At 58.4% G+C, this 55,911-nt stretch carries 58 protein-coding genes and 1 riboswitch (1 of these 59 only partly in view); of the genes, 20 read left to right on the plus strand and 38 right to left on the minus strand.

Annotation, left to right across the window (positions count from 1 at the left end; all coding sequences use genetic code 11):
* Window positions 1-123: 123 nt before the first annotated feature.
* From G505_RS0111830 to G505_RS0111860, 7 genes are all read right to left on the minus strand, one after another.
* Entirely contained in the window at window positions 124-594 is a 471-nt protein-coding gene (locus G505_RS0111830) for a hypothetical protein (RefSeq protein ID WP_028109744.1), read from the minus strand.
* Window positions 595-1,082: 488 nt separating this feature from the next.
* Window positions 1,083-1,547 carry a methyltransferase family protein gene (locus G505_RS0111835; protein WP_028109745.1) on the minus strand — a complete coding sequence of 155 codons (465 nt, stop codon included), beginning with the start codon at window positions 1,545-1,547 and terminating at the stop codon, window positions 1,083-1,085.
* 132 nt (window positions 1,548-1,679) lie between these two features.
* Entirely contained in the window at window positions 1,680-2,009 is a 330-nt protein-coding gene (locus G505_RS0111840; RefSeq protein ID WP_028109746.1) for a hypothetical protein, read from the minus strand.
* A 167-nt stretch (window positions 2,010-2,176) separates the two neighbouring features.
* Entirely contained in the window at window positions 2,177-3,019 is an 843-nt protein-coding gene (locus G505_RS0111845; protein ID WP_028109747.1) for a mechanosensitive ion channel family protein, read from the minus strand.
* A gap of 46 nt (window positions 3,020-3,065) precedes the next feature.
* Window positions 3,066-6,776, minus strand: coding sequence for an AAA family ATPase (locus tag G505_RS0111850; protein WP_028109748.1), 3,711 nt, complete (start codon window positions 6,774-6,776; stop codon window positions 3,066-3,068).
* A 2-nt stretch (window positions 6,777-6,778) separates the two neighbouring features.
* On the minus strand, window positions 6,779-8,086 hold the full coding sequence (gene sbcD / locus G505_RS21420) for an exonuclease subunit SbcD (RefSeq protein WP_084643965.1): 1,308 nt from the start codon (window positions 8,084-8,086) through the stop codon (window positions 6,779-6,781).
* Window positions 8,087-8,204: 118 nt separating this feature from the next.
* A complete protein-coding gene (locus tag G505_RS0111860) occupies window positions 8,205-8,753 on the minus strand; it encodes an NAD(P)H nitroreductase (protein ID WP_028109749.1) in 549 nt (182 codons plus the stop codon).
* Between the two features lie 149 nt (window positions 8,754-8,902).
* On the opposite strand from G505_RS0111860, the gene G505_RS0111865 reads away from it, so the two are divergent.
* On the plus strand, window positions 8,903-9,391 hold the full coding sequence (locus G505_RS0111865) for a hypothetical protein (RefSeq protein ID WP_028109750.1): 489 nt from the start codon (window positions 8,903-8,905) through the stop codon (window positions 9,389-9,391).
* A gap of 241 nt (window positions 9,392-9,632) precedes the next feature.
* Here G505_RS0111865 and G505_RS0111870 read toward each other — a convergent pair whose 3' ends face one another.
* The gene (locus G505_RS0111870; protein WP_035385355.1) at window positions 9,633-12,824 is read right to left on the minus strand and encodes an HD domain-containing phosphohydrolase; all 3,192 of its coding nucleotides are present in this window, start codon (window positions 12,822-12,824) and stop codon (window positions 9,633-9,635) included.
* Window positions 12,825-13,096: 272 nt separating this feature from the next.
* On the opposite strand from G505_RS0111870, the gene G505_RS0111875 reads away from it, so the two are divergent.
* Window positions 13,097-13,459 (plus strand): 5-carboxymethyl-2-hydroxymuconate Delta-isomerase, encoded by a 363-nt coding sequence (locus tag G505_RS0111875; protein ID WP_028109752.1) that lies wholly within the window; start codon window positions 13,097-13,099, stop codon window positions 13,457-13,459.
* A complete protein-coding gene (locus G505_RS0111880; protein WP_028109753.1) occupies window positions 13,459-14,352 on the plus strand; it encodes an NAD-dependent epimerase/dehydratase family protein in 894 nt (297 codons plus the stop codon). Before G505_RS0111875 ends, G505_RS0111880 begins: the two co-directional genes overlap by 1 nt.
* A 58-nt stretch (window positions 14,353-14,410) precedes the next feature.
* Here the strand turns inward: G505_RS0111880 and G505_RS0111885 are convergent, their stop codons facing one another.
* The 10 genes from G505_RS0111885 to ohrR all read right to left on the minus strand — a co-directional run bounded on the left by G505_RS0111885 (window position 14,411) and on the right by ohrR (window position 22,017).
* Window positions 14,411-15,004: an HvfX family Cu-binding RiPP maturation protein gene (locus tag G505_RS0111885; RefSeq protein WP_028109754.1), complete on the minus strand. Its 594-nt coding sequence runs from the start codon at window positions 15,002-15,004 to the stop codon at window positions 14,411-14,413.
* A gap of 68 nt (window positions 15,005-15,072) precedes the next feature.
* On the minus strand, window positions 15,073-15,912 hold the full coding sequence (locus G505_RS0111890) for a DUF6279 family lipoprotein (RefSeq protein WP_028109755.1): 840 nt from the start codon (window positions 15,910-15,912) through the stop codon (window positions 15,073-15,075).
* Between the two features lie 84 nt (window positions 15,913-15,996).
* Window positions 15,997-16,785, minus strand: a complete 789-nt coding sequence (locus G505_RS0111895) for a phosphotransferase (protein WP_028109756.1) — start codon at window positions 16,783-16,785, stop codon at window positions 15,997-15,999.
* A complete protein-coding gene (gene pnuC / locus G505_RS0111900; protein WP_084643977.1) occupies window positions 16,766-17,341 on the minus strand; it encodes a nicotinamide riboside transporter PnuC in 576 nt (191 codons plus the stop codon). The genes G505_RS0111895 and pnuC overlap by 20 nt, the downstream gene beginning before the upstream one ends.
* 34 nt (window positions 17,342-17,375) lie before the next feature.
* Entirely contained in the window at window positions 17,376-17,636 is a 261-nt protein-coding gene (locus tag G505_RS0111905) for a hypothetical protein (RefSeq protein ID WP_028109758.1), read from the minus strand.
* A gap of 10 nt (window positions 17,637-17,646) precedes the next feature.
* Window positions 17,647-19,764 carry a TonB-dependent receptor gene (locus G505_RS0111910; protein ID WP_028109759.1) on the minus strand — a complete coding sequence of 706 codons (2,118 nt, stop codon included), beginning with the start codon at window positions 19,762-19,764 and terminating at the stop codon, window positions 17,647-17,649.
* Between the two features lie 54 nt (window positions 19,765-19,818).
* Window positions 19,819-19,922: riboswitch (TPP riboswitch) on the minus strand.
* Between the two features lie 143 nt (window positions 19,923-20,065).
* Window positions 20,066-20,458 carry a YcfL family putative periplasmic lipoprotein gene (locus G505_RS0111915; RefSeq protein ID WP_169628214.1) on the minus strand — a complete coding sequence of 131 codons (393 nt, stop codon included), beginning with the start codon at window positions 20,456-20,458 and terminating at the stop codon, window positions 20,066-20,068.
* 11 nt (window positions 20,459-20,469) lie between these two features.
* Window positions 20,470-20,901 (minus strand): PaaI family thioesterase, encoded by a 432-nt coding sequence (locus tag G505_RS0111920; protein ID WP_028109761.1) that lies wholly within the window; start codon window positions 20,899-20,901, stop codon window positions 20,470-20,472.
* Window positions 20,898-21,401 (minus strand): PaaI family thioesterase, encoded by a 504-nt coding sequence (locus G505_RS0111925; protein ID WP_035385356.1) that lies wholly within the window; start codon window positions 21,399-21,401, stop codon window positions 20,898-20,900. Before G505_RS0111925 ends, G505_RS0111920 begins: the two co-directional genes overlap by 4 nt.
* 175 nt (window positions 21,402-21,576) lie before the next feature.
* Window positions 21,577-22,017 carry a transcriptional regulator OhrR gene (gene ohrR, locus G505_RS0111930; RefSeq protein ID WP_028109763.1) on the minus strand — a complete coding sequence of 147 codons (441 nt, stop codon included), beginning with the start codon at window positions 22,015-22,017 and terminating at the stop codon, window positions 21,577-21,579.
* Between the two features lie 103 nt (window positions 22,018-22,120).
* On the opposite strand from ohrR, the gene G505_RS0111935 reads away from it, so the two are divergent.
* The 3 genes from G505_RS0111935 (at window position 22,121) to G505_RS0111945 (ending at window position 24,378) form a co-directional block, all read left to right on the plus strand.
* Window positions 22,121-22,540: an MAPEG family protein gene (locus tag G505_RS0111935; protein ID WP_028109764.1), complete on the plus strand. Its 420-nt coding sequence runs from the start codon at window positions 22,121-22,123 to the stop codon at window positions 22,538-22,540.
* 159 nt (window positions 22,541-22,699) lie between these two features.
* A complete protein-coding gene (locus G505_RS0111940) occupies window positions 22,700-23,620 on the plus strand; it encodes a glutathione S-transferase family protein (protein WP_028109765.1) in 921 nt (306 codons plus the stop codon).
* A 173-nt stretch (window positions 23,621-23,793) separates the two neighbouring features.
* Window positions 23,794-24,378, plus strand: a complete 585-nt coding sequence (locus tag G505_RS0111945) for a lipid-binding SYLF domain-containing protein (RefSeq protein WP_028109766.1) — start codon at window positions 23,794-23,796, stop codon at window positions 24,376-24,378.
* A gap of 58 nt (window positions 24,379-24,436) precedes the next feature.
* Here the strand turns inward: G505_RS0111945 and hinT are convergent, their stop codons facing one another.
* Window positions 24,437-24,787: a purine nucleoside phosphoramidase gene (gene hinT, locus G505_RS0111950; protein ID WP_028109767.1), complete on the minus strand. Its 351-nt coding sequence runs from the start codon at window positions 24,785-24,787 to the stop codon at window positions 24,437-24,439.
* Window positions 24,788-24,969: 182 nt separating this feature from the next.
* Here hinT and G505_RS0111955 point away from each other — a divergent pair, with 182 nt between their 5' ends.
* From G505_RS0111955 to G505_RS23060, 4 genes are all read left to right on the plus strand, one after another.
* On the plus strand, window positions 24,970-26,730 hold the full coding sequence (locus G505_RS0111955; protein WP_028109768.1) for a M61 family metallopeptidase: 1,761 nt from the start codon (window positions 24,970-24,972) through the stop codon (window positions 26,728-26,730).
* 19 nt (window positions 26,731-26,749) lie between these two features.
* Window positions 26,750-27,313: a Crp/Fnr family transcriptional regulator gene (locus G505_RS21425; protein ID WP_051216127.1), complete on the plus strand. Its 564-nt coding sequence runs from the start codon at window positions 26,750-26,752 to the stop codon at window positions 27,311-27,313.
* Between the two features lie 57 nt (window positions 27,314-27,370).
* Complete coding sequence (locus tag G505_RS21430; RefSeq protein ID WP_051216129.1) at window positions 27,371-27,898, plus strand: YgjV family protein; 528 nt, start codon at window positions 27,371-27,373, stop codon at window positions 27,896-27,898.
* 250 nt (window positions 27,899-28,148) lie between these two features.
* On the plus strand, window positions 28,149-28,322 hold the full coding sequence (locus G505_RS23060; RefSeq protein WP_157509183.1) for a hypothetical protein: 174 nt from the start codon (window positions 28,149-28,151) through the stop codon (window positions 28,320-28,322).
* 58 nt (window positions 28,323-28,380) lie between these two features.
* On the opposite strand, the gene G505_RS0111975 is transcribed toward G505_RS23060, so the two are convergent.
* The 3 genes from G505_RS0111975 to can all read right to left on the minus strand — a co-directional run bounded on the left by G505_RS0111975 (window position 28,381) and on the right by can (window position 30,083).
* On the minus strand, window positions 28,381-28,875 hold the full coding sequence (locus G505_RS0111975) for a hypothetical protein (RefSeq protein WP_051216131.1): 495 nt from the start codon (window positions 28,873-28,875) through the stop codon (window positions 28,381-28,383).
* A complete protein-coding gene (locus tag G505_RS0111980) occupies window positions 28,875-29,342 on the minus strand; it encodes a hypothetical protein (RefSeq protein WP_028109770.1) in 468 nt (155 codons plus the stop codon). Before G505_RS0111980 ends, G505_RS0111975 begins: the two co-directional genes overlap by 1 nt.
* A 93-nt stretch (window positions 29,343-29,435) precedes the next feature.
* Window positions 29,436-30,083: a carbonate dehydratase gene (gene can, locus G505_RS0111985; protein ID WP_028109771.1), complete on the minus strand. Its 648-nt coding sequence runs from the start codon at window positions 30,081-30,083 to the stop codon at window positions 29,436-29,438.
* Between the two features lie 154 nt (window positions 30,084-30,237).
* On the opposite strand from can, the gene G505_RS0111990 reads away from it, so the two are divergent.
* Entirely contained in the window at window positions 30,238-30,678 is a 441-nt protein-coding gene (locus G505_RS0111990; protein ID WP_211219968.1) for a GNAT family N-acetyltransferase, read from the plus strand.
* On the opposite strand, the gene pdxH is transcribed toward G505_RS0111990, so the two are convergent.
* The gene (gene pdxH / locus G505_RS0111995) at window positions 30,675-31,313 is read right to left on the minus strand and encodes a pyridoxamine 5'-phosphate oxidase (protein WP_028109773.1); all 639 of its coding nucleotides are present in this window, start codon (window positions 31,311-31,313) and stop codon (window positions 30,675-30,677) included. The genes G505_RS0111990 and pdxH overlap by 4 nt on opposite strands.
* Window positions 31,314-31,396: 83 nt before the next feature.
* A complete protein-coding gene (locus tag G505_RS0112000) occupies window positions 31,397-32,209 on the minus strand; it encodes an AraC family transcriptional regulator (protein ID WP_084643968.1) in 813 nt (270 codons plus the stop codon).
* A 136-nt stretch (window positions 32,210-32,345) separates the two neighbouring features.
* On the opposite strand from G505_RS0112000, the gene G505_RS21435 reads away from it, so the two are divergent.
* Window positions 32,346-33,257, plus strand: coding sequence for a DMT family transporter (locus tag G505_RS21435; RefSeq protein WP_051216132.1), 912 nt, complete (start codon window positions 32,346-32,348; stop codon window positions 33,255-33,257).
* 59 nt (window positions 33,258-33,316) lie between these two features.
* On the opposite strand, the gene G505_RS0112010 is transcribed toward G505_RS21435, so the two are convergent.
* Together G505_RS0112010 and G505_RS0112015 are read right to left on the minus strand one after the other, a co-directional pair.
* Window positions 33,317-33,982, minus strand: coding sequence for a response regulator transcription factor (locus tag G505_RS0112010; RefSeq protein WP_028109775.1), 666 nt, complete (start codon window positions 33,980-33,982; stop codon window positions 33,317-33,319).
* A complete protein-coding gene (locus G505_RS0112015) occupies window positions 33,979-34,986 on the minus strand; it encodes a PAS domain-containing sensor histidine kinase (protein ID WP_028109776.1) in 1,008 nt (335 codons plus the stop codon). Before G505_RS0112015 ends, G505_RS0112010 begins: the two co-directional genes overlap by 4 nt.
* Window positions 34,987-35,471: 485 nt before the next feature.
* Between G505_RS0112015 and G505_RS23500 the strand changes: the two genes are divergently transcribed.
* Genes G505_RS23500 through G505_RS0112030 form a run of 3 tightly spaced genes read left to right on the plus strand, consistent with a single transcriptional unit; the run spans window position 35,472 to window position 38,278 of the window.
* Window positions 35,472-35,807 carry a cytochrome c3 family protein gene (locus G505_RS23500; protein ID WP_028109777.1) on the plus strand — a complete coding sequence of 112 codons (336 nt, stop codon included), beginning with the start codon at window positions 35,472-35,474 and terminating at the stop codon, window positions 35,805-35,807.
* 18 nt (window positions 35,808-35,825) lie between these two features.
* Entirely contained in the window at window positions 35,826-37,352 is a 1,527-nt protein-coding gene (locus G505_RS0112025; protein WP_035385359.1) for an FAD-dependent oxidoreductase, read from the plus strand.
* Window positions 37,353-37,372: 20 nt separating this feature from the next.
* The gene (locus G505_RS0112030; protein ID WP_169628215.1) at window positions 37,373-38,278 is read left to right on the plus strand and encodes a SphA family protein; all 906 of its coding nucleotides are present in this window, start codon (window positions 37,373-37,375) and stop codon (window positions 38,276-38,278) included.
* Window positions 38,279-38,376: 98 nt separating this feature from the next.
* Here the strand turns inward: G505_RS0112030 and G505_RS0112035 are convergent, their stop codons facing one another.
* The 6 genes from G505_RS0112035 to G505_RS0112060 all read right to left on the minus strand — a co-directional run bounded on the left by G505_RS0112035 (window position 38,377) and on the right by G505_RS0112060 (window position 45,798).
* Complete coding sequence (locus G505_RS0112035) at window positions 38,377-39,567, minus strand: conjugal transfer protein TraF (RefSeq protein WP_028109780.1); 1,191 nt, start codon at window positions 39,565-39,567, stop codon at window positions 38,377-38,379.
* Window positions 39,568-39,813: 246 nt separating this feature from the next.
* A complete protein-coding gene (locus tag G505_RS0112040) occupies window positions 39,814-41,877 on the minus strand; it encodes a M13 family metallopeptidase (protein WP_028109781.1) in 2,064 nt (687 codons plus the stop codon).
* Window positions 41,878-42,052: 175 nt separating this feature from the next.
* On the minus strand, window positions 42,053-42,589 hold the full coding sequence (speG, locus tag G505_RS0112045) for a spermidine N1-acetyltransferase (protein WP_028109782.1): 537 nt from the start codon (window positions 42,587-42,589) through the stop codon (window positions 42,053-42,055).
* An 86-nt stretch (window positions 42,590-42,675) separates the two neighbouring features.
* Window positions 42,676-43,896: a M24 family metallopeptidase gene (locus G505_RS0112050; RefSeq protein WP_028109783.1), complete on the minus strand. Its 1,221-nt coding sequence runs from the start codon at window positions 43,894-43,896 to the stop codon at window positions 42,676-42,678.
* Window positions 43,897-43,965: 69 nt separating this feature from the next.
* Window positions 43,966-45,138 (minus strand): tetratricopeptide repeat protein, encoded by a 1,173-nt coding sequence (locus G505_RS0112055; protein ID WP_028109784.1) that lies wholly within the window; start codon window positions 45,136-45,138, stop codon window positions 43,966-43,968.
* 267 nt (window positions 45,139-45,405) lie between these two features.
* Window positions 45,406-45,798 carry a hypothetical protein gene (locus G505_RS0112060; protein WP_084643972.1) on the minus strand — a complete coding sequence of 131 codons (393 nt, stop codon included), beginning with the start codon at window positions 45,796-45,798 and terminating at the stop codon, window positions 45,406-45,408.
* 922 nt (window positions 45,799-46,720) lie between these two features.
* Between G505_RS0112060 and G505_RS0112065 the strand changes: the two genes are divergently transcribed.
* From G505_RS0112065 to G505_RS0112085, 5 genes are read left to right on the plus strand one after another with little or no spacing between them, the layout of a single operon-like run.
* Window positions 46,721-47,464: an outer membrane lipoprotein-sorting protein gene (locus tag G505_RS0112065; protein ID WP_028109786.1), complete on the plus strand. Its 744-nt coding sequence runs from the start codon at window positions 46,721-46,723 to the stop codon at window positions 47,462-47,464.
* 3 nt (window positions 47,465-47,467) lie between these two features.
* Window positions 47,468-48,688, plus strand: coding sequence for an ABC transporter permease (locus G505_RS0112070; RefSeq protein ID WP_028109787.1), 1,221 nt, complete (start codon window positions 47,468-47,470; stop codon window positions 48,686-48,688).
* The gene (locus G505_RS0112075) at window positions 48,678-49,910 is read left to right on the plus strand and encodes an ABC transporter permease (RefSeq protein ID WP_028109788.1); all 1,233 of its coding nucleotides are present in this window, start codon (window positions 48,678-48,680) and stop codon (window positions 49,908-49,910) included. Before G505_RS0112070 ends, G505_RS0112075 begins: the two co-directional genes overlap by 11 nt.
* A gap of 2 nt (window positions 49,911-49,912) precedes the next feature.
* Entirely contained in the window at window positions 49,913-50,596 is a 684-nt protein-coding gene (locus G505_RS0112080) for an ABC transporter ATP-binding protein (protein ID WP_028109789.1), read from the plus strand.
* Window positions 50,593-51,753, plus strand: a complete 1,161-nt coding sequence (locus tag G505_RS0112085; protein ID WP_028109790.1) for a hypothetical protein — start codon at window positions 50,593-50,595, stop codon at window positions 51,751-51,753. Before G505_RS0112080 ends, G505_RS0112085 begins: the two co-directional genes overlap by 4 nt.
* Before the next feature lie 9 nt (window positions 51,754-51,762).
* Here G505_RS0112085 and G505_RS23190 read toward each other — a convergent pair whose 3' ends face one another.
* The 6 genes from G505_RS23190 to G505_RS0112115 form a co-directional block, all read right to left on the minus strand.
* Complete coding sequence (locus G505_RS23190) at window positions 51,763-51,936, minus strand: hypothetical protein (RefSeq protein ID WP_169628216.1); 174 nt, start codon at window positions 51,934-51,936, stop codon at window positions 51,763-51,765.
* Window positions 51,937-52,014: 78 nt separating this feature from the next.
* Entirely contained in the window at window positions 52,015-53,391 is a 1,377-nt protein-coding gene (locus tag G505_RS0112095) for a DEAD/DEAH box helicase (protein ID WP_028109791.1), read from the minus strand.
* Between the two features lie 100 nt (window positions 53,392-53,491).
* Complete coding sequence (locus tag G505_RS0112100) at window positions 53,492-54,031, minus strand: carboxymuconolactone decarboxylase family protein (protein ID WP_028109792.1); 540 nt, start codon at window positions 54,029-54,031, stop codon at window positions 53,492-53,494.
* A gap of 120 nt (window positions 54,032-54,151) precedes the next feature.
* On the minus strand, window positions 54,152-54,712 hold the full coding sequence (locus G505_RS0112105; RefSeq protein ID WP_028109793.1) for a hypothetical protein: 561 nt from the start codon (window positions 54,710-54,712) through the stop codon (window positions 54,152-54,154).
* Window positions 54,713-54,853: 141 nt separating this feature from the next.
* Window positions 54,854-55,126, minus strand: coding sequence for a hypothetical protein (locus tag G505_RS0112110; protein ID WP_028109794.1), 273 nt, complete (start codon window positions 55,124-55,126; stop codon window positions 54,854-54,856).
* 341 nt (window positions 55,127-55,467) lie between these two features.
* Window positions 55,468-55,911, minus strand: partial view of an NAD(P)/FAD-dependent oxidoreductase gene (locus G505_RS0112115; protein WP_028109795.1) — the 3' end only. The gene runs 780 nt beyond the window's last position; the window shows 444 of its 1,224 coding nt (coding positions 781-1,224); its start codon lies off the right edge, out of view — the gene reads right to left on this strand; the stop codon is at window positions 55,468-55,470.

A 55,911-nucleotide genomic window follows, 5' to 3' on the forward strand; every position in this document is an offset into this window, starting at 1 on the left:
GACTGTACTGCTGGGTTCGTTTTCCTGTCTTGTAGGCAGGCATTGTGACACCTCGATCTAACGATTTTGGTGTCCACTAAAACGGGTCAACTTCAACGTCCTTTTAAGCAACTTGTTAGAGAGCTATTCCTCGTAATACTCGTAAGGTTTGATGGACTCACTATGCTTTCCAAGAATAAATGTTTTTTCAGATGGCGAATATATCAATTGAACAAATACCTTTCCTTTGTCGATTTTCGGATCAGACTCTTTTTCTCCAGTGTAGATAAGTTGCGATTCAAATAACACATCATTGAAGCCGTCTGAATTTATGTCTAATAACTCTTGCTCCATAAGACAAGGCTCAAAAATATAAGAATTGTTGTGGCAATCGTAAATTCTAATCCAAAGTCCATGTTTGATTTTTACACTACCATTCCCTCTCTGGGAAAATTCAAATAGGAGTGGAACTGTTATAGTTTCATTGATCGTTACAGTTTTTTGTATTTGCCAGTAAATAGGAGCTTCAGCATCATAAACTTCCTTTGAAGTTAAGATTTGATTGCCAAACGAATTCAAAGAAAATATTAGTAGTAAGGCTGACACAAATTTCATAAAGCTCTCTAACAGCTTATTATGCGGCGACTCGCCGCCTTTCACCCATGAACATCTTGCCGCCTATCACGCACGGCGTTTACGGCTCAAAATAGCCAAGTACTTGTGTTTAGTCATAAAATCCAGCTCCGCTGCCGTGTCGCTTTGCGTGCAAGGCGGATCTTGCCCGGGGAAAGGCGGATCTCACTTTGGACTGTATGTATACACAGCTCACCTGGCCATCCCAAGGTTAGTGAACACACACCTATATCTTATTGATATATAACAGCTTAATGCTTTAACAAGATAAATGTTGCCCAAGCTCCGCCATTTGCTGAACACCGGGCCCATCAATCTCTCCCTTTGAAGGTGACATCTACCTGATTTTTATGCTGATTAAGTTACACCCTCTCGCGGGTGTTTTAAAGGAGTGTCATCACAGCAAAAGTACAACCATTCACCCTACTCTCCCCATCTGCTGGCAGCTGGGTAAATGTCGGCAGTTGTGCTTAAAGCCATCGCCTTACGTTGCGGCGGTAGATCTCGAACTGGGGGCCAAACAGCCCTTCCATCATTCGCTCTTCCGGGCGAATCTGGAATCGGTTCATATAGAGCACAAAGGGGATGAGCAGCAGCATCGCCAGCAGATGAGACAGGTAACAGGACCAGGCGGCCAGCAAGAGCAGCAGCCCTAGGTACATGGGATTACGGCTGATTTGATAAATCCCTGTGGTGACCAGGGTCGAGGCTTTGTCGGGACGGGTGGGATCGACAGTGGTTTTATGCCGTTTGAAAGCAATGACGCCACTCAAACCAACAACGGCGCCCAGCAGCAGAAACAGTGCGGTCAGTTCGAGTCGAATGGTTGAGGGGAAGATCTGTTCGCCCAGAGGTATTCTGGCAACCAGCCACATCATCAGGCCAATCAGACACGCTATGGCAACGGGCGGTAATTTCAACTCTAACTTGTCCATTCACACTCCCTGTGTGCACTGCTTGGGACCAATATTCTTCAAGTATGGCCCGCTGATTCCGTTTGCGGCACAGAGTAGCGGAAACCTGAACGGAAGTCGCGAAGTTTCCTCATTTTTTATGTGGGAATGAAATCAGAAAGGGTCGACACTGAGTTCGACAGACAGTCCGGCCACTTTAACTGAGGTGGGTGTGTCGGGGCCAACGGTCACATTTGTGGAGAGTCGGTTACGGTTATAGTGCGCCTCGGTAGTGATCTTCACCAGGCCGGAATCACCCACAGGATCAGCCAACAATGCCAAACTGTAGCCGCCCCCCAGAGTGAGAATTTCAGGCTCGCCAGCCTTAAGGCTCAGGGAATAATCACCATAATCTGAAGTGATTAAGACGCGAGCACAGCCCGGATTATCGTCGGCAAAACCCATCAATGGAAGCAGACACAACAAAGCCATCAGCGTGCGCACAGTTCCCTCTCCAGATGCGGTAAACCTTATTCACACCTTAACCGAACTGAATTCATATGCAAATTATTTAGACTTCTATCAAAGTCGTATTGCAATGCTGATTCTGCGCGACAAAAGAAAAAGGGAGGCAATGCCTCCCCCTGAATTCCTACAAACTTTCCTTCTGCCTACTTGTCCTGGTTCAGCAAAGTCACGTGGCGCTGAGGGAAAGGTATTTCGATCTCATTGGCTTTGAGCGCCTTGAACAACGACAGGTTGATTTCGAACTTCGCCTGATAGAACTGCTCACTGGGCACCCAGTAGCGCACACCCAGGGTAATGGCGCTATCACCAAAGCCATCGATACCAACCTGTGGGGTCTGAGACTGGTCCACATGAGGGCTGGCCGCCAGTACCTCCAACAGCGCACCAATGGCCTGCTCAGGATCCGCCCCGTAGGCAATGCCTATCTCGGTTTCCACCAACAGGGTTTCAAAGGAGTTGTGCAGCACCTCACCCACAATGTGCTTGTTGGGCACCGAAATCTCCTGCCCCTCTTCGTTGGTGAGGACAGTCATTCCCAGCTGAATCTCTTTCACCACGCCGAACACGCCCTGAACGGTGATGGTGTTGCCCACGACGAAGGGCCGGGTGACGATGATGGTCACTCCTGCAGCGTAGTTGGACAGCATGCCCTGCAGTGCCAGACCGGCACCCAGACCGGCAGCACCAATGGTCGCCACCAGCGGCGTGACACTGATCCCCAGCTTACCCAGGGCGATGATGCCAATCAGGATGATCACCAGGATCTTGACGATGTTGGCCACAAAGGTGGACAGGGTAATGTCTATCTCGTGGCGGGTCATCAGCGCCAGCAACGCCTTTGAGATCCTGCCTCCCAGCCAAATGCCGATAAAGAAGATCACCAAGGCGCCGAGGATCTGGAAGCTGTAGGTCACCACAAACTCGGTGATCAGCTGATATACCATCTCCATCTGAGCCAGTTCCTGACTGAGAATATTCTCATCCATAATCTCTAACCTTCTCTGTGTTTCTATTTTTAGATTTCAATCCAGCTTAGTCCTGAACGTCAGTGACGTCTTCCCGGGTTACCTTGAAGCGGGAGTCCAGTCGGCTGTATCCCAACCCATTGACCTTATTGACCTTGAGCTGAACCGGTATACGCTCCTTCATCGCCTCCACGTGGCTGATGACACCAATCATCTTGCCGCTGGCATTCAGGGTATCCAGGGCATCCAGCGCGGCGTCCAGGGTTTCACCATCCAGGGTGCCGAAGCCCTCATCCAGGAACAGGGAGTCGATGCTGGTCTTGTGGCTGACCAGATCAGACAGGGCCAGGGCCAAAGCCAGGCTGACCAGGAAGCTTTCTCCTCCGGAGAGGGTGCGGGTATCACGCACTGCGTCCCCCTGCCAGGTGTCGAGGATCTGCAGTGCCAGTTCGTCGCCCACTTTGCGCTTGAGTTGATAACGGCCATGGAGTCTGTCCAACTGGCCATTGGCCAGATGCACCAGATGATCCAGGGTCAGCCCCTGGGCAAACTTGCGGAACTTGTCCCCCTCTCTGGAACCAATCAGGCCACTGAGGTAAGCCCAGTCATCATACTGGCTTCGAGCGGAGTCAATCTGCTCCAGCAGTCCCTGCAAACCGGCGCGTCGCTCGTTGTCGCTGTCCAGCTGGCTCTTGATCGCCGCCATGGCAGCGATCAGCTCCCGAATGGATTCATTGGTGGCATCCACCTGATCAGTCAGGCTCTCCAGGGTGGCGTCCTTGACCAATGCCTTGGGCCTGCCCTGCTGATGATTTTCCAGGGTGATGGTGGCCTGCGCAACCAGCGCCTGGGCACCGGCCTGCAACCGCTCCAGGGTAGCTTTGAGCTCGGTCAGTTGCTGCTTCTCCTCATCACTGAGCAGGGCCTCCTCCAGCTGAGTCTGGCTGGCAAACACCGAATGAGCCATCTCGTTCTGCAGCTGTTTGCTGGACTGAGTCCAGCGTTCGGTTAAGTCGCGTTTGCTCTCCTCCAACTGGGCCAGTTGCCCCTGAAGGGCGGCGCTCTCTTTCTCTGCCTCCCCCTGGCGGGTTCGGGCAGACTCCATCATCTCGCTGGCCTGTGCCAGCGCCTGCTCCAGGCGCTGACGCTCGTCACTGACGACTCGGGAGCCAAACAGCTCCTGGCGACGGGCGCTGAGCTGGGCGCACTGCGCCTTAAGCTCGGTCCAGGCGCTGTGAGCCCCCTGGTGTTCCAGGGCAGTCTGATGCTCTCGTTCCGTGGCACTCTGGTGTTGCTCTTTGAGCTGCACCTCTATCTGACTGTGCTGGGCCAGTGTCTGCTGGGCCTGCTGCCACTGCTGGGCCTGAGCCTTAAGCCCTTCCAGCCAACTGTCCACGTCACCGGATTCGGGCAACGTCAGCGTTAGGGCCTCCAACTCAGGGCTCAGTGCCTGAACCAGACCGTCACGATTCTGACCAAGCTCCAGGCTGCGTGCCTGGGCAGTGGTTAGTTGCTGCTGAACCGACTCCTCCTCTGCGGTCAACTGGCTGCTCTTGAGCTGCAGCTGATGGTGGCGCTCCTTCACCTTGGCCAGTGCTTCACTGGCCTGCTGGCGCGCTCCACTGGCCTGTTCCAGCTGCCCGACTTTGGCGTCCAGATCAGCCCGGCGACTGCGGCAACTCTCCAGATAGTTCTCCAGTCGCTTAGCGTCGGCTATATCGGGTGCGGTGGTGATCTTAAGGGCCACGCACTGCTCACCCCACTGGGTGGTGATCGCTACGCGTTTCTCCTCAAGCTGCCTGAGTTCGCCGGCTTTGATCTCCAACTGCTCTTTGGCCAGCTTTTGCTGCTCACCCAGGCGGGTGCCCTGCTCTTTCAGCGCTTCCACCTTCTCCTTGAGATCGGTCAGGCGCTGCTCTGTCTCACTGAGGACGATGCCCTGATAGGCGGTCACCGCCGGATGCTCGGTGGAGCCACACAATGGGCACGCCTCACCGGCCACCAACTTGGCGCGCTCCGCTTCCAGGGAGTGAATCTTACGCTCCTGCTCCAGCAGCGTTTCGACGTCTCTGAGTTGCTGGTGCTCGCTCTTGTACTGCTGACGTTTCTCGCCAAGCTCCTTGCCGATGCGGTCGAGTTCCTGGGACAGCTTGTCCGACAACTTCTGGCGTTCGCCGAGTTGCTCCTGAAGCTCGGCGTAACGCTCACTCAGGGATTTGAGCTTGCTGCGCCCTTCCTGACCGGCATCCAGGGCGGCGAGCTTGGCCTTGAGCACCTCCACCGGCTGCTGAGCCAGTTCGGTCAAGGCTGACTCGGCTTGCGATAGCGCCTGATTGGCCGACGCCAAATCCGCTTCGGCCTGTTTAAGCTCTTCAGCCAGTGGCTCGCGAGTCTGAGACAGTGCGCTCAGTCTCTCCTGGCCCTGGGCCAGTTCCGGCGCCAAACGGGCGATTCCCTGCTCCAGGTTCGCCAATTGTTCTAAACGGCTCTGCCATCCAGACAACTTCTGACTGAGCTGACCGTGATTGGCGTTGCTCTCCAGGTAGGCCTGGGCCTCGGCCAGCTGTGCCTGAGCCTGGGTCAGCGCCACTTCTCGTTGCTTGAGTTGTGCCTTGGCGTCTTCCCAGGTCTGGGCGCGGGCCTTCATCGCCTCTTCCGCGCCAGTCAGCCCTTTTGCCAGTTGCTCCAACTGGGTGTCCAGAGGGATCACCTGGTTGAACAGGGCCTCGCCGTCGACTCTGGCCTGCTGAGCCGTTTCTCTGTCTGCACTGGCCTCAGCGTGTTGTTGCTGCGCCTGCTGCTGACGCTCGGCGCACTGGGCTTTGGTCTCGGCCAACTGCGCCAGTTGCTCACGACAACGGGCCAGCTGCTTCTCGGCGTCCTGCACTTCGGTCAATCGCGGCCGCAGGCGCTCCGCCGGCTCGCTGCGAGTCAGACGAGCCAGCTTCTCCTGCTGACGCTCAGACTCCTGAGCCGCCTGAAGCTGCTTCTCCTTGCCGTCATCGATCGCGTTGGCCAGCTCGGCCTCTTTCTGCAACCAGCCTTGAAGGGACTTGAGTTCGCTGAGACGGGCCTGCAGTGCCTGCTCCTGAATCCGGTCGGCACCGCGCTTGCCCTGAAGAGCCTCTCTCTGTTCGTCGGAGAGCAGGTCCACCCCTTCGGCCCGTGCATTCAGGGTCTCCAGGTGGGTCTTTGCCTGCTTATGATTGTCGAACACCTGCCGGGAGATGCGACCGTAGATCTCGGTCCCCGTCAGCTCCTCCAGCAGTTCGGCCCGCTCATTGGCGCTGGCGTTGAGGAAGGCGGCAAACTGGCCCTGGGAGAGCAGCATCGACTTGGTGAAGCGACCAAAATCCAGGCCGGTCAAAGACGCGACCAGCTCCAGCTTCTCTTTGATCTTCTCCGCCAGAATGGCGCCATCGTCGATGCGAACCAGTTCCACGACCGGCGGCTGCAGTTTGCCGTCTGCGGCCAACCGGGCACGACGCTGGCTCCAGAAGGCGCGGTAACCCAGCCCCTTCACTTCGAACTCCACCTCGGCCAGGGCTTCACCTGTGCCTCGGGTCATCAGCTCATTCTGGGTGGGCGACACCGACAGCCTTGGGGTCTGGTGGTAGAGCGCCAGACAGATGGCGTCCAGTAAGGTGGTCTTACCCGCCCCGGTGGGGCCGGTGATGGCAAACAGGCCGTTACCGGCAAAAGGCTCAGCACCGAAGTCCACCTTCCACTCTCCCTTGAGGGAGTTCAGGTTCTTAAACCGGAGAGACAAAATCTTCATGATTACGCCTCCTCAGGCTGGCTGGGCTGCTGGAGCACCTGTTTGGGGCTCTCCTGCTGTGTCTCGGCCGGGAGTGGATCTTCCTCGGCCTGCTCCGGGTCGTCCAGTTGAGCCAGCACCTGGTCAAACAGGCCCTGTAACCGCTGCTGTCGCTCGGCGCCCGGCTCACCGTCGAAGCTCTCCTCCTGCAGGCGGCGGGCAAACACCTCCTGCACGCTGAGCTCTGCCAGGGTTTCGTTCTGCTGCTGCTCCAGTGCCTGGGTACGCAGTTTCCTGGCCCGGCGCAACAGCAGCACCTCTACCGGCAGATCGTCTGCCAGGGCTTCGACGCGCTGCTGCAGATCGTTGAGGTACTCCTCACTCTCCACTTCGATGTCCAGCCACACGGGGCGCTCCGGCGAGGCGTCGGCGAACCCTTTAAGTTGCTGCTCAATCTCAGACAGGTTGCCCTTGATCACCGCCATGGGCTGGAAGCTGGGTACCGGCAACGCGGTGATGCCGGTCAGCAACTGGCCATCAAACTCCACCATCAGCACCGACTTCTCGCTGCCCAGCTCATCAAAGCTCAGGGGAATGGGCGAGCCACAGTAGCGGATGTGCTCCTGGCCGCCCACACGCTGAGGCCGGTGAATATGGCCCAGGGCGATGTATTCCGCCGGAGGGAAATGATCTGAGGGAAAGGCGTCGAGGGTGCCCACATAGAGGTCTCGCACCGACTCCGAGGTGGTGGCCCCCAGGGTGGTCAGATGGCCGGTGGCAATAATGGGGATGTTCATCTCTCGCTCTGCGCGCAGTATGGCGGCACGTTCGTACAACGCCCGGTAGTGATCGGCAATGGCCTGCTGCAGACTCTGGCGCTTTTCCGTCACGCTCTGACCGGCCTGGCTACGCAGAACATCCCGGGGACGCAGATAGGGGACGGCACACAGCAGTGCCTGCAGCTCCCCCTGGTCATCGGTCAGCTCAAGCAGCTGCTCGCCCTCATCGCCGCCGGCGATCACCGTGGTATTGAGGTACTCCATCAACTGGCGACTCTCATTGAGGGTGGACACCGAGTCGTGATTGCCCGCCAGCACCACCAACTGACAACCCAGCTTCTGGAAGGAGACCACCAGGCTGTTGAGCAGTGCACGGGCGTAACTGGGCGGCGTTCCGGTATCGAACACATCGCCGGCGACGATCACCGCGTCAATCTTGTGGGTATCAACCTGGGCCAGCAGCCAGGCAAAAAATTCGGCGTGCTCCCGGGCTCGGCTCTTGTTATAGAAGTGCTGCCCAAGGTGCCAATCAGAGGTGTGAAGAATGCGCATCGGCTTAACAGAAAAGGCTTCTTTGAAAACAGGAGGATAACCCGTATCCGCGCCAGTTTACAGGTCACGATGGCCAAACGGGAGGATCTTCTCCCCCCTTTTTCCAGCCTGAGTCAGATTAGAGGAAAGAAACGTAGTCGGCAGGATCGGGCGATCTCTTGTTCGGCGCCCTCGACAGCGGCGTCCCCAGATAGAGGAAACCGACTATCTGATCGTCCCCCTGAACGCCCAGACTCTCTCGTACTGTCGGGTCGAAGGCGTAACTGCCGGTACGCCAGATGCCACCGAGGCCCTGAGCCTGAGCCGCCATCTGCATCGCCAGCGCAGCGCAACCGGCGCTCAGGTGCTGCTCGATGACGGGCACCTTGGGGTGGTCCTGCACCTTGGCAATAACGGTAATCACCATGGGCGCCCGGGTCGGCAAAAGCCTGGCTCTGGCCAGCCCCTCGCCGCTCTCCCCTTTGGTCTTGGCCGCTTGGTAGAAGATCTCTCCCAATTTCAGCAGCCCCTCCCCCTGAGCAATCACGAACTGCCAGGGGGTGAGTGCCATATGATCCGGTGCCTTTACTGCCGCCGCCAGGATGGTGTCCAGCTGCTGCGAGTCCGGACCCGGCTCGGAGAGCCTGGGGGCGGAGTGTCGTTGGGTGAGAAGGGTCAGCGCGTCCATTGCCGCTCCTGTAAATCAATATCATTTGCAAACCAGTCTACCAAAGCGGCCGTGCATCTTCTTCGATTAACTGGATTCAGAGAGTCGATTGCCATTATCGGTAAAGTCAACCATAGTTAATTCAACCCATTGTAATAAGGGAGTTAACAATGAAGAACGGAACACTGTTACTGGCTGCAGCACTGACCCTCGCGGTCACGCTTCCCTCCACTGCCTTGGCTGGCGCCTCCGGAGCAAATAACCCAGAAAAACAGCAGACAAAGGAAGCACGCAAGCAGGCCAAAGAAGCGCAAAAGCAGCAGAAGAAAGCTGACAGAGACGCGCGCAAGATGGACAAGAACTATGAGAGAGAGGCCCGCCTAGCCAAGCAGGAGCAGCAAAGAGAGTACGATCAGGAGGAGCGGGAAGCTCAAAAAGAGCAACAGGAGCAGGCTCGGGAAGCTCGTAAGGAGCAACACGAGTACGAACGGGAAGCCCGCAAAGAGCAAGAAGAGTATCAGCGCGAAGCCCGTAAAGAGCGCGACGAGGTTGAACGTGACGCTCGAAAAGAGCAGCACAAGAAAGAGCAGAAAGCCCGCAAAGAGCAGAAAGAGAAAGAGCGCGAAGCACGTCAGAAAGAGGCTGAGTTCGAGCGTTAATGAGCCGTAGGCCTTTAAGACGGTCACTCGCCTGTGTCGCAAACAATGAGCCCCGTATGTTCGGGGCTCATCGCTTTCTGTGCCAGCCTGCCAGTACCTCTGCCGGCATACCTCACTGCAACAGGGTTCACGCCGTCGCCGGGGGCCATTAAGGAAGGCACCGTACACTCCCTGTCCAGGGCAGGATAGACACAGCCCCGTTGACCCAGCCTGTGCCCTCGCCAGCGCGGTACTGAACTCGCTACACCGGCTCCTGCTCTTTGCTGGCTGCCGCCGCCTCGTCCAGATACCTGCTCAGGTCCACCTCGTCCATCTGCGAGGGTTTGAGGAAGCGCTCGGCGTACTCCAGATAGACGCCGGTGGTGAGAAACAGCCGGAACACCTCCTGATCCACGTGGTCGTCCTTGACCATCTTATGCAGAATGTTGATGGCGACGCTCAGAGACTTGGCCTTCTTGTAGGGGCGGTCATCGGCAGTCAGGGCTTCGAAGATGTCCGCCAGCACCAGAATGCGTTCCCCTACGGAGAGTTGATCGCCGGTCAGTCGCCTCGGATACCCCGTCCCCTTGAGGGTTTCATGGTGGGTGGAAGCGTACCTGGGCACATTGGCCAGCTCTGGTGGGAACGGCAGGCTTTCCAGGATTTTAATGGTGCTGACCGTGTGCTCATTGATGCGGAAGCGCTCTTCCTCATTCAGGGTGCCTTTGCGTATGCACAGGTTGTAGAGTTCACCCTGGTTGTTTTGCAGCTCTGTGGGCTCCAGCATGATGCCGAGACTGGGGTCATAGCTGTGCTTGCGCTCCCAGGCGATGCGATGCTCCGGTTTGTCCGACAACAGGTTTTCCGTGACCGGCAGCTGTGCGGCGCTGTCGCCTCGGCGCTTCTCCTCCAGAGGGCCCAGACCCAGATTGTCATCGAAATTCCGCTGCCAGGTTCGCCTGGCGATGCCGTGAAGGCGCTCGATGCTCTCATCCGCCATGAACTCGCCGCCTACGTTGCATCTGGCGACAAACTCAAACTGTTCTTTGAGCTGTCGCTGCGCCAGATCCCGCTTCTCCCTGAGTTTAGGCTCTTGATTGGCGGCCGCCATCACCGCCTTGAGGTAGCTGATCTCCTCTTCGCGCCACAGCACCTCGAAGCGGGTGCGGATCTCATGAATGCGGTTGTAGGTGGATTCGAGCTTGCTGCCCTTGTCCACCACATGCTCCGGAGTGCTGATCTTGCCGCAGTCATGGAGCCAGGCCGCCAACTTGAACTCACGATGTTTGTCCTTGTCCTCGATGGAGAACCCCCGGAACGACTCTTCCTGGCTGATGCTGGCCTCACGCGCCAGCATCAAACCCAGTTCCGGAACGCGATAGCAATGGCCTCCGGTATAGGGGGACTTGTCATCAATGGTCTGAGCGATCACCTCGATAAAGGAGTCCATCAGCTTCTGCTGCTGAGCTTCATGTTTGGCAATAGCGGCGGACATCTCAACCAGAGATCGGGAGAGTTCATCCACCTCCTTGATGACGGAGGGCTGCCTGTGGACCTGCTGGTACTGACGGCGCATCACCTTTTCGTTCTCTTTGGCCAGCTGACGAATGGGGTTGACTATCGGGTTGGCCAACAGGTAGCAGAACGGCAGCAGTGCCAGAATGCAGATCGCCGTCGCGGCGGCCGACACCAGCACTTCGCGACGACTGGCTTGCAACACCGTGTCCACATCCAGCGCCAGGGCAAAGAAATGATCCTCTCCCGCTCGCAATGGCTCGATGTAGAGGAAACTGTCGCGGCCCTCCAGAGGTAAGCGGTTCAATTTGCCCTGAAGCAAGCGCTCCTGGGCCGTGGTGATCAACGCCTTGTAGGGAACGGTCAGGGAATCCTGCTGCCGGATCTCGTCCATATTACCCAGCCAGCGCTTGGCCAGATATTGCCGGTCCTCCGGGCCCACCTGAGCCAAGGCCCGCTCAAACAGTGCGGCCAGGGGCGCCAGCTCAGGTTTGAATACCGCTCTGAGGCCGGCATCGAAGTTGACCTGACCTATGTCCAGATAGGGCTCGATGTGGAGCCCGTCGAGGAAGTAGACCCGTTTGGTGTAATCCAGAATGATGCGGGTCTCTATGGTGGCGTCCGCTTCGCCGCTGGTGACCGCCTTCAGTGCTTCGACAACACTGGCCGCTTCGACAATGCGAATCTGTGGATAAGCGCGTCGAATCTCAGGAATGATGGACCAGCCGGCAGGGATCGCCAGAACAGCGCCGTTGAGCGCCTCCAGACTGCGGTATCTGCTGCCATCGCCCCGCGTCGCCAACGCCATGGGCATCTCCACCATGGGGGAGGAGAACAGGCCCCACTGGCTGTTGCTGCCGGTTCGATACACCGGCGTCAGGATCTCAAGATCGCCTCGCTGGAAATGCTGCACCAGGGTTTCCCAGGACACGCCATTGATGAACTCCACCGACAACCCAAGGCTTCGGGCCAGCATCTGTATCAGCTCAACCGTGTACCCCCTGGGCTGACCGGCGATGGAGTAATCCAGCGGCGCCCAGTCCGTCTCGTTGGCAATGCGCACCGTCCCCAGAGTGTCGAGGTAGCTGCGCTCCTGTTCAGTGAGGGGCAGTGCCGGCAACTCTCGGCGAGGCATCTCTGTGGCGGCGTTGCTGGAGGCCACCAACTTGCCACTCAGGTCATAGAGAAACACTTCACTGTGTTCGATGGGCGTGCCGGTCGCCAGTTGCCCGGAGAGAAACTGCGACATGGTGGACAGGGCGATGTCCACAGCGATCACCGCCCCACTCTCCTCCATCACCATGGAGAAAGTCTGTCCGGGGGCCTGCAGGTGCTGAAACAGGTAGGGCTTGGTGCGACTGGCATTGATGGTGTCGGCTATCTGGAACCAGGGGCGGGTTGTCGCGTCATAGTCGCTGGGCTCCACCAATTGGTGACTCACCTCGAACGCCTCATTGAGAAACAGGGTGCGCTTAACCCGCTGTCCCTCCTCCTGCTGAATGAGCACCTTGGCAAACCGGTCCGTCAGGGATGCCCCCAACTGCTCTCGAATCTGCGGGCTGGCCTCCAGGTTGATCAGCTCATAGAAGTCGCCGTTGGCCAGGCCCAGATAGACCGCATAGAACTCGTTGTTGTTCTCCAGCAGATTGGCGAACAGCCGATCGGTCGCATGCTGATCAACCTGACCGCCTTCGACCAGGGCCGCGTTACGCGCAAGAATCTCCACCGAATGGGCCGCCTTGGTGTGCAGGGCTTCGACCTTATCCTGGGTAGTCCTGGCCAGAATCTCCGCCTGAGCCGTCACCGCTTCGGTGGCGATCTTCGACGAGAAGAGATACTGGAGGGTGATGGCGGTGGCAGCGGTGATCAGGGTGCCGATGATAAACACAAACACCACGGTAACCCTGATGGAGATCCCCTTGATTCCAAAGCGCGACATAATGGTCACCTCAATCCCTGAGTTTGACGAATCCAAGTCAGACACAGCCACCAGTCATCGCGTTGAAAACCACGACTGCTTGTGGGTCGGCCATGCTCCTGCGACCAAAATCCTGGCGCAGACAGGGAGCCCTTCCCTGTACAATAATTACGCTACCGCTAATGAGTTGAAATAGAAAGCCGCAGAGTATCAATATTTTGTGATTTGTGGCTGAGCCGTGACCTCCACCATAGTAGACTTGGGCACTTCGAGGTTTGTCATCAGGAGCCACCATGCCCCATTTTGTTATCGACTGCGCCCGCGAGGTGCTGGATGTTCAGTCCGAAGAGGTGATTTTAAGCGCCATTCACCAGGCGGCGGTCAGCTCCGGACTGTTCAATGAAGCTGCCATCAAGGTGCGCATCAACCCGTACACCACCTACCTGGCCGGCGGCAAGCAGCAGCCCTTTATTCACCTGTTCGCCCACATCCTGACGGGCCGGACCCAGGAGCAGAAAGCAGCACTGTCTCGCTTGGTGGTGGCAGAACTTTCCCGCTTGTTCCCGGACCTGCCGAAGATCGCCGCCAACGTCTATGAGATGGACAAGGGCGACTACGTCAGCCGGCAGATGCTGGAAGGCGGCGACAGTCACTGATGACTATTCTGGTAACCGGCAGCGCCGGACGCATTGGCCGGGCCATCTATATCCACCTGGCCAACCAGGGCTACCAGGTTCGCGGCGTCGACACCACCCCCTGCTCTACCGCCGATCTGGTGGGGGATCTTCGTGACGACGAGATACGCCGCCAGGCGCTGGAGGGAGTCACCGCCCTGGTGCACACCGCGGCCCTGCATGCGCCCCATGTAGGCCTGGCATCGGACGAGCGCTTTTGGCAGGTCAACCTTACTCTGACTCAACAACTGGCAGATGAAGGTGTCCGTCAGGGGCTGAAACAGGTGGTGTTTACCAGCACCACGGCACTCTATGGCCACGGGTCGAAGCCCAGAGGGGGTCGGGCCGCCTGGGTAGACGAACAGGTGATCCCTCAGCCCAGAACCATCTATCACAGAACCAAGCTGGAAGCAGAACAGTGGCTAAGGCGCTTCAGCGACGAGACCCATCTGCCTGTGACCGTGTTGCGGATGTCCCGCTGCTTCCCTGAGGCGGTGGACATGATGGCGGTGTACCGCCTGAGTCGTGGCATCGATGCCCGGGATGTGGCCTGTGCTCATGAGTTGGCCCTGCGCCGATGCCTGCCCGGCTTTAACCTGTTTAACCTCTCCGCTGCCACTCCCTTTACCCAAGAGGACACTCAGGCTCTCTATGAGGATGCCGCTTGTCTGATTCGCCAAAAGGTACCCAAGCTGGCCGATGAGTTTGACCGAAGAGGCTGGCGCCTTCCCCACTCTCTGGACCGGGTGTACGACGTCAGCGCTGCCAGCCGCGCACTCAGATGGCAGCCAGAGCATGGCTTTGAGTCAGTTCTGGCCCTCTACGACCAGAGCCTGGCCGAAGTGCTTCCGCCAGGATGGCAAGCCGCCAGATAGCGGCGCCAGAACGAAAACAGCCCGATGCAAATGCACCGGGCTGTTTGAATCTCAGGGCTTAGGCCTTGTCTTTGGGCCCGAAGAAGTAATCCAGGCTGGTAAACTTACCGCCGCCCATGAAGTAGAGCGCCAGCAGCATCACAAAGTAGGTAATGGCAAACTCGATGCCGTTGTTCAGCACCACAAACTTGCCGGACGAGGTGAGCCAGTCGTAGTTGCCGTGTTCCTGCAAAATCGCCTTGGCCCGTTCCAGTTTCTCTGGGGCCGCCATCACCTGCTCATTGGCCAGCCAGCTGGAGGCATCGGCAATGGCCAGCCAGCCATTTTCCCAGTGCACCGCAAAGGCGGCCACCAGCATGGTCACCATCAACGGAATGCTGATCAGCCGGGTAAACAGGCCCACAATCAGCAAAATGCCCCCTAGAAACTCGGTGCCGGCCGCCATGGCTGCCATCACTTCTGGAAACGGCAATCCCAACCCCCAATCCGGGTTACCAAACCAGGCGGCGGTGTCCTCAAAATGGCTCAGCTTGTTGTAGCCTGCTTGAATGAAAATCGGCGCCAGATAGAGCCGAAGGGCCAGAGGCGCCAGGCCCTCCAGAGACTGGGTCGCGCGAAAGAAGCTTTGCCACAAGTTAATCAGAGCCTGCATAACCATATTCCTTTTAAGTTACTACTGACTAAGATGACCGGAGAGAGCGCTCCTTGCTTTCATCAAACTTAATTTTTTGATAAATCAGCTAGATCATCTATCAAAGAGCCTAGCTCACGATTCAGTTTCTTGCGCTGCTTACCGGTCAGACTGGCGTTGATCGACTCCAGGGCATCGGCAAAGTTGTGCTGGTTCATGCTCAGCTGCTCCTTGTAACCGACGGGCCGGATCTTATCCGGGGTCACCAGCAGCAGCCGAAGTTCCCGCTTGAGTTGCTCACCATCGCTTCGATTTCGCAGGGCTTCGCCGAAGCGCGCCTGCCAGGCCTGGCGATAAGCCACCCAGAGATCCATAGACTGGTGGCGTTCATAGTTGAACTTGTTGACCGCCTCTTTCTGCAGCGGAGTCAACTTACCAACCCAGCGTTTGAGGCTCTTGGCGGTGCGCTTGTTCGACCGGGCAACCCGTTCATCGAACTCCTTGTTCAGATAGCGGTCGATGTCCTTCTGGTTCTCCTTCTCCAAGGTGGACAGCAGTTGCTCCACCTGCTCGTCGGTCAGGGTCTGCATCATGGGAACCAGTCTGGGCATCAGATGATCGAAGACCCTCAGCCAGTGCTGCTCCAGGCTGCGAATATGGCCGAGGGCGTCCTCAGAGGAGAGCTGGTGATTCACCTGATTGCGCAGAGTCACCAATTGGTCACGGTATTTGGGCAGCTCTTGCCGGCGATGCCAAAGCAGCATCTCATCCACCATGGCTTCAAACTGCCTTTCCTGGGTGCGGGAGAGGTCCACATAGTCGGCCACCTCCCACTCGATGACCCAATCCAGCCAGTTATAAACAAACTTGGTACTGCATCCTGTCAGTACCAGTGCCACCAGGGTGACAATTAGCCAACGTCCCTTCAAATTCCTCTCTCCAGTTGAGGCTCACCGCCGTGTTAACTCATTGTTAGAGCAGAACTCTGAGGATAAAGTTCCGGGCAGGAAGGGTCACAGGGTGAGCAGCGACTCGGGACCGGCGGCCAGCTGTTGCCGATAGCGGCGTGTCCACCCCTGAATCAGCCGTGGCTCCCCACCCTGTTGCAACGCCTGATCGCACCACCTGAGGCAGGTCAACAGATAGAGATGACCCGCAGCTTGCAGGGCCAACTCTTCGCCGCCATCAGCCTCCAGCCCTTGCACACGGTAATAGAGCCTCGCCGCCTCGGCCATGTTGGGCCACTCCAGCATCAGGCAGGCCAGGTCCCACAGAGGGTGACCGAAGCCGGCGTACTCAAAGTCAATAAGGCGAAGTTCCTCACCCTGACGGAGCCAATTGCCCCGGCCGGGATCATGATGGGTCATCCCCGGGGAAAGGCGACTGGCCAGCATCCGCTGTTGCCACTGCTGAGCCTGGTTATCCAGAGAGGAAGCGTAATCCAGGGGGGCAGCGTCGATGGGCAGCCGGTGGAAACCGGCCAGGGTACAAACCGCAGCGTGAGGCGCAAGCCTGTCCGCCCTGCGTCCCCAACGCTGGGCGACGGCAAATCGATGGGCAGCGTCCCAGTGGTAGAGATCTGGGGAGAGTCCGGCGTCGGCCGCCTGTCGCCAGATGCTGTGCTCCCGGCGGCGATCGGCACTCATGCGGGCACCACTGTCGTGCAGCCGCAACAGGGCCTCGGGCTCGCTGGGCTCAATCAGATAGAGCGCATTGGCACTGCCTGTGCCGAAAGGACGCAGTGAAGCGCCGGCATAACCCGGCACCTCACTGAGCAGAGCCTCAGGCGAAGGCAGGCTCACCCTGACTCCGGTAGGCGTTGCGCCAGGTGAAGTAGCTGGCCAGGGCCAGACCGACATAGAGGACAAACAGGCCGCTGGTGAGCACCATCTGCTTGCTCATGTAGAGGTAGATGGAGACGATGTCGATCACCACCCAGTAGAGCCAGTTCTCCACCACCTTGCGGGCGGTCATCACCGTGCCCACTACCGCAAAACAGGTGGTGGCGGAATCCAGATAGGCCAGGTCCGCATGGGTGTAGTTGTCCATCACATAACCCAGCCCCAGGGCCACCAGCGCGGTGATGCCGATGAGCCGGACATGGCGGGACAGGCTCCAGGTCTGGTAACTCAGTCCCTCGCCGCGGCCGCCATAGCGCCACTGCCAGAAGCCATACAGGGCCATCAGCAGGTAGTAGCCGTTGAGTACCGACTCCATCAACAGGGAGACCTTCCAGAACAGCACCACATAAATAAAGGTGCTGAAGAAGGCCGCTGGCCAACACCAGATGTTGCCACGCATCGCCAGCAGCAGGTAGGCCAGGGCCAGTACCACGGCAACCCCTTCCCAGGCGGTCATGGCGCCGGCCTGAGCCAGCGCCTCGCTGACGAAGTTACTCACTGTGGTCAAGGTTCACGCCACCGGGAATAAACTTGCAGACAAACACCCCCTTGCCCCACTCCTGGTGCGCCGCCTTCATCTCGGTGGCCAGCAGCGCCATGATGGTGTCGTAGTCACCGCACAGCTGAGTGCTCATGCCGTTGGTCTTGCGCTGAATCTCCGGGTAGGCGTCCAGACGCTCGATAAACCATTTGATGGGCAGCAGGTATTGATCCTTTAACGGATAGAGGCTGATCTCCACAGCAAGTTGCATGGGTGTCTCCTTAGAAGTAGTCATAACGGAACGTCAGGCCAAACTGGCGGGGATCGCCATAGCGCACGTACAGGTGCTCCTGCCAGCCGTCATTGGGTTCATTGCCAAAGGTAAAGCCTCGCACACCGTACTTCTCATCGGTGAGGTTGCGCCCCCACAGATAGAGGGCCCAGCGCTCCGCTTCATAGCCCAGCTTGGTGTTCCACAGCACGTAGGAGTCAGACTCGGCGTTGCTGGTGGCGGAGTCTGAGTAGTAATAGCTGTCCTGGCCATTGGCCACCAGATTAGCAAACCAGCCCAGATCATGGCGATAGGTGGCCCCCAGGTTGAACTGGTAGCTGGGGGAGTGAGCCAGTTCACGACCGCTGAGATCAACGGGGGTACCGTACTTGTCGTTGTAGATATAGTCGTCGTAGGAGGCATCCAGCAAGCCCAGGCTGCCGTACAGCTCCAGGTTGGCGGTCAGCGCCCAGCTGAAGTCCGCCTCCAGGCCATAGCTGGTGGAGCCGGTGGCATTGGTGGTGTACAGGAAGAAACGCTGCGGGTTATCGGGATCCTGGGTGGAAGCTTCCACCTGCTGGTCCTGCCTGTCCATATAGAACAGGGCCAGGTTGGTGGACAGGGCGCCATCCAGCCAGCCACTCTTCACGCCGACTTCGTAGTTGTACAGGGTCTCGTTGTCGAACTCCTTGGCGCCCGGCAGATTGGCCGGCACCTCCATGTTGAAGCCGCCGGCCTTGTAGCCGCGGGCAACGCGAACGTAGCCCAGGTGGTTGTCGCCAAGGAGGCGGCTGGCAGACAGGTGGCCGCCCCACATGGTCTCACTGGGAGAGAACGCCTCGCCGCTGTCATCGCTGTACTCGCTGCTGCGGTGCTCGATGCGCACGCCGGCGGAGAGGGTCCACTTACCCAGCTCGCTGTCCAGCTGACCGAAGATGGCGCTGTTGGTGGCCTCATAGTCGGACTTGAGGAACACATCCTCCCAGCCGTTGTAGAAACTCTGCAGATCGTTGGACTCATCCAGCTTCATGGCATAGACGCCCACCAGCCAATCTGTGGTCCCAGCGAAGATGCGGCCATCGTCGCCAGAGACCAGTCGCAACTCCTGGCTGTAGGTGGTGCGCTCCTGATGTTTGTCCCACCAATAGTCATACTGGCAAGGCACCGGCTGACCGGTTTCCCAGTCCTCGCACTGCAGATTGCTCCAGTAATCCGGGTTGGCCCAGTCGCCGTCGTAGGCATGACGGGCCTCGGTATCGGCAAAGCTGGTGACCGACACCAGAGACACGGCGCTGCTGGCCGCCCAGTTGAGCTTCAGAGACGCGCCGGTGGTGGTCTGGCTGTCTTCTCCGGGCTGGTCGGTCAGGGTGTCGAAACCATTGTTGTCCAGGGTCCAGGCGTCGTAGCCATTGTCCAGATCGGCGTGGAGCACCGTCAGATCCGCAGTCAGGCTGTCGCTGGCCAGCCAGCGCAGCTTGAGGCGCCCGGTCAACTCGTCACGCTCGTTGGTGTCGTCCCTACCCAGGTAGAGGTTGTCACGGAACCCGTTCTGCTGAGTCTGCTGCAGGGATGCGCGGTAGAGCAAGGTGTCGCTGGCGCTGCCGCTGGCGTAAGCGCCCAGGGCCATCAGGTCATCTTCGCCCAGGGTCACTTCGGTGCCCGCTTCGAAATTTTCGGTAGGGTCGTTGCTCTTCACATAGATAAGACCCGCCAGGGCGTTGGCACCGTAACGGGTCCCCTGAGGACCGCGCAGCACCTCCACCTGATCCAGGTCGAACAGGCTGGCGGCCATGCCGATGCCGGACAGGTCGATGTCGTCGACGATGAAGCCCACCGAGGCGTTGGGGGCGCCCTGATACTCCTCCTGCTCACCCACGCCCCGAATCTGAAAATAACGGGGACGGGAGGAGGCACCCGCCCAGCTCAGGTTGGGGATGTTCTTCAGCACATCTTCGAAATGCTCGCCCCCCTGCTCCTGCATGCGGGCGGTGTCGACCACGGTGACACTGGTGGGCAGACGGGCGATGTCGGCATCACGAAAATCTGCGTTGACGGTAATGGTTTCAATTTCTTGGGCCTGAATGGAACAGGAGACCGCAAGGGCAACAATGGAAAGCTTGGTGCGCATATCCTTTAGACTTCTCTATTACTAAAAGGGAATACGACCGGATTTTGGGCAGGGACTTCAAGGCTGGGCCTTTCCTACGCCGGTATTATCCGGATCAGGTTCGCGGGTTTTCCGACTGGAATCTCAGTATCTTTACAGATACACCCCGAGGCAGCCTGCAGTATACCCCGCCCGCGCACCCTGAATCCACGCTGAATGGCGTCAACGCAGCATTTTTGCTCAGCAGCGACGACAACAGCCGGGGGAAAAAACGAAAAAAGCCACTGAATCCAGTGGCTTTTTAGATCAATAAATTCGGTCTTTACTCATCCACCACCCGGCGGACACTGAGCTCAAACTCCACCGCCCCCGGGCTCAGAGCCACCGCGCTGACCTGACGGCGCTCCCCGCCAGCCAGGTTGATGGCCCGCCAGCCGCGGTTGGCCGACTCCATCTCCCTGCCGGTTTCATCGAAGAACACGAAGCGATATTGCAGGTAGAGGTCGCCGTTGGATTTGGAGATCAGCTCCGCGCGTCCCTGCAGTCGCCCGGCCTGAATCGACTTGTTCAGTTGCATCACCGACAGATCCCGCGCCAGAGCGGCGTTATCCACCTTGAGTTTCTCGGCGTCTGAGCGGGCCACCAGCCCCGAAGTCGTGGTCGTGCAACCACTGAGCACCAGACCAAGAAACAAAATCGATATCCAATGACGCATAACTGACTCTCCTAGTCGATGAGGAAGTGTGCCCTGGCCGTGGCGATGGGCTGTTTCCGATTGGTTTGCCAACAGCTTACCGAAACGTTGACCACTCGGCGACCCTGACGGGTGATGCGGCATTCGGCGAAGGTCTCTCGGGCATATCCGGCGCGCAGATAATCGATGGAGAAGTCCACGATCTTCGGTACCCGGGTGGTGTGCAATATCACCATCAGCTGGACCATGGCGGACATCTCCATGAAACCGGCGATCACCCCGCCATGCAGTGCCGGCAGCATGGGGTTCCCCATGTTGTCCGGGTTATTGGGCAAACGGAACACCAGCTCCTCCCCCAACTGTTCACAGTTCATCCCCAGGTGCTGAGCGTAGGGAATCAACGCCAGCAGCTCGGTGTAATCTCTGTCGGCAACCGCCTGCTGGACTACGGGTTTGATGTTCATGCCTTATCCTCCCCGAGCAGCGCATCACGGAAGGCCTCGGTCACCAGTTCAGGGCCGATGCGCATAAAGGAGCAGACCACCTGGGCGATGGGGTCGTCTATGGACTCCTGATAAGCGATGCCACGGGTGAAGGCCACGGAGGAGGTCATTTTGAAACACTCCACCATGGCGTAGACAGGCTGGTCCGGCTTGGCGGCCTTCATGTAGTCCACCCGCAGATCCAGAGTCGGACACAGCTCCAGCTGCTCCTCCCGGGCATAGATGGCGCAGATCACCGCCGCACCTGATGCGGTGTCCATCAGGGTGGTGATCACACCACCATGAAGCACCTTGGACTCGGGGTAACCCACCAGCTCAGACGCATAAGGCAGGCGCAGCAGAACATGGTGCTCACTGGCCTCCAGGCAATCAATGTTCAGCTTTCGGCATTGTGCCAGCTCATTGACGAAACGACCGGCCAAGTCGGTCAGGGGGAAAAATTCAGGGTTAACAGGTTGCATCACAATGCTTGGAATTCCTTATCTTGGGGCTCTATCGAAGCAACATCAGTGTGCTTTTTTCTGCCTGAAAAACAGGGTTCAAGACAGCGATAAAGGATATCACTGAAGCTCGTTTACCGCCATTTGGTGACCATCACCCCCAGTGTTCGAGTGGAAATCTATCGCTCCACCCCGCTTACCCCAGTCGTGACAGCAACTGCTGGCACAGCGCCTTGAGCTGGCCGGCCTCCTCTGACGACAGGCCGGCCCGGCAGGCCATGGTCTGGGGAACCTCTTTCGCATGCTCTTTCAGCGCTTTGCCTTCATTGGTGAGGGTGATCACCCTCACCCGCTCATCCTGCTGACTGCGACCGCGAATCACCAACCCCTTGCCCTCGAGCCTCTTCAGAAGCGGGGTCAGGGTGCCAGAGTCCAGAGTCAGCTTCTCCCCAAGGTCCTTTACGCTCATGCTCTGGTGCTGCCAGATCAGCATCATCACCATGTACTGAAGATAGGTGAGATCCAGCTTATCCAACAGAGGGCGATAGGCCCTGACCACCGCATTGGCCGCACTGTAGAGGGGAAAACAGACCTGATTCTCAAACATCAGCTCCGGGCAACCTGTGTCCTGACTCATAAACAACCCCACAATATAATTGTGCACAATATAGTTGATCTATGGACTGGCCTCAATTAACATTGCGCACAATTCAATTGCCAGCTATTCAAATGGAGTCCCCATGTTCGAACACTACAGTCTCTCCCTTGCCGCCCTGCTGCTGATGCTGGCGACCATGATGGTTCAAACCCTGGTCGCCATGGTGGCCCATCGTAAACAGGCCCACTACGTGCCCGGGATCGTGGACGATGCGCTGAGTCACGACTCCTTTGTGTTTCGCAGTCACCGTACCTATCAGAACTCCCTGGAAAATGTGCCTATGATGGCCCTGAGTCTGCTGGCTGCCATGGCTGCGGGGTTGAATCCCTTTATCCTGGGCGTCATCGCCTGGATATTTGCCCTGGCGCGCATCATTCACATGGCTCTCTATTACGCCATCGCCACCGAGCGCAATCCCAGCCCCCGCAGCTACTTCTTCCTGATCGGCCTGCTGTGTAATCTCGTACTGCTGATGCTGATGGCAATGACGCTGCTGAGCTAGCACCACACATTGGGGCTCCGGGTCACGCCAACCTGGCGGCGGTTAGGCGGCCCGGGACGAATCCCTTCGGTAACGTCGCGCTTCCCATTTCAACTACGACGATCTACAGTCGCTGTAACAGCTTAATTTTTAGTCTTTATTTTGAGTCGGAGTCACACTATGGGCTGCTCACTGATCCTGCATCACTACCCGCTTTCTCCCTTTTCCGAGAAGATACGCCTGATGCTGGGGGCAGCTGACCTGCACTGGAAATCGCTGCTGGTCTCCCCCCTGCCTCCGAGGCCCGCTACCGGCCCCCTCACCGGCGGCTATCGCCGCATTCCGGTCGCCCAATTCGGGGCCGATATGGTGTGTGACAGCCAGTTGATTGCCGAAGAGATAAGTCAGATCAGTGCGAAGCCTTTTCTGGCGCCCTCCAGCGCCAGTAAGGAGGCGACGGAGCTCGCCGCAGTTGCCGAGTCCACCCTGTTTTTCGATGCCGCCTCCCTGGTGCCACCCAAGCAGGCACTGAGTGAACTCAAGCGACACCTGTCGTTGTTTGATACCGCCCGTTTTCTCTGGGATCGCCTCGGCATCGCCCGGGAAACCCGGAGCAAGCTGACGGTGGCGGAGGGCGCAAAACGCTTTCGTGCAACACTGGCGCAGTTGGACCAGCAGATTCAGGGCGAGTTTCTCTTTGGCGATCGCCCCGGCCATGCCGACTTTGCCCTCTACCACCCGCTGTGGTTCCTCAGCCAGGTCGGTGCCGTCCCCCTGTCACCCAAGCTGACCCGGCTCAGCGCCTGGTACGACCGCATGAGCCTATTTGGTCATGGCCATCACCAGCTCATCAGCGCCAAAGACGCCTTGGCGGTCGCCGCCGCTTCCCAACCCAGGGGGATCCTTCCGGAGTTTCGCGCCCACCCGGATATTGGCAAAGAGGTCATCATCTCACCCACGGACTACGCCAAGGCGGGCACCCGGGGGCAATTGGCCGGTGTCAGTGACCAGCGCTGGATACTCCGGCGGGAAACCGGCCGATTCGGAACAGTTCATGTTCACTTCCCCCGACAGGGCTACCGGTTAAGCAGTAAGGGCTAAGGCGCCATGTAGACAACGCGGTCGGTTGGGACTATACCCAATGGCAGTGTTGCTATGGCTCTGAGTTCCCTAACCACTTCTGTTGGATGATTCAGTCTGGATTCAGTCGGTGGGCTATAGCCTTTGCTGCCCCTTTTCAGGCCCCCTTAACCGTCGTTCAACAGGAGCATGAGATGATCCGCTTTAAACTGAATACCCTGGCGTTGGTTGGCGCCTCTGCCTTGCTGTTTGGCTGTGCCACCGGCAACACCCCGGAAGACAAGAAGGCCCATGCCCACAAGGAAGCGCAGTCCGCCCTGTCCAAGATCGTTACCGAGCACCCACAGGCAAAAACCGATATGAACAAGGGCGTGGCCCACCTGATCTGCACCGGCAGCGACAGCTACCTGTTTGCCCTGTCCAGCGGCGGCGGCATCTGCGAACTGAACGAGGGCGGCAAGCTCTCCTACTGGCGATTTGCCTCCGCCGGAGCCGGCGCAGGCATCGGCTGGAAGAAGGTGGCCTATGTGCAAATTTTTCTCAATCAGGATGCGGTGACCCGCTTCAAGGAAGCCGGTTTTGACGGTCAGGCCCGGGCGGAAGCCAGTGCCAAGCTGGAAGACACCGACAGCCAGGCGTCGGCCAATCAATCGATGGATGTGGAGGGGATCATCACCTATCAGGTCAATCTGATGGGCGCCGCCGCCCAGGCCACGGTGCAGGGGTTCAAGTTCTGGCAGACGGACTTTACCGAGGACTTCGTGCAGAACGCGGGCTAACAACCGCGGGCAAAACAAAAAAAGCAGCCGGCCGGCTGCTTTTTTTTCAAAAGGTCTGCTACACCGCCAGCATCGGCCCCAGGGGCTTGCCACCGAGCAGGTGCATGTGGATGTGGAACACCTCCTGACCGCCGTGCTGGTTGCAGTTGATGATCAGCCGGTAGCCATCCTCATCGATGCCGGCTTCCTTGGCCAGCTTGGCGGCCACGGTCACCATTCTGCCCAGGGCGGGCTCATCCGCCGCCTTAACGTCGTTCAGGGTGGGGATCAGGATATTGGGGACAATCAGCACATGCTGAGGTGCTCTGGGGCTGATGTCCTTGAAGGCGGTGACCAAATCGTCCTGGTAGAGGATCTCTGCCGGGATCTCTCGACGGATAATTTTGGAAAAGATGGTTTCTTCGGCCATTTTACAGGCTCCCGCTAGTCGGTTTTGTCCAAGAATCTCAGTATACTTGGCAAATCAAAGTTAGGGAAACCACCACACAAGGAATCGGCCACCGATTCGGCACTCCCGCAGGAGTACAAGGGTTTACCCTCGAGGACCGCGTCCGTCACACACTCCGGACCAAGCCAAAGGATACCAAGACCATGCTGCTCTACCGCATCTGTCCCATCGACCCACACGCCCATCTGTTTGAAGTCACCCTCGAGGTGGGCAGCAGCCACCCGGGCCAACGCTTCTCCCTGCCCAGCTGGATTCCCGGCAGCTACATGGTAAGAGACTTCGCCCGCAATCTGATCGAGGTCAAAGGGTTTGATGGTCAGCGTCAGGTAACGCTGACCCAGCTGGATAAGCAACGCTGGCAGCTGGAGGAGGATTGCGACAGTCTGACCCTGAGCTACCGGGTGTACGCCTGGGATTTGTCCGTGCGCAGTGCCCACCTGGATCAGACCCATGGCTTCTTCAACGGCACCAGCGTGTTCCTGAAGGTGGAGGGCCGCGAGGCCGAATCGGTTCAGTTGGATATCCTGCCCCCCCCCGGCAACCAATACAGCGACTGGCGCGTCGCCACCGCCATGCCTCTGGCCCAAAGTACCGAGCGCTACGCCTTTGGCCGCTACCAGGCCGCCGATTACGATGAGCTTATCGACCATCCGGTGGAGATGGGCACCTTTACCCTGGCCAGCTTCCAGGCACGGGGCGTCCAGCACGATCTGGTGCTGACCGGTCGTCACTGGGCCGACACCGACCGCATCTGCGCCGACCTGAAGAAGATCTGCGAAACTGAGATCGACCTCTTCGGTGGTCAGGCTCCCTACGATTACTATCTGTTCATGACCATGGTCCTGGGCGAGGGGTTTGGCGGCCTGGAACACCGGGCGTCCACCGCCCTGGTGTGCGGACGCGGCGACCTGCCGGCCAAGGGCGAAACCGAGATGACCGAGGGCTACCGAACCTTCCTCTCCCTTTGCTCCCACGAGTACTTCCACAACTGGAACGTCAAGCGGATCAAGCCCGCCCGCTTTGTCCCCTATGACCTGGAGCAGGAGAGCTACACCGGCCAGCTTTGGGCCTATGAGGGGATCACCTCCTACTACGATGACTGGCTGACCTACCGGGCAGGCTGTGTGGATCGTGACACTTACCTGACCATGCTCGGAGAGCTGATGACCCGGGTCACCCGGGGCAGTGGCCGCTTCAAACAGAGCCTGACCGACAGCTCATTCAATGCCTGGACCAAGTTCTACAAGCAGGATGAAAATGCCCAGAACGCCATCGTCAGCTACTACACCAAGGGGGCCATGTTTGCCCTGTTCCTGGATCTCTCCATCCGCAAGGAGACCGGCGGCCAGGCCAATATCGACCATCTGATGCAGCGCCTGTGGGCCGACTATGGCAGTCAGGGCATCGGTACCGAAGATGACACCCATCAGCAGATCGTCGGCGAACTCATCGGCCGCGACGCCTCTGATCTGTTCGCCTGGCTCCGCTCCACCGAGGATCTGCCGCTGGTCCCTCTGCTCGAAGAGTTTGGCATCGAACTGAGCCTGCGCGCCGCCACCTCCAACGGCGACAAGGGCGGCACCAGTGGCGAGGGCCTGACCACAGAGCTTGGCGCCAAGTACAGTGTCGCCGGCCTGGGGGTAAAGATTGTCAATGTGACCGAAGGCGGCAGTGCCCACAAGCTGGGTCTGGCGGCCGGCGATAACCTGGTGGCCGTCGACGGCCTGCAGGTGAGCAGCGACCTGGACAAACGCCTGAATCGCTACGGCGTCGGGGCCCGCCTCCAGTGCCACTGGTTCCGTCGCGATGAGCTGATGAGTGGCGAACTGGAACTGACTGCCGCCGCCCAATCCACCAGCGTGCTGTCGGTCACCGACGAGGAAAAGGCGGCCCGGTGGCTCTGATCCCTGCGGGGCCTGAGGCGTGATCACCGAGCAATTCGACGCCTTTCTGTCAGAACTGGGGGGGGCGCAGGGCGCGCCCCTGCCCCGGCTGGCCAGCTGTCAGATTCAGGCTCTGGCCAGAGGCTCGGTACTCTTGCCCCAGGGGACGCGTCAAACCCACGCCTTTTTCCTGGGCAGTGGTGTCCTGCGGGCCTGCCACTACTCCGACGACGGCCAGGAACATTGCAAAGAGTTCTACTTTCCCAATGAGCTCTGCTTTCTCTATGCCAGCTGGCTGGATGATCGCCCCGCCGAGTATCAGCTGGAAGCCCTGTCCCCCGTAGAGGTCCTCAAGGTGCCCCTCTCGCTGCTGGCGCTGCCCCAATGGCAGGGAGTCACTCTGGCGCTGATGAAACAGCAGCTGCTCTACAAGGAGGAGAAGGAGGCGTTTTTCCTGCTCAACACGCCCCAGGAGCGTTACCTGGCGCTGCTCGAGCGGTGGCCCGAATGGGTCGACAGCATCAGCCAGGCCCAGTTGGCCCGCTACATCGGCATCAGCCCCATCAGCCTGTCACGGATTCGCCGGCGCATTAACCAAAGTTAATGCACATGGCCTCGGTTAAGGGGACACTGACGCCACTGTTTTTCCCCTGGAACTAAGATGTCTCCCTTTCTGCTCTCCCAGGCGCTGGTGGCCGTGGCCATTGTGCTGGACCTGATCTCATTTCAGTTTCGGCGACGCCGCCGCATTCTTCAGTGCCTGTGTCTCTCCACTCTGCTGACCGCCCTGCACTTCGCGCTGCTGGAACAATGGACAGGCGCCGGGCTGATGCTGTTGGCCAGCAGCCGTTTTGCCGTCAGCATGATCAGCACCGCCAGGGCCTGGCAGTGGGTGTTTGTCGCGGCCGGGGTGGCGGTCACCTGGCTGACCTGGGGAGGCCTGCCCAGTCTGCTCAGCGGCATTGGCAGCACCATTCAGACCCTGGCGGCATTTCGCCGCTGCGATCGCCAGCTCAGGCTGACCATGCTGGTGGGCATCAGTTTCTGGCTGGCACACAACATCGTGGTGGGCTCGCCCATGGCCATCGCCATGGAGTCGCTGTTTATCCTCTCCAACCTGGTGGGCTACCTGCGTCACTATGGTGTGCCGGCGTTCGGGAACCGTCAGAAGGTGCAGCCCAAAGCCTGAGCCACACAGCCCGGTCGCCTGCGGCCGAAGCCGCCGCCGCTATCGGTGACCCAGAGCCGTTCTAACGGCCTAAACTGGTTCTTCGAATGCAGTGTTCGGAAATAGTGTGGTGCAATTCCGTGGCGATCATCGGCTGATTTTGGTACAAATCAGGTAACAGGTTCTGAAGCCACAAAAACTGAACTAAGGTCGACTGGCAATTTCCTTAGGGGCGCCCATACTTGAGTTCAGTAGGTTAAGGAGGTTACTGATGCAGTCCAGAACTGAACTCAATACCCTGTTACACAGGCGCTTTAAGGACGCTCAAACCATCTCGGAGCTGCGAGAGCGTCTGCGCGATATCGAAGAGGAGCTGCATCAGGTGTTCGCCGATGAGCTGGCGCAGTTCGTTGCTCCCGAGGAGGAGCACAAGAAGGTATCCTGAGCACCAGAACCTAAAACGCCTCGCGGTCGCGAGGCGTTTTTGATCCTGCCCAGGCTCACTAATGCACGGCCTGATAGATGGCACTGTGCCCCTTCACCCAGTCGCCGTTTTTCAGGTAGTACGCCTGCTGGTGCATCTCGCCATCCACCAAGCGCACCTCTGACCGGACCTCTTTGACCCCGTCTCCGGCACCCGCGACCTGTTCGTGAAAATAGAACACACCCTCTTTGGCGTAGGCTGTACCCTTGGTGTAGAAACCCGCGGTGGTGAAGTAGTAGAACACCAGACTCTTTGCCTGTTCATCCCACACCATCATGGTCTCCCCCTCATACTGCCCCTTGTTGAGGGAGTGGGTAATGCGCACCGCTTTGCCCTGCAGCGCAGGCTGCCACTGGGACACATCGATCACCGGCTTGTCCGGCGTCGAGTCGGAAAACTCGCCACGCCACACCTTACCCAGGAAGGGGCGCAACGGCTCCAACTTGGGGTCCAGATCCCAACCCCATGCGGGCTGGGCCAACAACAGGAACATCAAAGCAATCCATCTGGCCATCATGCGGTCCTTTTCTGGTGATCAAAATAGCGGGTTAACGCCTTGTCCCAGCGCTGAACAAACTCTTCCCAAAACCCCTCATCCAGGCGTTCCAGCTGCTTCTCGCCCCTGGGTCCTATGGCGGTATACAGATAGTTGAGTTGGATGACACACCCTTGGGGTGCCGGGCAGACGCCAATGAGAATACGGGTGAGCAGTTGCTCTGGCAGGGTTTTAAGCAGTTCCAACTGCCCTTTGTCGGGATCGGAGTTCAGTACATACCAGGTGGCCTGTCCTGCAGGTTCCTGGGTGGTGAAAACGCAATCGGACTCTACCCGGCCACTGTTACTCCATACCATCAGGGGGTCCCATCCGGGAACCCATTCACGCTCGCGCACCGGACACATCAGCGGAAACACCTCTGATGCGCTCTGACTGCTGCGGATCTCGCCGCGATACTGCTTAGACTGGCGGGGACGGACGATCATCTTGCACTCCATGGAAATCGGCGAAAAAAGAGCAACTTTTTTCGCCGCTTACCTTCACTCCTAAGGAGACTATAGCAAGAAATGACCGGGAGGTTACTGGCTGTTGATGGTGTCAATGGCCGCCTTGCGCGCTTCCCACACCTGGCCACGACCGTTGACGGTCAGACCCAGGTCGGTGATCAAGCCCCCTTTCAGGTCATAGATCCAGGCGTGAACGCTGAGATCCTGGCCCCGATCCCAGGCGGCCTTGCAGATGGTGGTCTGGCAGACATTGGCCGCCTGCTCGATGGCGTTGAGCTCACACAGGCGGTTGCCGCGGTCTTCGGCTTCCATCTTGTCCAGCAGCAACTTGTGGTCTTCGTAGGTGTCACGAACGTGACGCAGCCAATTGCTGGCCAGGCCGAGGTAATCACCCTGCATGGACGCATTGACACCGCCGCAGCCGTAGTGGCCGCATACGATGATGTGCTTCACTTTGAGAACATCAACGGCGTACTCGATGACCGACAGGCAGTTCATGTCGCTGTGAACCACCACGTTGGCGATGTTGCGGTGAACGAAGATTTCGCCTGGGGCCAGGTCGATAATCTGGTTGGCGGGCACCCGGCTGTCGGAGCAACCGATCCACAGATACTCCGGAGACTGTTGTTCCACCAGTTGGCTGAAAAACTCTGGATTCTCTTTCTCGACGCGCTCAGCCCACTGCTTGTTGCGCTCAAACAGATGATCAAGATCTGCCATCTTTATACCCCATTGCTTTAAGATTGCGCTGCATTATAACGAAAACCATTTGTGTAACTGGTCGAAACACCCGATGGAAACACTCGGGATTTCTGGCGTTTTTCAGCGGTTTAATTATCATTAAACCAGATTTGGACAAAATTTGGACCCCTTGGTGAGCCAAATTCAACTGCGACCGGCCAAATGGCAAGACATTCCCGCCATCCAGGTGGTGCGCAACTCCGTGCGAGAAAATCGCCTGTCGGTGCCCGGCAGCATCAAGGATGCCGATGTGGCCAGCTACCTGAAGGAGCGAGGCCGGGGTTGGGTCTGCGAAGTCGGTGATCGCATCGTCGGCTTCGCCATCGCCGACGCCATCGACGCCAGTATCTGGGCCCTGTTCCTACTGCCGGAATGGGAGGGCCAGGGACTGGGACGGCGGCTGCTGGACGCCACCTGTAACTGGTTGTTTGATCAGGGAGTGAAAGAGATCCGTCTCTCCACCGACGCCCATACCCGGGCCCATGGCTTCTACCTGCATCTTGGCTGGCGAGAGGTGGGCTGCAAGTCCAATGGAGAGGTCAGGCTCACCTACCGACGCACCAGCACACTTTAGGGTGCCAATCGCTCCACCTGCCAGTCTTTACCATCGGAAGTATAGAGGAACCTGTCGTGCAGACGCCGGTCACCGCCCTGCCAAAACTCCACCGAATCCGGCTTGACCCTGTAGCCCCCCCAAAAATCCGGCAGCGGCACTTCCCCCTTGGCAAACTTCTGCTTGAGTTCGAAGAACTTGGACTCCAACACCTGCCGGGCTGAGATTCGGCTGCTCTGCTGGGAGACCCAGGCACCGATCTGGCTGTCCTTGGGCCGGGTGACGAAGTAGGCCAGCACCTCCCGCTTGGTCAGAGGCTCCGCCTCGCCGGTAAAGTGCACCTGACGCTCCAGTTCATGCCAGGGCATCAGCAGGCTGACCTTGGGGTTGTGCGCCATATGTTCCGACTTGCGGCTGCCCAGGTTGGTGAAGAACACCAGGCCATCCCGGTCAAATTTCTTCAGCAGGACGATTCGCTGGAAAGGTTGGCCATGGCTGTCGACCGTGGCCAGACTCATGGCGGTGGGATCGGACATTCCCGCTTCACTGGCCTGGTTCATCCAGGTTTCAAACAGTGCCATGGGGTCTTCGGGGAGATCCTTGCGACGCAGGCCGCCCTTCAGGTATTCACGGCGAACATTGGTGTAATCAGCCACTGTCTACTTCCTTGATCTATAACTTACTCTTGTCGGCATTGGCGCCGACCTTCAACCATTCTACTGTGCAGTGCAGGGATTTGCTAAGCCCCCCTCTGACGATTTCTCTGACGCCGATATTGCTCTGGGGTGGTGCCGGACAACCGGCTGAACATGGTGATGAAGGCCGACGGGCTGGAGTAGCCGAGCTCCAGGGCCACCTGGTTCACCTTCATGCCCCGGCGAAGCATCCCAAGGGCTTCCAGAAACCGCAATCGCTGGCGCCAGTCACTGAAACTCATACCAAGATGACGATGGAAATGTCGGGTCAGGGTACGCTCGGTGCTGTACACCTGCTCTGCCCACTGTGCCAAAGTGCGCTTGTCCGACGGGTCCTGCTGCAGGGCAGTCAGAATTGGCCTCAGCAGAGGTTCATCGCTGTGAGGCAGGTAGGCGGCCATGGGCTCCTCTCTGAGCAGCTGATCCACCAGCACCATGGCCAGACGATGATCTTCCGGGGTGCTGGCGTACTGTTGCTGGCGATCGGCAAAGTCCTCCATCACCGCCCGGAACACCCCGGACAGGCGGATCATGCAGGCCTTACCCGGCAGCCTGGCCGAGAGTTCCGGCCGCAGGTACAGGGCCCGGTAGCTGACCTTCTGCCGGCTGTAACTGGTGTGCTCCACCAGGGGCGGAATCCAGATGGCATACTGAGGCGGAGACAGGAAGGGACGGCCATCCACGGTGATTTCAATCACCCCCTGCTCCACCACATTCAACTGACCCCAGCTGTGGCTGTGGGGCAGGAAGGTGGTGTCGGCAGCGATATCTTCCCGGTGCAGATAGATATCACTGGCGGAAGTTTCAAACGGCAGCGGATATCGCTCCAAAACTTCGCTGGCAAGCTGCTGATCCATAACTGTTCTGTACCGATCACAAAAATCTGTCCTGAGAGCATAACACCTTGTCAGAAAATCGTTATATCTATTTTTGCTGTCACATTTACAATGCGCTCCCGTAGTAGATAACCCTTTTCGTGTGGAGTCGTTGCCTGTGAGCAAATCCGCCTACCTCTTCCCCCTGGCAACGGTGATCGCCTGGGCGGGAAACGGTATTGTCAGCAAGATGTCCGTGGATGTGGTCAGCCCCGGAACCATCGCCTTCTATCGCTGGTTACTGGCTGCCCTGGTGCTGCTTCCCTTTGTGGCGCCCACCCTGTGGCGCCAACGCCGTGCCATTCGTAAGAACTTCTTTAAGCTCAGTGTCCTCGGTGCCCTGGGCATGGTGGTGCTCCAGACCCTGACCTACGTGTCCGCTCAGACCACCTCGGCCACCAACATCGCACTGATCGGCTCCGTCGTCCCCATGATGACCATGGCCTGGGGCGTGGTGTTGAACCGGGAGGCGCCCACTCAGGGCATGGTGGCCGGTTCACTGATCTCCTTCCTGGGTCTGTCTGTGCTGCTGACACAGGGACATCCCATGGACCTGCTGAGTCAGAGCCTCAACCAGGGCGACATGCTGCTGCTGTTGGGTGCGGTCTGTTATGGCCTGTACGGGGTATTGCTGCGCAGGTGGAAGTTGCCCTTCTCCACCTGGCCCTCGCTGTTTCTGCAGATGAGCATGGGTGCCCTGTGGTTGCTGCCGGTCTACCTGACCCAGGGGGACAGAAGTGTTTCTGCCGACGCCTGGCCCATGGTGCTGTTTGCCGCGCTGGTGGCCTCGCTGTTCGCCACCTACAGCTGGTTGCGGGGCATTCAGGCCCTGGGGGCCAACCGCTGCACCGCCTTTATGAACCTGAACCCGCTGATCGGCACCGCACTGGCGGTATGGCTTCTGGGCGAAAGCCTGTCCCTGGCCCACTACCTGGGGGGAAGCCTCACCCTGTTGGGGGTATTTCTGACACAGAGGCTCAAGTCCCCTGCCCGGCTGCGCCGCAAGCGCCAGCCGCTGCCGGAAAGCTGAGTTTCTGCCAAAGAAAAGGCCAGCCCCCGGGGCTGGCCTTCTGATGCACGGGGGTAGGTTCACATCGCATGAACGTACTCAATGGCGAACTTCACCAGCTCAGAGGCACTCTCTAACCCCAGTTTCACGCGCATCTTCTGCCGAAGGGCATCGACAGTCTTGACGCTGATATCCAGCCTTTTGGCGATCTCCTTGGTCGGCACCCCCTTGCCGACCAGTTGAAACACCTCCAGCTCCCGGTCCGACAGCACACCGACGTTCTTGACCCCCTCGGTCTGAAACTCCTTGGGGTTGACCACCTTGTTCAGCAAAAAACCGGTCATCTCATCACTCAGGTAGACCTTACCGGCCCGAACCTGGCGGATGGCGTCGATCAGCACCTCGGGAGGTTCACTCTTCATCACGTAACCGTAGCCGCCGGCGCGAACCACCCTCTCCGCGTAGATGGATTCAGGGTGCATGGAGAAGGCGATAACCCTCACTTCAGGGTGAGACCGGCGTATCCGCTTGATCAGCGCCAGACCACTGTCATCGCCTAGGGAGATATCCACCACGGCGATCTCTACCGCCCGCTCCGCCAACAATTGCAAAGCCGACGCCTCGCCGTCGGCCTGACCGCACACCGTCATATCCCGCTCATGACCGATCAACATCGCCAGCCCCTCGCGGACGATGGCATGGTCATCGACCACCAATATCCGCACCTTTGCGCCTGTCCCGGTCATTCCCTCTCCTCCTGTCCCGGCTGCCTGGGCAACTCGCAACAGACGGTGACGCCGTTATCGCCGGAGTGAATTTGCAGCGAAGCTCCCAGCACCGACGCGCGGTGTTTCATGATCTTCAGCCCCATACCATCGGCACCCTCCCACTCTGAGCGCAGGCCCAGGCCATCATCAGCGACCTCCAGCCGCAAGTCCCCCTTACTGGCGGTCAGAGTCACCTCTATCACCGCACAGCCGCTGTGCTTAAGGGCGTTGTGGATCGCCTCATGGGCGATCAGATACAGGTTCGAGGCGATCAGGTTGTCCTCGATTCGGACCCGGCCCAGCTCCCGGTAGTGGCAGGCCACCCCAAACAGCGCTGGAACCGAGTCGGTCAACCTGGCCATGGCGACACTAAGCCCCTCAGGCACATCCGCCACCCGGCTTAACCCCTGCAGTACATCGGCCATCAACCCCTTGGCCCTGGCCGCCGACGCCTTGAGCGTCTCTGCCATGGACAGCAGCTCCGCATCCCCGCGGTCCAGCCGCTGAACCAGGGCACTGGCGACAAAGGCGATGCCGGTCAGCTCCTGGCCGACGCCGTCATGCAGGTCGTGGCCGATTCGCTGCCGCTCTGCGGTCGTCAGCCTGACCAACTCCCGCTCCAGGGCTACCTTGTCGGACACATCAATCACCATACAGTGGGTTTGGATAAACCCGCCCCGCTCATCGTAGCGGACCTTGCCGTGCATCACGACGTGCACCAGTTCGCCGTTACGGTGTTTCAGGGTAAAGGCGATGTCCCTGGCCTCCCCGCGGCGCTTAAACTCCGGAAAGGAGACCGCCCGATGGTATTCGACCCTGTCGTGCAGAATGCTTGCAAAGGTACATCCCAGCAGCTCCTGCTCGCCGTAGCCCAGCAGGGTGGCAAAGGCACGGTTGCAATCGATGATGTTGGCATCGACATCCAGGGACAGATAGCCCAGCGGCACATTGTCGAACATCAACCTGTAACGGTCATCACTCATCGCCAATAGAGTCGCCCCATTCTAAAAAACTGATACTTAAGTCGCTCGTCAACTACACCCCGAGCAACGGCTCAACGCCGAATCACTCAGATGAATATAATCCATCATTAACTAATTCTGATCGAGGGAATTCGTTAAAACGTGCATCAAATCGCAAAATCAATACAGAGTATCCCACGGTATTTATGAGTGCGAAAAGAACCTTCCCCTCGATGCACTGAAGATGTTACCCGCTCGACGTAGGTAGTTTTACCTATATCGTCTCCAGGCCATGTTTCCACCGTCACAAATCCCGGTGCCACGGGAATAATTTTCTGACTCAAGATGTCGAGCTTATTAACATCGTACTCCCCCGCATAGGAGGCATTACCTATGCAGCAACAGGGATATGCCCGGTAGAATTTCCACCTTCGGACAATACAATCTTAGCCGAGCATTAACATGACTCAACAATCTATGGTTTATAAGCTATCTGGATAAATATAATGAAAAGTTTATCTCTACTGTTAACGGCAACAATATTGTTCTCCTCCGGCACCTTAGCCACCGAGCTCGGACTGCAAAAAAGCCACCTTAAACAGGGAATCAAATGCGCTTCCTGTCACGGCAAAGAGGTCTCTGCAGCCATACGCAACCCAAGCTGTCTCAACTGCCATGAGTCATTCGAAACACTGGGCCAGCGCACCGCTGACATGGCTCTGAACCCTCATCTCAGCCCCCACTTCAAAGATCTGGATTGCACCGCGTGTCATAGCGACCACGACAAGCTGAACAACTTCTGCCAGGACTGTCACGGTCCAATCACCCGTAAAAACAAATAGAAGCCTAGGGAGATAATGATGAAAGGTAATTTTAAACTCACTCTGCTCAGTTGCGCGATGGCAATGGCCAGCCACTGTGCCTTCGCAAAAACCATCAACCTGAATACCGACATCGCCGTTATTGGTGGCGGTTCAACCGGAATGTCCGCTGCCGTTGCCGGCGCCGAAAAAGGCGCCAAGGTGATTGTACTGGAAAAAAACGTATACCTTGGCGGCAGCTCAGCTTTCGCCGAAGGTTTATTTGCCGTCGAAAGTGAAAGCCAACGTCAACAATCCTATGGCCTCTCCAAAGATGAGGCGTTCAAGCATATTGTCGAGTTTTCACATTATAAAACCAATATCCCGCTGATTCGCGATTTTGTAAACCACTCTGCCGATAATATCGACTGGCTTCATCAGCAGGGCATTGAGTTCAAGGCGATTCAAATATCCCCAACCGAACCTCTGGTATGGCATGAGATTGAAAAGAAGGATCATCTTATCCACGGCGCGGTGCTGATCGGTGCGCTGCAGGAGAAAGCCAAGGAGATGGGGGTGGAGATCATGACCCGCACCCCGGCCAGCAGCCTTATCTATGAAAGTGGCAAGGTGACCGGGGTAAAAGCCAAGGACCACAAGGGTAACGATATCGTTATCCACGCTAAGGCGGTCATCATCGGAACCGGCGGCTTTGGCAACAGTGTGGAGAAGATCAACGAGTGGACCGAGTTTGACGGCACCAAGTTCAAGCCGACCCTGCCACTGAACAAGACCGGCGATGGCATCGAGATGGCCCGCAACATCGGCGCGGATCACGAAGGCGAAAACCTGATGCTTCATCCGGGCACCGAGGGCAAGGGGATCATTCCCCTGGGCGCCCTGTACACCATGACCTGGCAACCCAACAACATGTGGGTCAACAACCACGGCGAGCGGTTCGTGGATGAGGCGATCGCCTTCAGCTTTGCCCAGGCCGGTAACGCCATCGCCCGCCAGCGAGACAATTACGCCTGGGCCATCTTCGACGACTACGCCGTCGATTACGCCGCCACTACCGGCGTGGACAACGGCGTGGGCGTGATGGTGCCGGTCACCACCAAGCTGAGCAACATCCGCCAGGAGATTAAGCAGGCCCTGGCCGCCAAGGGCAATAACTTCAAGAGTGCCGACTCCATAAAAGGGCTGGCCAAGGAGATCGGCGTTTCCGCCAAGACGCTGCAGCTGAGCTATGACAACTACAACAAGTATGCCGGCCAGCACTACGACGAGGAGTTCGTTAAAGAACACCGCTGGCTGCGCCCCATCGATCACGGCAAGCTGTACGCGGTCAAGCTGCTGCCCTACCACTTCACCTCCATCGGCGGATTGAAGGTCAACCGCGAACTTCAGGTACTCGGCGCCAATGAGCAGCCCATTCCCGGCCTGTACGTCGGCGGCAACGATGTGGGTGGCCTCTACTCCGACACCTACACCCTGTGGGCCTCTGGCCACGCCTTCGCCTGGGCTACCTACTCGGGCCGCAAGGCGGCACTGAGTGCCGTTGACCATATGAAGCACAGCAAATGATGGCCGGAGAGAATCGAATTATGAAGCCGAAATGGATCCATTTACGGCAGTTGGCCCTGCCGATGCTGCTGGCGGCCTGCCCCAACGCCCAGGCCACCGAATATGGCGGCGGCGCCTACCCCAATGGCGTCGAAGGGTTTATGGCGGGCGCCCTGCCGCCCCCGGGCCTGTACTACATGAACTACCTCAATCACTACAGCGTGAACCGGATGAACGACAGTGGCGGCGACCCGCTGCCGGTGGAGTTCAAGCTGAACGCCACCAGCGACGTCTCCCGTATCGCCTACATTACCGATCACAAGCTGTTCGGTGCCAACTACGGCATCTATGTGGTGCTGCCGCTGGTGCACCTGAGCGCCGAGATGGCCATGGGGCCGACGCAGCTCTCCTCCACCGACTCCGGGCTGGGTGACATCGCCTTCTCGCCCCTGGTGCTCTCCTGGCACACACCGGAACTGCATTTCGGAGCGGCGCTGGAGATCGTGGCGCCCGTCGGCGACTTCGATGCCGACAGGCTGGCCAACATTGGCCGCAACTACTGGACGGTAGAGCCGGTGTTTGCCATCACCTACCTGCCCGCCTCCGGACTGGAGCTGTCGGCCAAGTTCATGTACGACCTGAACTTCGAGAACGGCGACACCCACTATGAGTCCGGCGACGAGTTCCATTTCGACTATGCGGTGGGCTACCACCGTGATAACTGGACCTATGGCCTGGCCGGTTACTACTACAAGCAGGTGACCGACGACAAGCTCAACGGCCAGACAGTCGGAGACGGTAACCGGGGCGAAGCCTTTGCGGTTGGGCCCGCGGTGATGTACAGCGGCCAGGGATGGTCCATCGAAGCCCGCTACCAGGCAGAGGTGATGTCGGAAAGCAGGCCGGAGGGTGACAAGCTGTGGCTGAAGGCGTCAGTGGCGCTGTAACCGGCACCTTACAAGTTAAGGCGATAGCCGCATTGCTTCCTTAAAGAAAAAAGGGCCTGTCAGGTTACAGACAGGCCCTTAACTACCTTGAGGAGCGATCAGAACTTCCAGCCCAGTTGCAGCGAGGCACCGCGCTCTTCGTCATCGCCAAACTGCGCCGCCAGATCCATGCTGAAGGTATCCCAGGGAGTAATGCCCAGGCCAACGGTCAACAGATCATCGTAGTTGTCTGACAGGTCCGTCACATAGCCCCCGCGCAGCTGGAGGTGAGTCCAGCTCAGCTCCAGGCCGGTGCGCACCAGCTGACGAGCCCTGAGCAGTTGAGGCGCATTGCTCTCCACCACGAAGGACTCATCCTCAATCAGATCCGCCTCTACCGTGGCACCGAAGATCCCCTTCTGCCAGGCGACAGCCGCCGCATAGGTCGGCTCCAGGGTGATGGTGTGGCCTTCAACGTTTTTGATGGAGTGTTCCACCAGGTTGTAGCCCACCAGGCCGAACCGCCAGTTGCCATAACTCTTGTAGAAACCCAGATCCAGGTTGAACCCTGAGTCGTCGCTCAGGTACTCGTCCTCGAAGTAGTCTTCGTTGTCGTAATTGTTGATGTTGGCGCGGTACAGATAGGTATCCAGACGCTGATACTTGGGAGAGACGCCGATGCTGAACTCGCCGATGCTGGGCAGGCTAAACTCGCGGGCCAGGTTCAGGGCCACCTCGGACACCACCACCGCGTGGGCCACCCCCTCGGATTGCAGCAGATCCGGGTCGAAGACACCGGTCACCAGGGCCTGCTCTACCAGAACCCGATCATTATCGTCGTAATCAAAATCACCGTTGCCCACCACATAGCCGCCGATGGTCAGTCCCCAGGCCAGACTCTTAGAGGGTGCGAAAATCCCCAGATCCAGGTTGGCCTCGCCCACGAGGCGGGTGTCGTCCAGGGCTTCGAGCTCGCGCAACAGGGCGTCGGCGTCAGCCTGGGTAGGCGGATCGTTGGGATCCATGGCGTTGATTTTGTCCTCGAAGCGCTCAATGGCGTCCTGAGTATCATCCACCTGATCCAGGGCATCCTCATACTCCTTGGCCAGGGCACTTGCCCCCAGGCGAATGTAGAGGTCATCGCTCTCCTGAAAACGGGTTAACAGGGCGGGGTTCAGAGGGGCGCGGGTGAAATCGCCACTGGCGATACCGGTATAGCCGGCACCGGCACTCTTGGCATCCATGCCTACAACGGCGCTTGCGGGTGCGGCAACGGCCATCAGGGCCAGGCTCACTACGGATAACTTCATCATCTCTACCTATCTGCGTGGTATTTATTGTGCTGCCGGTGGCAGCGATTAAGGACCGGCCGGTTATCACGACAAACGATCCCTGGTATTACAGCGACAGCCTGTGTCTCTCCCTAAAATTGGCTTACACATTGCTAGCCACAGCGTCGGGACCAGGCTGTTCTTCCTGTATCGGCCTTCATCGACAAAGTGTTAATACAAAAACACCCTGCCGAGGCAGGGTGTTGAATTGTCGCGAGATTTATTTTACCAAATCTTTACGCGCTTCTCAGGTGGCAGATACATGGCATCGCCTTCCTTCACGTCGAACTGGGAGTAGAACTCATCCATGTTGGACAGAGGACCGTTGGCACGGAACTGGGAAGGTGAGTGCGGATCGGTGGCAACGCGGTTACGCAGCGCCTGCTCCTTGTACTTACCACGCCAGATCTGACCCCAGCCGATGAAGAAACGCTGGTCGCCGGTCAGGCCGTCCATTACCGCGGCTTCTTTGCCTTCCAGAGACATCTTATACGCCTTGTAGGCGATGGTGGCACCGGACAGGTCGCCGATGTTCTCACCCAGAGTCAGTTTGCCGTTCACATTCAGGTCGGGGAACACCTGGTAGCCGTCGTACTGGGCAACCAGGGCACTGCCGCGCTTCTGGAACGCCTTGAGGTCGGACTCGGTCCACCAGTTCTTCAGGTTACCGTCCTTATCGTAACGGGAGCCCTGATCATCGAAGCCGTGACCCATCTCGTGGCCGATGACCGCACCGATGCCGCCATAGTTCACCGCATCGTCTGCGTTCATGTTGAAGAACGGAGGCTGCAGGATGGCTGCCGGGAACACGATCTCGTTCATCACAGGGCTGTAGTAGGCGTTTACAGTCTGTGGAGTCATGTGCCACTCATAGCGGCGGATTGGGCCACCCAGCTTCTCCAGATCCTTGTCATGGGAGACCAGGGAGGAGCGAATGGAGTTGCCGATCAGCTCGTCGGCCTTGATCTCAAGGGCGGAGTAATCTTCCCACTTGTCCGGGTAACCGATTTTAGGCGTGAAGGCCGCCAGCTTCTCTTTGGCCTTCACCTTGGTTTCGGGGCTCATCCAGTCCAGCTCATCGATGCTGGCACCATAGGCCTTGCGCAGGTTTTCAACCAACTCGCTCATGCGGGCCTTGGCTTCTGGCGGGAAGTGCTTCTCAACGTACACCTTACCCACAACCTCACCCAGGTTGCCGCTCACCAGAGACACAGCGCGCTTCCAGCGCTCCTTCTGCACTTCCTGGCCGTTCAGCTGACGGGAGAAGAACGCGAAGTTCTCGTCATCAAACTGCTTGGGCAACAGGCTGGCGTAGGAGGTCAGCAGATGCCAGTTCAGGTAGGTCTTCCAATCCTCAACGGAGTTGTCAGCCAGAACCTGACCCAGGGTCTCGATGTAGCTGGGCTGGTTGATGATGATGTCAGGCTGCTTATCGCCGCCGATCACCTTCAGGTAACCGTTCCAGTCGATGTTGGCAGACAGCTTGGACAGGTCGGCCACCTGGTACTTGTTGTAACGCTTGGCGCTGTCGCGGCTCTCAACACGGGTCCAGTGACCTTTGGCCAGAGCGGTCTCGATGGCCATGACGGTCTTGGCAGCATCGGCTGGGTTAGCCACACCGGCCATGGTGAACATCTTCTCCATGTGTGCCAGGAAACCCTCGCGGATCTTGACGAAGCGCTCGCCTTCGTTGAAGTAATAGTCACGATCAGGCAGAGACAGGCCGGCCTGCCAGATGTGGGTCGCGTAACGCTCGGAGTTCTTGGCATCCACGTTAACGTAGAACGCCATGGGAGTACCGGCACCGATCATCTGGCTGTGGGCAAAGTAGGCCACCACGTCGTCGCGGCTGTCGATGGCGGCGATCTTGCTCATCTCAGGCTTGAGCGGGTTCAGGCCCAGCTGCTCGATGGTGTCGGTGTCCATGAAGGAGCGGTACAGATCGCCCACCTTCTGTTCATCGCTGCCCGCTTTCAGACCAGGCATGCCGGCCAGCTCTTCGATGATCACTTTAACGTCATCACGGGCCTTCTCACGCAGGTCATAGAAAGCACCGGAGCTGGTGCGATCCGCGGGTACCTCGGTGGTCTTCATCCAGGTACCGTTAACGTAAGAGTAGAAATCGTCCTGGGGACGGACTGTGGTGTCAAAGTTCTGGAACTCGATGCCAGAACTCAGCTGCTTCTGAACGGCTTGAGCAACAGCAGTAGGCTGGGAAGTTTCATTTTGGGCACAGCCTGCTACCAGCAGGGCGGAGGCGCACAGGCCACCAATAATCACGCGTTTCATCAGCATATCCTTATGATATATGGAGCTAATAGATTCAAAACCCCACGATACTAGCCTTCAAAGGATCACAGGTCAAAACCCACTTTGTTACAACCTTATTCCAAGCTGATGATAATTCGGTCAACAGGGTAAAGAGCCGCGACAGCCTTCCCGGTCACCGGTGCCGACCGCCCCCCTAATTCGGCGGAGTGGTGTGCAATGCAAGATACTGATGTTGCAGAATGTACATTCGCTTAACATCACAGTAGCGACCATTGATAAAATACTCCTGAACCAGATGCCCCTCCTCCAGGAAGCCGCACTCCCGATACAGATGCAGTGCCCGCTCATTCTCCTCCGCCACCAGCAGATAGACCTTGTGCAGGTTGAGAATGGTAAAGGAGTAATCCAGGGCTTTGTGGATCATCTGCCGGGCCAACCCTTTGCCCTGATGCTCCGGCGCGATGATGATCTGAAACTCAGCGCTGCGATGGATGTAGTTGATCTCAATCAGCTCCACCAGGCCAATAAGCTCCCCATCCACATCCTCCACCACAAACCGCCGTTCGGCATTGTCATGGACATGCTTGTTGTAGAGCTGCTCCAGCTCGTCGAAAGACTCATAGGGCTCTTCGAACCAGTAGGCCATGATGTTGCGGTTGTTGTTGAGGTAATGGACAAACTTAAGATCGTTGCGCTCCAGAGCCCGAAGCGCCAATTTGAACTGACTCATACACAAATTCCGTGTGGTGCCTGACAACCAAGTTACTCTAAGTGGTTGTCGGGGGCGACGACTTTTCGCCGCCCCGGAAGAGGACTTTAGGCACTGTGGTAACCGAAGGGATCATCGACACTGTGGGCCGGCTCGGTAAACCAGCGCGGCCCGTTGTCGGTGATGTAGAAATGGTCCTCCAGCCTGACACCAAACTCACCAGGCAGAACCAGCATGGGTTCATTGGAAAACACCATTCCGGAGACCAGGGGCTGGCCCTCCCCTCTCACCAGATAGGGCCCTTCGTGGATCTCCATGCCACACCCATGACCGGTGCGATGAGGCAGGCCGGGCAGTCGGTAGTCGGGCCCGAAGCCATAGGAATGCAGTACCTCGCGCGCGGCATAGTCCGCCGATTCACAGGGGCGGCCCGGCTGAGCGGCCTCAAAAGCCGCCAACTGAGCCGCCTTCTCCGCCTCCCAGGCCAGGCGCTGACGCTCGCTGGGCTCTCCGAAGCAGTAGCTGCGAGTGATGTCCGAGTGGTACCCCTCGAGGATGCAGCCGGTATCGATCAGCACCCAGTCCCCCTCTTTCAGGACCTGAGGCTCCTTGACGCCGTGGGGGAAACTGGTGGCAAGACCGAAGAGTACGATACAGAAGCTGGAGCCGCCCGGCGCCCCGACCTTGCGGTGTGCCTGGTCGATAAACTCCACCACCTCGGTGGTGGTAATGCCCGGCCGGAGGATCCTGGCGGCCGCCTTGTGCACCTCAAGGGTCATGGTTTTGGCACACTGCATGATGGCCAGTTCAGACTCACTCTTGCAGGCACGCAGAGACTGGAACAGAGCGCCACCATTGACCCACTCCAGCGCGCCACCGGCCAGCCTCAACCCGTCGTAGAGAAACAGCGGCACCGAAGGGTCAACCGCCACCTGACCGCCGCTGATCCCGTGGTCATTCAGCAACCCGGTCACCAGATCGTAGGGGGACTCGTGCTCATGCCATCCGGCGATGGGCCCTGGCGCCAGCATGAACTCCTTGAGGGTATCCCACTCGAAATGGGGGGCAATGTAGATGAGGTCGCCGCTGTCCATCAGCAGAGCCCCGACCATGCGCTCACTGGCGGACCACTTGAGGCCGGTGAAGTAGCGCAAATTGACTCCGGCGTTGATGTACAGCGCGCGGATCCCCTCTTCCCTCATGGCGGCCGTCACCGCGGCCTGCCGCTGGAGGTACTCCTCGGCGTCAATGGGGCGCAGCCCTTGGGTCATCGGCAGCAGTTGCTGCAGTTGTTGTTCGGGACAGGATCCCCCCACTCCTATGGTCATATCGACTCTCGCCTCATTTGAATATTGTATGCAATATTAGATCGAGACGCCGTCCCCACTCAACACAATTTATCTCTCTGAGTCGGCGAGAATTGCCAGTTTTGCTCGATACAGGTCCTCCTGTTCATCCTCGTGGGTATGCTGCAAAGCCAGGGCCAACGCCTGTTTGGCCTCCTCTTTGCGGCCCAGCTTGAACAGGGCCTTTCCCCTGCCCGCATAGCCGTGATGAAGGTAGGGTGCCCGCTCCATGGCGGTGTCGTAGTAACGAAGCGCACGCTGATAATCACCGGACTCAAAGCTCTGGTCACCCAGCGACAGCCAGCGAAACGGGCTGGGATCGGTGGAGCGCTCGATTCTCCGGGTCAACTGCTCAGCCTCCTCCTCCCTGCCCTGAAGGCGAAGCAGCAAGCGGTAGTTGGAGAGCAGGTCCAGATGATCAGGCTCGGCGTCCAAACCCAGCCGGTAACTGCGCTCGGACAGTTCAGGCAGAGCCATGTTTCGGTAGATCACCGCCAGCAGATTGATGTTGTCCCCGCTGCCGGGGTCCCACTTCAGGGCTGTGCTGACCAGCCAACCGGCCTGCCCCAGTTGATTGGACGTCAGGGCTTCTGCCGCCAGATTCCGGTAATACATCCCCATGAAGGCGGAGTGACTGACCGCTCCCTTTTGCCAGTTGTTGGCCGTTGGGAAGTAATCCACCACCACACTGGGCCGTCTGGCATAGAGGACGCCCTCCTCCGGTTTGAATGCCGGATCGTAGAGGCGGGTGCGCACATGATTGGAGATAAGGCCAAACTTCTCTCGTTTTAGATAGACCGGATTGGTGGTTACCCCAAGGTACTCAACCTCTATGCCGGCCAGATTGGCGTACGCAGTGGTGAGAATCGCCAGGGACAGGCAGTTGCCTGCGCCCTGCTCCACCACTTGGGAAGCGGTGTAGGTCGCACCATAGTAGGTGAAGTTGTCCATGCTCTGTTCAAGGTAGTGATACAACCTTCTGTGAGCCGGTAGCTGACGATTCTCCGGCGCGTTAAAGAAGTTCAGAAACCTCTGTTGCTCCGCCAGTGGCAGTTGAAACAGGTCCGGCTCCTCCTGCATGACTGGCCTGGGGCCAAACTGACTGGAATCAATCAGGGCTAACACGGCGGGGGCGGATGAGGCCTCCGATTTGACAGGAGCCTGAGCGGTGCTGGTGCAGCCCGTCAGAAGGGCGGCGCAAAGGAGTAGAGTTGAGTAGTTCATGATCGTCCCTGCAACTGTCTGTGGCCTGAGCCTCACATCCTGTGAGCATGGGCCCAATAGTACAGACTCGCTACTTCCCGGCGTTGGATGGTTGGCGATGGTGACCGGGGGCGCCCCATAGGGGGGCATGTCAGCGTTCTGCTTTGTTCAGGCAGCGAAGGGGCTGCCAGCGAAAAAGAGTGACGATGTGGCGAGGCCGTGTCAAGCAAGCCGTTATGGTCGATCACCCCCGGCGGCAACCGACCATTACGGCGGCATTCAATGGACTCAATTGAGAGAGTAAACCGCCAGAATCCGGTATGGGCCCGGCTCGCAGCCGTGGAACTGGTCAGACGCCAGCAGGGCTTTGGCGTCCTCCAGGGTCGGCAGCAGGCACTGCTCATTCACCTTTACCCGCTCAGCCAGGTGGCTGCAGGAGAGCAACGAGCACTCGGGCTGATTGCCCATGGAGAAGCTGACGATGTCGAAGCCCTCAAGGGTAGGAGTCTCCGGCACCTCGATGGTCACCGCCCGCTTGCTGTCCACGGAAAAGACTTCCCACTGCCCAAGGCAGTCATTCCACTGCTGAGGATAGAGTTCGTAATAGAAGGCCTGAGGCAGCGCATCGTCGTCAGCAGCGAGCTGCAGTGCCCGCTCCGCATCAGAGCGACGATTGAGCATCCAATAGCCGTTTAACAGAGATTCATCTTGCTCGGCACAGATAAGGTTATGAGAGTTACAACCACTGACTGAGAAAAGCTTTTTTACATTTGCGTTTTTTAACCAATCTGGCTTAGCGATTATACGCTTGGCCATATAACCCATAGGTACCATTTTCACAGTCCTTATATCTGGAATCTTCAGGCTGACTCGCGGAAATATCCACTCGTCATTTCAATTTAAACCAATGCCCTTATTCCTTTATGTCAGATCCTGCTCATCAATTAATTTAGCAGCTCACATAAAGAATATTTATTCTTTTTCACCGGGTAACCACGCCAACGCCAAAAACCAAGGAATTATTCTTGTAAAACAACAAGATGCGCCAATTCGCGTTGGTTTTTTAGCTGTGCGGGTTATGCAAGATCACTGTGGCAATAGAGGATTACCACAAGCAATAGAACATGGGGCCCGCGTTAGAAATTCATAAATTTATCAGCCAACATAATGCTAATAGTGAATATTCTAAATTAAAGTAAGCTAATTTAGTGCCAGCAAATAATTAAGGCATCAATCCAAAACTGGCGGTCAACGACAATTTTCAGTCGCACAATGCGGATTTCGGCAAGAGATATTTCAGCGACGACCTCACTTTGGCGAAGCAAAGCATGCCTCACCCATTCACCTGCGCTTGAATTATATGGTCGATTTGACGAAAGCATTTCAGTTTAACCACAGTATCCAATAAAGACAATGTGATTAAGTGTGTTTTTAGCCGCTCTTAACTTGGTGCTTTTTCGCACTGGGGTTATGGACCAAAGTGCCTGCATATCAGTATATTGGTCATAGCAGGTCGAATCGGATTGCCGATCCAGGGTGGGACTCGGCAAACACCGGCCCTGGGTCAGGCACAAATCCTACCGCCCTCATTTCAGGAGGACTCATGCATCGGTTGCTACTCATCTTGCTGCTGGGCTGGCCCATGCCATCCCTGGCCATGGACGCCCTGGAGATTGTCCGTCAATCCGATCAGCAGATGCGCGGAGAGTCCAGTTACTCCGAGATGACCATGACCATCGTCAGACCACAATGGCAGCGCACCATGACCATGAAGAGCTGGACCAAGGGACAGGATCTCTCTTTGGTGCTGGTTACCGCACCGGCCAAAGACAAGGGCAGTGCCTCACTGCGGCGTTATCGGGAGATGTGGAACTGGGTTCCGGGCATAGAAAGAGTCATCAAGATTGCCCCCTCGATGCTTGGCCAGTCCTGGATGGGGTCGGATTTCACTAATGATGACCTGATCAATCAGTCCTCGATAGTGGTGGACTACCGGCACCAACTGCTGGGTGAGGCCCCCATCGAAGATAAACCTTGCTGGGTTATCGACGCCGTCGCCCGGGAAGAGGCGCCGGTGGTCTGGTCCAGGGTCAAGCTGTGGATTGCAAAAGAGAGCTTTCTGCAACGCCGGGTTGAGTTCTATGACGAATTTGACGAACTGGTCAACACACTCACCACCTCAGAGGTCCAGACCCTCGGCGGGCGCCAGATTGCCACCCTGATGGAGATGATCCCCGCAGACAAGCCCGGCCAGCTCACCCGAATAGAGACCCATCAGGCCGAGTTCGACTTCGCCATAGACGACGCGTTCTTCTCCCAGTCCCAAATGAAGCAGCTAAGGGACTAACCCATGTTGCTGCTGCTGGCATGGCGAAATCTGTGGCGACAGAAGCGACGTACCCTGCTCACCGCGTCCGCCCTGGCCCTGGCGCTGCTGTTGTCGCTGTTGACCCGCAGCCTGCAGGAGGGCACCTACGACAGCAACATCGACAACGCCGCCCGCCTCTCCACCGGGCTGATACAGATCCAGCATCCAGAATTCCAGCAAAGCCACAGCATTGACCACCTGCTGCCCGGTAGCGCCCCCTTTATTGCCCCAGCCCTGGCCCTTGACCAGGTCACCATGGTGTTGCCACGCCTGGAAGCCTTTGCCCTGGCTGCGGGAGAGCACGCCTCCAAGGGGATTCTGGTGATGGGCGTTCCCCCCCTGCGGGAGGATCGCTATTCCGGATTGGCCAGCCGGGTCGTGGAGGGAGCCTATTTAGCGCCGGAGCAGGTGTTGCTCGGCGAGGGGCTGGCCAGGCACCTGGAGCTGTCGGTAGGCGATGAAGTGGCCCTCTACGGCCAAGGGTATCGTGGACAGACCGCCGCCGGGCTGTTTCAGGTTGCCGGGATCATCCGGTTCGCCATGCCGGGGTTTGATTCTTCCCTCGCCTACCTGCCACTCGCCAGTGCTCAGCGCCTGTTCGGCGCCGGTGACCAGATCAGCAGCTGGCTGATTCACCCCACCGATCTTAAAGCTCTGCCAGAACTGATGACCCAACTGAGCAGCCTCTACCCAGACCAGAGGGTGCTGGATTGGCAGACCCTCTCTCCGGAGATGGCCCAACAGATCCAGATGGACCGTGCCGGTGGTCAGTTCATGATCTTTCTGCTGTACGGTGTGGTGGGGTTTGGCCTGTTTGCCACCCTGATGATGATGACCCTGGAGCGTCGCCGGGAGTTTGCGGTGATGATGGCCACCGGCATGACCCGGCTTCGGCTGGTCGCCCTGGTGCTGATCGAATCCCTGTTGATAGGCGCCCTGGGCATCATGATGGGCCTGACGGTGGCCCTGCCACTGATTGTCTGGTTTACCCGGCACCCCATCAGGTTGAGCGGCGATGCGGCCAGGATGATGCTGGAGCTGGGTTGGGAGCCGACCATGCCCATGGTGTTGTCAGCCCAGTTGGTGGGCGACCAGATAGCCATTATCTTGTTGTTGCTGCTTCTCTGCCTCATCTACCCCATCACACGCATCCTCCGGCTCAAGCTGGTCAATGCACTCAAAGGGGGGGATGATGCTGATTAAGCTGGCCTGGCGCAACTTGTGGCGCAACCCGCTTCGCACCGGCATTCTGCTGGCCACCATGGTGTTTGGTCTGACCGGGGTGATCACCCTGATGGGCTTTCTCACCGGCATGTACGCCAACATGATCGATAACGCCATCGCCTGGCAGACCAGTCACCTGCAGGTGCAGCGGGCAGGCTACCGGGAAAACCCTGAGATAAGCCGTACCATAGTTGACCCCGAGCCGATTCTGAACGCGCTGGGGCACAACCCGGACGTGGCCGCCGTCTCTGCACGTTTTCTGACTCAGGGAATGGTTGCCTCGGCGCGCAGTTCCCGTGGCGTGCTGATCCGTGGCGTCACGCCCACCGACGAGGCACAAGTGACCCCGGTGGCCAGCCACCTGGTTGAGGGGCAATGGCTGGACGACCAAGGCCGCAACCCGGTGGTGCTGTCCCGCCGCACCGCAGAGCGTCTGAAACTGAGGCTTGGGTCCAAGGTGGTGATCACCTTTTCCGACCGCTCAGGTGACGTCACCGGCGCGGCCTTCCGGGTTCGGGGGCTGTTCCAGACCCCCTCCAGTCAGTTCGACGACAACAACCTCTATGTACGCCGCAGCGATCTTCACTCCCTGGCAGGCCTCGAAGGGGTGCATGAGATTGCCATCCGCCTCACTGAGTCGGACTTCAGGGATCAGCGCGATCTGGACCGGGTTCGCCACGCCCTTCGGTCCCAAAGCGCACCGGGAAACAGCATCGACGCCTGGGGGGAGATACAGCCGATGCTGGCGTCGATCCTGTCACAGAGCGGCGTCAGCAACGGCATCATTCTGGGGGTGTATGTCACCGCCATGGGGCTGGGAATCATCAACATCATGCTGATGTCGGTGTTTGAACGCACCCGGGAGTTTGGCATGCTGATGGCGGTAGGCATGCCCAAAGGCCGCATCTTTCTGCTGATCCTGTTGGAAACCACCCTGCTCGGTTGCTCCGGTGGCCTGCTGGGCGTCATTCTCAGTGCGCTGCTGATGATGATACTGGCCCACACCGGCATCAACCTGCAGTTGATGGCCGAGGGGCTGGCCGCTTTCGGGGTCGACACCCTGCTCTACCCCAGGGTGGAGCTGACGGAGTACCTGATGGTGTTCGTTACCGTAGCCCTGACGGCAATGCTGGCAGCCCTCTACCCCGCCCGTCAGATACTGCGCAAGCAACCGGTAGACGCCATGTCGGAGAAACACTGACCATGACCATAGTCATCGACCAGCTCTGCAAGACCTACAACCCGAACACCGACTTTCCCGTTAAGGCGGTGGATCAGGTCGACCTGACCATAGAGCAGGGGGAGTTTGTGGCCATCATGGGCCCCTCCGGTTCGGGCAAAACCACCCTGCTGAACCTGCTCGGGGGGTTGGACAGCCCGACTCGGGGCCAGGTCACCATCGATGGGCGGCGCATCGATACCCTGACCCACGATGAGCTGATCGCCTTTCGCCGGGATCAGGTCGGGTTTATTTTTCAGGATTACAGTCTGCTCCCCGTCCTGACCGCACTGGAGAACGTTGAATTTGTGATGCAACTCCAGGGCCACAGCGCCAGCGAGTGCCGGCAACGGGCGGAGTCTCTGCTGAATCGGGTGGGACTGACGGCCCACATGCACAAACGGCCCGCCAAGCTCTCCGGAGGACAACAGCAGCGCGTGGCCGTCGCCCGGGCCCTGGCCCCCAACCCCAGGTTTGTGATGGCCGACGAGCCCACCGCCAATCTGGATGCCCAAAGCACCTCTGAATTGCTGGACATTATGCAGCAGCTCAATCGACAGGAGGGTACCACCTTTATCTTCTCCACCCACGATCCCCGGGTGATCACCCGTGCCCGCCGGGTGGTGGTGATGGAAGATGGCCGCATCACCGAGGACAGGCCTCAATGAGAGTCTGGCCCCTGCTGCTGCTCCCGTCCCTGGCCCAGGCGCAGATCCCCGGTCTGACACCTCAATCTCCCTGGTCGTTGTCTGGCTATCTCAAGGGGATGACCAGTGTCACCCAGCCAAAGGCGGCCCCCAGTCTGACCGAGCACCTGCTGCATCAGAGGTTCGATCTGGAGTACCGGAGTCAGGAGCAGTGGCAGTTCAACCTGGGGATGCGCAATCGCCTGCTCTACAGCGACGCCCTCTCACAGCCCGGCTACAGCGACCTGATTGGCGCCGATCCCGGCTACTGGGATCTCTCCGGCAACTGGCTGGAACGAGACTCGCTGCTGGGCACCTCCAGCTTCGATCGTCTCTACGCCACCTGGCAGGGAGAGCGGTGGCAACTCAGGGGCGGGCGCTTTCGCATCAACTGGGGCATGACCACGGTGTGGAACCCCAATGACCTGTTCAACGCCTACTCCATCTACGATTTTGACTACGAGGAACGCCCCGGCAGCGATGCCCTGATGGTCAGCCGTCAACTGGGTTTCGCCAGCGAATTCAATCTGGTGTTCAGCCCAGACGACGATCCGGACCGTCACAGCTACGCCCTGCGCTACCTGTTCAATGTGAAGGGTTGGGATGGCCAGTTGCTGGCAGGAAAGTCCGGGCTCGACCGTGTCGTCGGGGTGGGATTTGCCACAGACATAAGCGGCGCCGGCGTTCGAGGCGAAATCAGCCATTTCGATCCTCAGCAGCCGGATCCACAGCTTTCCCAGATGGCATCCAGCTGGGTAACCAGCCTGGAGAGCGATTACAGCTTCGCCGGGCAGAGTAACCTGCTGGCCCGGCTGGCACTGCTGTACATCAGCGATCCCCTGCCCGCCCCCTCGGCGGCGGAGTATCTCAGGTTGCCGCTCTCTGCCCGCACCCTGAGCTTTACCGAACTCACCACCTATGGCGAACTGGGATGGGATCTCACCGCCCTGACCCGGCTGGTACTCTCCGCCAGCTATTACGACGATGAATCCGTGTTTTTTGGCGCAAGCCTGAGCCACTCCCTGGCCGACGAATGGAGCCTGCTGGGAGTGGTGCAGTACTTCGATGGCAGCGACAGCAGCCTGTTTGGCCAGTCGCCCGCCACCCTGTGGTACGGCCAATTGCGGTGGAACTTCTAACCCGTCAACTCACCTGTCGGAGTGAATCACATCTTGATCGGCAGGGTGTTTGAGTTCACCGGGTTCATGATCACGGGCCTGCTTCTCATGCAGGGCTTCAATCAGCTTACGATTGTACTCGGCGAAGTAGATGTCCTCCGCCGCCTTGGCCCTGAGCCTCATGCACTCCACGAAATCCGCCATCTCTGCCCCCTTTGTCAGCTCCTACGCCTCTCCATTAAGGGTAGTTCAAGGGGGAATGAGATGGCGGTCCGTACCAGATCAGGCGTTGGCCTGTGGCTTCCGACGTCGACGACGGGGCTTGGGCGCAGCCTTGGCGCCATCGCTACCCTGAGGACGCTGACCGCCTGGACGACCGCCCTGGGGTTTGCGGCGGGGAGGACGCTTGGGTTCAGCTTTAGAGTCGGCCGGGGGCTGCTCCCCCTCGACAGAGTCCGTGGGCTTCTTCGGCTTCTTGGGCTTTTTCTTCTTAGGTGGACGGATGGGCTTGGAGTCCGCCAGGGCATTGTGAGGCGCGTGCCCCTCCAGCACCTCCCTGTCCAGGTGGCGCTGAATCAACTGCTCAATGGCCACCAACTGCTCATGCTCATCCTGACAGACCAGGGAGATGGCATGACCGCTGGCCCCGGCGCGACCGGTACGGCCGATGCGATGAACGTAATCCTCTGCCACCTGGGGCAGATCGAAGTTCACCACCTGAGGCAGCTGGTCGATGTCCAAACCACGGGCAGCGATGTCGGTGGCCACCAGTACTCGGATGGCACCGGACTTGAAGTCCGCCAGTGCCCGGGTGCGCGCCCCCTGGCTTTTGTTGCCATGAATGGCGGCAGCGGTGATCTTGAACTCTTCCAGGTAGCGGGTCAGGCGGTTGGCGCCGTGCTTGGTTCGGGTGAACACCAGCACCTGCTGCCAGTTGTTCTTGCCGATCAGCTCGGCCAGGGCCAGAGGCTTACGCTTCTTGTCCACCGGGTGCACCACCTGCTCCACGGTTTTGGCGGCGGCGTTGCGCGGAGTGACTGAGATCTCAACCGGATTGTGCACCAGGCCCTTGGCCAGATCACGAATCTCATCGGAAAAGGTGGCGGAGAACAGCAGGTTCTGCCGTTTGGCAGGCAACAGGGCCAGAATCTTCTTGATGTCGCGGATAAAGCCCATGTCCAACATGCGGTCCGCTTCATCCAGAACCAGAACTTCCAGCTGATCAAAGCGCACCGCATTCTGCTGATAGAGATCCAGCAGGCGACCCGGGGTCGCCACCAGCATATCGACGCCCCGACTCAGCGCCTTCATCTGTGGATTGATGGACACACCACCGAACACTACCGCAGAGCGCAGTGGAGTGTTCTTGCCATAGTTATCGACACTCTCCTGCACCTGGGCGGCCAGTTCCCGGGTAGGAGTCAGTACCAGGGCGCGACACTTGTTGCCCCGCACCCGCTGGCCCCCAAGCAGACGCTCCAGAATGGGCAGGGTAAAGCCGGCGGTCTTACCGGTACCAGTCTGGGCTGCGGCCATCACATCCTGGCCCTCCAGGACGGCTGGGATCGCCTGAGCCTGAATGGGAGAAGGAGTCTCGTAGCCAAGGTCTTCTATGGCGTCCAGGAGGGGCTGGGAGAGGCCCAGATCGGTAAACTGCATCGGCATCTTCTGTATGAGTCGGCTCACCCCTGTGGTGGCCGGGGTGCGCAGTGTACCTGAAAGCGGTTGGGTCGCCACTCTTTTTTCATTGTGCTCAAGGCTAACTGTAGGGTTCAAATATCTTGTCCAGGGGCGTATGCGCCAAGTGATTGGTGTAGTTGCTCATCACTTTCTGGCCGATGGCCAGCACCATATCCAACAGATTTGCCTTACTGAACCCGGCACTGAGAAAGGCCTGGCGCTGAGCCTCGCTGAGCCTGCCACGCTCGCGAACCAGGGCCAGAGTGGTCTCCCTGAGCAGCTGCAATCTGGGGTCCTGAAGAGGCACGCCAGCCTTCAGTGCCTGGATAAGCCCCGCTTCTACCCCCATTCCATGAGCAATGGCAGTATGGGCCGGCAGGCAGTAGTGGCACTCATGAAAACCGTTGATGGTCTGCCAGACCACGGTGCGCTCCGCATCATTGAAGCTGGACGCACAAAACAGCTGGTGCGTCATCTTGTAGGCCTGCAACAGCTGCGGAGATTCCGCCATCACCGCATGCAGGTTCGGGATCATGCCGAACTCCCTGCGAGAGCCCGCCAGCAAAGGCTTGCTCTCGCTCGGAGCATCGGTTTCGGAGTAGAGGGTGAAGCTGAGCATTGCCACTCCCGGACAGGTGATTAAAATCCAAGCCGAATTAGGCAGGGTTACTGACCCTGAGTCAGGCCAACATCGCCATATAGGCGCCGTCAGCCCTCAGACCAGCTTCCCCTGCGGCCATCAGTAAAGGTCGATCACAAAGAGGCAATCGAATGCGATGGGATCGCCCGGATTTCCGGCAAAACTGGTCATGTCCACCATACCAGACAGCCTGACGGTTCCCATGGCCCCGGCAAAACGGCCAGTGCCCCACAGGATGGCATTACCGGTTCCTGCCGCTCCTGTGACATGGGTGACCGCCTGCCCCGACGGCGTCATGGTGTTTTGAAGGGTCGGTTGTACCGAGGTGTTCCCCCGAGTGACCAGGGTCCCTTGAGGAAGATGAAAGTAGGTGGTCCCCACCAGGGCAACACCCGTGCCCACCGGCGTCACGTGCGACAGACAATCCGTTGCCGTGCCGATGTGGCGGCGGTTGTGGGCGTCCATCAACTGCACATCGAAGCAGATGGCATCATCATCCAAGCCATCCCCGTCGATGTCCGGAACCGTACTCTGATACATGTCACCGGACCCAACCAGGTTCAGCACCAGATGATTACCCGCTCCCTGCTCTTTCGCCGACGTGGGCAAAGTAACCAGGCAGGTCAACACAGCAACAGCCATACAGAGAGAATGTTTCATGGTTCTGCTCCTTGGGTTGCGAATCCAGAAATGGGCCAACATGGGAAGTTCGTGTACCGCAAGGAATGAGACTAGGCCAGATGGGCCAAACCGACCAAGGAAAGTTGTAATAGAAGGCTTCAGCGCAGTCGGTCTTAGGGGTTAGCCGCTGACAGAGGGTCCTCCCCCCACCTGAATTCTCTCCCGGGGACAGTCGGTCCAGAGAAACACCGCCTGGCCATCGGCACCAACAAAGCGGTATCCACGCAGGGCCTGGGTGCAAATGCCGTCCGACACACACTGCGCTTTAAGCTCGGGTGCCATCTCATCCAGGCTGAGTACGCCGGTACAGAGCCAGGGGCCACCGGAAATACAAAGGCGCTCTTGTCCCAGACAGAGCAGCTGATCAACATCAGGGGGAGCAAAGAGGTTCATGACCGGCTCCAGTCTCTGAAGAAACCGATGCAGGCAGGGTTAGAAAGGCTGTCTTGCCTACGCATATCCGCGATAAAGGCTTCTGACACGAGACGCTCCTTGTCCTATCAGAACTCACTAGTGAGAATAGCAGTCTCCTATGGCTAACGCCTCATAATAAGAGGAATTGATTTGGGTATTTGATTAGAAGAACGTGGATTCGGGATCTGGCGCTCGTCCCAGAGTTCACTGTGGCACAGGAGCGAACCCACATGCCGCATTGGGGGATGTGAGAGCGTGTTGCCGGAAAACAACATTGAGGCCCGCAATCAAACGGACCTCGACCCATTGGCCGGCACCGTTCAACAGAAGCGGTCGATGCGGTATGGGGCAAGGTCAACGTGTGGGGAGCGGCCCAGCATCAATGCGGACATCAGACGGGCACTGGTGGCCGCCTGGGTAAGCCCCAGATGCTGGTGGCCAAAGCTGAAGTACACCTTAGGCGAACTGGACGCCGACAGCACAGGCAGGGAATCCGGCAGCGATGGGCGAAACCCCATCCAGGGCTCTCCCGGTTGCCCGGTTATTGCCGGCAGCAGAGCCTTGGCGTGGGGCAACAGGATCTCGGCGCGTCTGGGGTTCATGGGCGCCTGCAGCCCGGCGAACTCCACGGTGCCCGCCAGCCGCGTTCCGCCAGCCATCGGGGTGACAATGAATTTGCGCTCGGCACTGGATACCGGGCGACTCAGTCCGCTCTCTCCGCGGATCATCAGGTGGTAGCCGCGTTCAGTATCCAGGGGCACCCG

This window comes from Ferrimonas futtsuensis DSM 18154 (assembly GCF_000422645.1).
In the GTDB taxonomy this organism is placed as follows: Bacteria; Pseudomonadota; Gammaproteobacteria; order Enterobacterales; family Shewanellaceae; genus Ferrimonas; species Ferrimonas futtsuensis.

What these genes read in the sequence shown, in the direction of transcription:
- G505_RS0111830 (WP_028109744.1), bottom strand. Translation starts at nt 594, where the DNA reads ATGAAATTTGTGTCAGCCTTACTACTAATATTTTCTTTGAATTCGTTT.
- G505_RS0111835 (WP_028109745.1), bottom strand. Translation starts at nt 1,547, where the DNA reads ATGGACAAGTTAGAGTTGAAATTACCGCCCGTTGCCATAGCGTGTCTG.
- G505_RS0111845 (WP_028109747.1), bottom strand. Translation starts at nt 3,019, where the DNA reads ATGGATGAGAATATTCTCAGTCAGGAACTGGCTCAGATGGAGATGGTA.
- G505_RS0111850 (WP_028109748.1), bottom strand. Translation starts at nt 6,776, where the DNA reads ATGAAGATTTTGTCTCTCCGGTTTAAGAACCTGAACTCCCTCAAGGGA.
- sbcD (WP_084643965.1), bottom strand. Translation starts at nt 8,086, where the DNA reads ATGCGCATTCTTCACACCTCTGATTGGCACCTTGGGCAGCACTTCTAT.
- G505_RS0111860 (WP_028109749.1), bottom strand. Translation starts at nt 8,753, where the DNA reads ATGGACGCGCTGACCCTTCTCACCCAACGACACTCCGCCCCCAGGCTC.
- G505_RS0111865 (WP_028109750.1), top strand. Translation starts at nt 8,903, where the DNA reads ATGAAGAACGGAACACTGTTACTGGCTGCAGCACTGACCCTCGCGGTC.
- G505_RS0111870 (WP_035385355.1), bottom strand. Translation starts at nt 12,824, where the DNA reads ATGTCGCGCTTTGGAATCAAGGGGATCTCCATCAGGGTTACCGTGGTG.
- G505_RS0111875 (WP_028109752.1), top strand. Translation starts at nt 13,097, where the DNA reads ATGCCCCATTTTGTTATCGACTGCGCCCGCGAGGTGCTGGATGTTCAG.
- G505_RS0111880 (WP_028109753.1), top strand. Translation starts at nt 13,459, where the DNA reads ATGACTATTCTGGTAACCGGCAGCGCCGGACGCATTGGCCGGGCCATC.
- G505_RS0111885 (WP_028109754.1), bottom strand. Translation starts at nt 15,004, where the DNA reads ATGCAGGCTCTGATTAACTTGTGGCAAAGCTTCTTTCGCGCGACCCAG.
- pnuC (WP_084643977.1), bottom strand. Translation starts at nt 17,341, where the DNA reads ATGACCGCCTGGGAAGGGGTTGCCGTGGTACTGGCCCTGGCCTACCTG.
- G505_RS0111905 (WP_028109758.1), bottom strand. Translation starts at nt 17,636, where the DNA reads ATGCAACTTGCTGTGGAGATCAGCCTCTATCCGTTAAAGGATCAATAC.
- G505_RS0111910 (WP_028109759.1), bottom strand. Translation starts at nt 19,764, where the DNA reads ATGCGCACCAAGCTTTCCATTGTTGCCCTTGCGGTCTCCTGTTCCATT.
- G505_RS0111915 (WP_169628214.1), bottom strand. Translation starts at nt 20,458, where the DNA reads ATGCGTCATTGGATATCGATTTTGTTTCTTGGTCTGGTGCTCAGTGGT.
- G505_RS0111920 (WP_028109761.1), bottom strand. Translation starts at nt 20,901, where the DNA reads ATGAACATCAAACCCGTAGTCCAGCAGGCGGTTGCCGACAGAGATTAC.
- G505_RS0111925 (WP_035385356.1), bottom strand. Translation starts at nt 21,401, where the DNA reads ATGCAACCTGTTAACCCTGAATTTTTCCCCCTGACCGACTTGGCCGGT.
- ohrR (WP_028109763.1), bottom strand. Translation starts at nt 22,017, where the DNA reads ATGAGTCAGGACACAGGTTGCCCGGAGCTGATGTTTGAGAATCAGGTC.
- G505_RS0111935 (WP_028109764.1), top strand. Translation starts at nt 22,121, where the DNA reads ATGTTCGAACACTACAGTCTCTCCCTTGCCGCCCTGCTGCTGATGCTG.
- G505_RS0111940 (WP_028109765.1), top strand. Translation starts at nt 22,700, where the DNA reads ATGGGCTGCTCACTGATCCTGCATCACTACCCGCTTTCTCCCTTTTCC.
- G505_RS0111945 (WP_028109766.1), top strand. Translation starts at nt 23,794, where the DNA reads ATGATCCGCTTTAAACTGAATACCCTGGCGTTGGTTGGCGCCTCTGCC.
- hinT (WP_028109767.1), bottom strand. Translation starts at nt 24,787, where the DNA reads ATGGCCGAAGAAACCATCTTTTCCAAAATTATCCGTCGAGAGATCCCG.
- G505_RS0111955 (WP_028109768.1), top strand. Translation starts at nt 24,970, where the DNA reads ATGCTGCTCTACCGCATCTGTCCCATCGACCCACACGCCCATCTGTTT.
- G505_RS21430 (WP_051216129.1), top strand. Translation starts at nt 27,371, where the DNA reads ATGTCTCCCTTTCTGCTCTCCCAGGCGCTGGTGGCCGTGGCCATTGTG.
- G505_RS23060 (WP_157509183.1), top strand. Translation starts at nt 28,149, where the DNA reads ATGCAGTCCAGAACTGAACTCAATACCCTGTTACACAGGCGCTTTAAG.
- G505_RS0111975 (WP_051216131.1), bottom strand. Translation starts at nt 28,875, where the DNA reads ATGGCCAGATGGATTGCTTTGATGTTCCTGTTGTTGGCCCAGCCCGCA.
- G505_RS0111980 (WP_028109770.1), bottom strand. Translation starts at nt 29,342, where the DNA reads ATGATCGTCCGTCCCCGCCAGTCTAAGCAGTATCGCGGCGAGATCCGC.
- can (WP_028109771.1), bottom strand. Translation starts at nt 30,083, where the DNA reads ATGGCAGATCTTGATCATCTGTTTGAGCGCAACAAGCAGTGGGCTGAG.
- G505_RS0112000 (WP_084643968.1), bottom strand. Translation starts at nt 32,209, where the DNA reads ATGGATCAGCAGCTTGCCAGCGAAGTTTTGGAGCGATATCCGCTGCCG.
- G505_RS0112010 (WP_028109775.1), bottom strand. Translation starts at nt 33,982, where the DNA reads ATGACCGGGACAGGCGCAAAGGTGCGGATATTGGTGGTCGATGACCAT.
- G505_RS0112015 (WP_028109776.1), bottom strand. Translation starts at nt 34,986, where the DNA reads ATGAGTGATGACCGTTACAGGTTGATGTTCGACAATGTGCCGCTGGGC.
- G505_RS23500 (WP_028109777.1), top strand. Translation starts at nt 35,472, where the DNA reads ATGAAAAGTTTATCTCTACTGTTAACGGCAACAATATTGTTCTCCTCC.
- G505_RS0112025 (WP_035385359.1), top strand. Translation starts at nt 35,826, where the DNA reads ATGAAAGGTAATTTTAAACTCACTCTGCTCAGTTGCGCGATGGCAATG.
- G505_RS0112030 (WP_169628215.1), top strand. Translation starts at nt 37,373, where the DNA reads ATGAAGCCGAAATGGATCCATTTACGGCAGTTGGCCCTGCCGATGCTG.
- G505_RS0112035 (WP_028109780.1), bottom strand. Translation starts at nt 39,567, where the DNA reads ATGAAGTTATCCGTAGTGAGCCTGGCCCTGATGGCCGTTGCCGCACCC.
- G505_RS0112040 (WP_028109781.1), bottom strand. Translation starts at nt 41,877, where the DNA reads ATGAAACGCGTGATTATTGGTGGCCTGTGCGCCTCCGCCCTGCTGGTA.
- speG (WP_028109782.1), bottom strand. Translation starts at nt 42,589, where the DNA reads ATGAGTCAGTTCAAATTGGCGCTTCGGGCTCTGGAGCGCAACGATCTT.
- G505_RS0112050 (WP_028109783.1), bottom strand. Translation starts at nt 43,896, where the DNA reads ATGACCATAGGAGTGGGGGGATCCTGTCCCGAACAACAACTGCAGCAA.
- G505_RS0112055 (WP_028109784.1), bottom strand. Translation starts at nt 45,138, where the DNA reads ATGAACTACTCAACTCTACTCCTTTGCGCCGCCCTTCTGACGGGCTGC.
- G505_RS0112060 (WP_084643972.1), bottom strand. Translation starts at nt 45,798, where the DNA reads ATGCTCAATCGTCGCTCTGATGCGGAGCGGGCACTGCAGCTCGCTGCT.
- G505_RS0112065 (WP_028109786.1), top strand. Translation starts at nt 46,721, where the DNA reads ATGCATCGGTTGCTACTCATCTTGCTGCTGGGCTGGCCCATGCCATCC.
- G505_RS0112070 (WP_028109787.1), top strand. Translation starts at nt 47,468, where the DNA reads ATGTTGCTGCTGCTGGCATGGCGAAATCTGTGGCGACAGAAGCGACGT.
- G505_RS0112075 (WP_028109788.1), top strand. Translation starts at nt 48,678, where the DNA reads ATGCTGATTAAGCTGGCCTGGCGCAACTTGTGGCGCAACCCGCTTCGC.
- G505_RS0112080 (WP_028109789.1), top strand. Translation starts at nt 49,913, where the DNA reads ATGACCATAGTCATCGACCAGCTCTGCAAGACCTACAACCCGAACACC.
- G505_RS0112085 (WP_028109790.1), top strand. Translation starts at nt 50,593, where the DNA reads ATGAGAGTCTGGCCCCTGCTGCTGCTCCCGTCCCTGGCCCAGGCGCAG.
- G505_RS23190 (WP_169628216.1), bottom strand. Translation starts at nt 51,936, where the DNA reads ATGGCGGATTTCGTGGAGTGCATGAGGCTCAGGGCCAAGGCGGCGGAG.
- G505_RS0112095 (WP_028109791.1), bottom strand. Translation starts at nt 53,391, where the DNA reads ATGCAGTTTACCGATCTGGGCCTCTCCCAGCCCCTCCTGGACGCCATA.
- G505_RS0112100 (WP_028109792.1), bottom strand. Translation starts at nt 54,031, where the DNA reads ATGCTCAGCTTCACCCTCTACTCCGAAACCGATGCTCCGAGCGAGAGC.
- G505_RS0112105 (WP_028109793.1), bottom strand. Translation starts at nt 54,712, where the DNA reads ATGAAACATTCTCTCTGTATGGCTGTTGCTGTGTTGACCTGCCTGGTT.
- G505_RS0112110 (WP_028109794.1), bottom strand. Translation starts at nt 55,126, where the DNA reads ATGAACCTCTTTGCTCCCCCTGATGTTGATCAGCTGCTCTGTCTGGGA.